The 53,475-nt window shown below is 66.0% G+C and carries 58 protein-coding genes, 1 other RNA gene and 2 pseudogenes (2 of these 61 running past the window's edge); 34 read left to right on the top strand and 27 right to left on the bottom strand.

Going from position 1 to position 53,475, the window contains the following annotated elements:
- From rep to KRX52_RS03490, 3 genes and pseudogenes are all read right to left on the bottom strand, one after another.
- Positions 1–1,425, bottom strand: the 5' portion of a protein-coding gene (gene rep, locus KRX52_RS03500) for a DNA helicase Rep (protein WP_217679773.1). The gene continues 585 nt to the left of window position 1, outside the view; only the first 1,425 of its 2,010 coding nucleotides appear in the window; its start codon is at positions 1,423–1,425; the stop codon falls past the left edge of the window.
- A 188-nt stretch (positions 1,426–1,613) separates the two neighbouring features.
- A pseudogene (locus KRX52_RS03495) lies at positions 1,614–2,108 on the bottom strand (magnesium chelatase subunit ChlI family protein); the annotation flags it as partial.
- A gap of 297 nt (positions 2,109–2,405) precedes the next feature.
- On the bottom strand, positions 2,406–2,843 hold the full coding sequence (locus tag KRX52_RS03490) for a DUF4234 domain-containing protein (RefSeq protein ID WP_217679771.1): 438 nt from the start codon (positions 2,841–2,843) through the stop codon (positions 2,406–2,408).
- 370 nt (positions 2,844–3,213) lie between these two features.
- Here KRX52_RS03490 and KRX52_RS03485 point away from each other — a divergent pair, with 370 nt between their 5' ends.
- Positions 3,214–3,777 carry a recombinase family protein gene (locus tag KRX52_RS03485; protein ID WP_217679770.1) on the top strand — a complete coding sequence of 188 codons (564 nt, stop codon included), beginning with the start codon at positions 3,214–3,216 and terminating at the stop codon, positions 3,775–3,777.
- 64 nt (positions 3,778–3,841) lie between these two features.
- Here KRX52_RS03485 and KRX52_RS03480 read toward each other — a convergent pair whose 3' ends face one another.
- The gene (locus KRX52_RS03480) at positions 3,842–4,282 is read right to left on the bottom strand and encodes a transposase (RefSeq protein ID WP_217679769.1); all 441 of its coding nucleotides are present in this window, start codon (positions 4,280–4,282) and stop codon (positions 3,842–3,844) included.
- 209 nt (positions 4,283–4,491) lie between these two features.
- Here KRX52_RS03480 and KRX52_RS03475 point away from each other — a divergent pair, with 209 nt between their 5' ends.
- A complete protein-coding gene (locus KRX52_RS03475) occupies positions 4,492–5,019 on the top strand; it encodes a hypothetical protein (protein WP_217679768.1) in 528 nt (175 codons plus the stop codon).
- A 205-nt stretch (positions 5,020–5,224) separates the two neighbouring features.
- On the opposite strand, the gene KRX52_RS03470 is transcribed toward KRX52_RS03475, so the two are convergent.
- The 6 genes and pseudogenes from KRX52_RS03470 to KRX52_RS03445 all read right to left on the bottom strand — a co-directional run bounded on the left by KRX52_RS03470 (position 5,225) and on the right by KRX52_RS03445 (position 9,779).
- Positions 5,225–5,692 carry a hypothetical protein gene (locus KRX52_RS03470; RefSeq protein WP_217679767.1) on the bottom strand — a complete coding sequence of 156 codons (468 nt, stop codon included), beginning with the start codon at positions 5,690–5,692 and terminating at the stop codon, positions 5,225–5,227.
- 73 nt (positions 5,693–5,765) lie between these two features.
- Entirely contained in the window at positions 5,766–6,419 is a 654-nt protein-coding gene (locus tag KRX52_RS03465) for a hypothetical protein (RefSeq protein ID WP_217679766.1), read from the bottom strand.
- A complete protein-coding gene (locus tag KRX52_RS03460) occupies positions 6,416–6,769 on the bottom strand; it encodes a hypothetical protein (protein WP_217679765.1) in 354 nt (117 codons plus the stop codon). The genes KRX52_RS03465 and KRX52_RS03460 overlap by 4 nt, the downstream gene beginning before the upstream one ends.
- 33 nt (positions 6,770–6,802) lie before the next feature.
- On the bottom strand, positions 6,803–8,413 hold the full coding sequence (locus tag KRX52_RS03455) for a recombinase family protein (RefSeq protein ID WP_217679764.1): 1,611 nt from the start codon (positions 8,411–8,413) through the stop codon (positions 6,803–6,805).
- A 47-nt stretch (positions 8,414–8,460) separates the two neighbouring features.
- A pseudogene (locus KRX52_RS03450) lies at positions 8,461–9,477 on the bottom strand (YifB family Mg chelatase-like AAA ATPase); the annotation flags it as partial.
- Between the two features lie 41 nt (positions 9,478–9,518).
- On the bottom strand, positions 9,519–9,779 hold the full coding sequence (locus tag KRX52_RS03445) for an accessory factor UbiK family protein (protein ID WP_217679763.1): 261 nt from the start codon (positions 9,777–9,779) through the stop codon (positions 9,519–9,521).
- Positions 9,780–10,251: 472 nt separating this feature from the next.
- Between KRX52_RS03445 and glnK the strand changes: the two genes are divergently transcribed.
- From glnK to sutA, 4 genes are all read left to right on the top strand, one after another.
- Positions 10,252–10,590 (top strand): P-II family nitrogen regulator, encoded by a 339-nt coding sequence (glnK, locus tag KRX52_RS03440; protein ID WP_217679762.1) that lies wholly within the window; start codon positions 10,252–10,254, stop codon positions 10,588–10,590.
- Positions 10,591–10,648: 58 nt separating this feature from the next.
- A complete protein-coding gene (locus KRX52_RS03435) occupies positions 10,649–11,968 on the top strand; it encodes an ammonium transporter (RefSeq protein WP_217679761.1) in 1,320 nt (439 codons plus the stop codon).
- Positions 11,969–12,040: 72 nt separating this feature from the next.
- Positions 12,041–13,294, top strand: coding sequence for an ammonium transporter (locus KRX52_RS03430; RefSeq protein ID WP_217679760.1), 1,254 nt, complete (start codon positions 12,041–12,043; stop codon positions 13,292–13,294).
- A 228-nt stretch (positions 13,295–13,522) separates the two neighbouring features.
- Positions 13,523–13,834, top strand: coding sequence for a dormancy-specific transcriptional regulator SutA (gene sutA, locus KRX52_RS03425; RefSeq protein ID WP_217679759.1), 312 nt, complete (start codon positions 13,523–13,525; stop codon positions 13,832–13,834).
- Positions 13,835–13,908: 74 nt separating this feature from the next.
- Here the strand turns inward: sutA and KRX52_RS03420 are convergent, their stop codons facing one another.
- The 7 genes from KRX52_RS03420 to lptM form a co-directional block, all read right to left on the bottom strand.
- Positions 13,909–14,706, bottom strand: coding sequence for a CPBP family intramembrane glutamic endopeptidase (locus KRX52_RS03420; protein WP_217679758.1), 798 nt, complete (start codon positions 14,704–14,706; stop codon positions 13,909–13,911).
- 7 nt (positions 14,707–14,713) lie between these two features.
- Positions 14,714–15,418 carry an HAD family hydrolase gene (locus tag KRX52_RS03415; protein ID WP_217679757.1) on the bottom strand — a complete coding sequence of 235 codons (705 nt, stop codon included), beginning with the start codon at positions 15,416–15,418 and terminating at the stop codon, positions 14,714–14,716.
- A gap of 49 nt (positions 15,419–15,467) precedes the next feature.
- Entirely contained in the window at positions 15,468–16,400 is a 933-nt protein-coding gene (gene xerC / locus KRX52_RS03410) for a tyrosine recombinase XerC (protein ID WP_217679756.1), read from the bottom strand.
- Positions 16,401–16,494: 94 nt separating this feature from the next.
- Positions 16,495–17,190 (bottom strand): DUF484 family protein, encoded by a 696-nt coding sequence (locus KRX52_RS03405; protein ID WP_217679755.1) that lies wholly within the window; start codon positions 17,188–17,190, stop codon positions 16,495–16,497.
- Positions 17,187–18,017 (bottom strand): diaminopimelate epimerase, encoded by an 831-nt coding sequence (dapF, locus tag KRX52_RS03400; RefSeq protein ID WP_217679754.1) that lies wholly within the window; start codon positions 18,015–18,017, stop codon positions 17,187–17,189. Before dapF ends, KRX52_RS03405 begins: the two co-directional genes overlap by 4 nt.
- A 13-nt stretch (positions 18,018–18,030) precedes the next feature.
- Positions 18,031–19,278 carry a diaminopimelate decarboxylase gene (gene lysA, locus KRX52_RS03395; RefSeq protein ID WP_217679753.1) on the bottom strand — a complete coding sequence of 416 codons (1,248 nt, stop codon included), beginning with the start codon at positions 19,276–19,278 and terminating at the stop codon, positions 18,031–18,033.
- A gap of 54 nt (positions 19,279–19,332) precedes the next feature.
- Entirely contained in the window at positions 19,333–19,467 is a 135-nt protein-coding gene (gene lptM, locus KRX52_RS03390) for an LPS translocon maturation chaperone LptM (RefSeq protein WP_217679752.1), read from the bottom strand.
- 151 nt (positions 19,468–19,618) lie between these two features.
- On the opposite strand from lptM, the gene cyaY reads away from it, so the two are divergent.
- The 3 genes from cyaY to rnk all read left to right on the top strand — a co-directional run bounded on the left by cyaY (position 19,619) and on the right by rnk (position 20,758).
- On the top strand, positions 19,619–19,951 hold the full coding sequence (gene cyaY / locus KRX52_RS03385) for an iron donor protein CyaY (protein WP_217679751.1): 333 nt from the start codon (positions 19,619–19,621) through the stop codon (positions 19,949–19,951).
- Positions 19,938–20,132 carry a DUF1289 domain-containing protein gene (locus KRX52_RS03380; RefSeq protein ID WP_254797363.1) on the top strand — a complete coding sequence of 65 codons (195 nt, stop codon included), beginning with the start codon at positions 19,938–19,940 and terminating at the stop codon, positions 20,130–20,132. The genes cyaY and KRX52_RS03380 overlap by 14 nt, the downstream gene beginning before the upstream one ends.
- 221 nt (positions 20,133–20,353) lie before the next feature.
- Positions 20,354–20,758, top strand: a complete 405-nt coding sequence (gene rnk / locus KRX52_RS03375; RefSeq protein WP_217679750.1) for a nucleoside diphosphate kinase regulator — start codon at positions 20,354–20,356, stop codon at positions 20,756–20,758.
- A 179-nt stretch (positions 20,759–20,937) separates the two neighbouring features.
- On the opposite strand, the gene KRX52_RS03370 is transcribed toward rnk, so the two are convergent.
- The 3 genes from KRX52_RS03370 to argH all read right to left on the bottom strand — a co-directional run bounded on the left by KRX52_RS03370 (position 20,938) and on the right by argH (position 23,230).
- Entirely contained in the window at positions 20,938–21,174 is a 237-nt protein-coding gene (locus tag KRX52_RS03370; RefSeq protein WP_217679749.1) for a TIGR02647 family protein, read from the bottom strand.
- Between the two features lie 52 nt (positions 21,175–21,226).
- A complete protein-coding gene (locus tag KRX52_RS03365) occupies positions 21,227–21,682 on the bottom strand; it encodes a hypothetical protein (protein ID WP_217679748.1) in 456 nt (151 codons plus the stop codon).
- Positions 21,683–21,835: 153 nt separating this feature from the next.
- The gene (argH, locus tag KRX52_RS03360; protein WP_217679747.1) at positions 21,836–23,230 is read right to left on the bottom strand and encodes an argininosuccinate lyase; all 1,395 of its coding nucleotides are present in this window, start codon (positions 23,228–23,230) and stop codon (positions 21,836–21,838) included.
- Between the two features lie 156 nt (positions 23,231–23,386).
- Between argH and KRX52_RS03355 the strand changes: the two genes are divergently transcribed.
- The 9 genes from KRX52_RS03355 (at position 23,387) to KRX52_RS03315 (ending at position 31,653) form a co-directional block, all read left to right on the top strand.
- Entirely contained in the window at positions 23,387–24,466 is a 1,080-nt protein-coding gene (locus tag KRX52_RS03355; RefSeq protein ID WP_217679746.1) for a sensor histidine kinase, read from the top strand.
- On the top strand, positions 24,463–25,209 hold the full coding sequence (locus KRX52_RS03350) for a LytR/AlgR family response regulator transcription factor (protein WP_217679745.1): 747 nt from the start codon (positions 24,463–24,465) through the stop codon (positions 25,207–25,209). Before KRX52_RS03355 ends, KRX52_RS03350 begins: the two co-directional genes overlap by 4 nt.
- 115 nt (positions 25,210–25,324) lie before the next feature.
- Positions 25,325–26,263: a hydroxymethylbilane synthase gene (gene hemC, locus KRX52_RS03345; RefSeq protein ID WP_217679744.1), complete on the top strand. Its 939-nt coding sequence runs from the start codon at positions 25,325–25,327 to the stop codon at positions 26,261–26,263.
- Entirely contained in the window at positions 26,260–27,033 is a 774-nt protein-coding gene (locus tag KRX52_RS03340; protein WP_217679743.1) for a uroporphyrinogen-III synthase, read from the top strand. The genes hemC and KRX52_RS03340 overlap by 4 nt, the downstream gene beginning before the upstream one ends.
- A 55-nt stretch (positions 27,034–27,088) precedes the next feature.
- The gene (locus tag KRX52_RS03335; protein ID WP_217679742.1) at positions 27,089–28,288 is read left to right on the top strand and encodes a uroporphyrinogen-III C-methyltransferase; all 1,200 of its coding nucleotides are present in this window, start codon (positions 27,089–27,091) and stop codon (positions 28,286–28,288) included.
- A complete protein-coding gene (locus KRX52_RS03330) occupies positions 28,285–29,505 on the top strand; it encodes a heme biosynthesis HemY N-terminal domain-containing protein (RefSeq protein ID WP_217679741.1) in 1,221 nt (406 codons plus the stop codon). Before KRX52_RS03335 ends, KRX52_RS03330 begins: the two co-directional genes overlap by 4 nt.
- 134 nt (positions 29,506–29,639) lie before the next feature.
- Complete coding sequence (locus tag KRX52_RS03325) at positions 29,640–30,131, top strand: disulfide bond formation protein B (RefSeq protein ID WP_217679740.1); 492 nt, start codon at positions 29,640–29,642, stop codon at positions 30,129–30,131.
- A gap of 231 nt (positions 30,132–30,362) precedes the next feature.
- Positions 30,363–30,821 carry a sigma D regulator gene (gene rsd / locus KRX52_RS03320; RefSeq protein WP_217679739.1) on the top strand — a complete coding sequence of 153 codons (459 nt, stop codon included), beginning with the start codon at positions 30,363–30,365 and terminating at the stop codon, positions 30,819–30,821.
- Between the two features lie 97 nt (positions 30,822–30,918).
- Complete coding sequence (locus tag KRX52_RS03315; protein ID WP_217679738.1) at positions 30,919–31,653, top strand: AlgP family protein; 735 nt, start codon at positions 30,919–30,921, stop codon at positions 31,651–31,653.
- On the opposite strand, the gene KRX52_RS03310 is transcribed toward KRX52_RS03315, so the two are convergent.
- On the bottom strand, positions 31,644–32,129 hold the full coding sequence (locus KRX52_RS03310; protein ID WP_217679737.1) for a TIGR02444 family protein: 486 nt from the start codon (positions 32,127–32,129) through the stop codon (positions 31,644–31,646). The genes KRX52_RS03315 and KRX52_RS03310 overlap by 10 nt on opposite strands.
- Before the next feature lie 66 nt (positions 32,130–32,195).
- Here KRX52_RS03310 and KRX52_RS03305 point away from each other — a divergent pair, with 66 nt between their 5' ends.
- The 6 genes from KRX52_RS03305 (at position 32,196) to KRX52_RS03280 (ending at position 38,715) form a co-directional block, all read left to right on the top strand.
- Positions 32,196–34,106, top strand: coding sequence for an ATP-binding cassette domain-containing protein (locus KRX52_RS03305; protein ID WP_217679736.1), 1,911 nt, complete (start codon positions 32,196–32,198; stop codon positions 34,104–34,106).
- Entirely contained in the window at positions 34,103–34,684 is a 582-nt protein-coding gene (locus KRX52_RS03300; protein ID WP_217679735.1) for a mechanosensitive ion channel family protein, read from the top strand. Before KRX52_RS03305 ends, KRX52_RS03300 begins: the two co-directional genes overlap by 4 nt.
- Positions 34,685–34,690: 6 nt before the next feature.
- Positions 34,691–35,449, top strand: coding sequence for a TerC family protein (locus KRX52_RS03295; RefSeq protein WP_217679734.1), 759 nt, complete (start codon positions 34,691–34,693; stop codon positions 35,447–35,449).
- A 105-nt stretch (positions 35,450–35,554) separates the two neighbouring features.
- The gene (locus tag KRX52_RS03290) at positions 35,555–36,187 is read left to right on the top strand and encodes a LysE family transporter (protein WP_217679733.1); all 633 of its coding nucleotides are present in this window, start codon (positions 35,555–35,557) and stop codon (positions 36,185–36,187) included.
- Between the two features lie 106 nt (positions 36,188–36,293).
- On the top strand, positions 36,294–38,189 hold the full coding sequence (locus KRX52_RS03285; RefSeq protein WP_217679732.1) for a cytochrome c/FTR1 family iron permease: 1,896 nt from the start codon (positions 36,294–36,296) through the stop codon (positions 38,187–38,189).
- 73 nt (positions 38,190–38,262) lie between these two features.
- Positions 38,263–38,715, top strand: coding sequence for a YaiI/YqxD family protein (locus tag KRX52_RS03280; RefSeq protein WP_217679731.1), 453 nt, complete (start codon positions 38,263–38,265; stop codon positions 38,713–38,715).
- A gap of 28 nt (positions 38,716–38,743) precedes the next feature.
- On the opposite strand, the gene elbB is transcribed toward KRX52_RS03280, so the two are convergent.
- Positions 38,744–39,397: an isoprenoid biosynthesis glyoxalase ElbB gene (gene elbB, locus KRX52_RS03275; protein WP_217679730.1), complete on the bottom strand. Its 654-nt coding sequence runs from the start codon at positions 39,395–39,397 to the stop codon at positions 38,744–38,746.
- Between the two features lie 249 nt (positions 39,398–39,646).
- On the opposite strand from elbB, the gene hemB reads away from it, so the two are divergent.
- Positions 39,647–40,660 (top strand): porphobilinogen synthase, encoded by a 1,014-nt coding sequence (gene hemB, locus KRX52_RS03270; RefSeq protein WP_217679729.1) that lies wholly within the window; start codon positions 39,647–39,649, stop codon positions 40,658–40,660.
- A gap of 19 nt (positions 40,661–40,679) precedes the next feature.
- Positions 40,680–42,908: a polyphosphate kinase 1 gene (gene ppk1 / locus KRX52_RS03265; protein WP_217679728.1), complete on the top strand. Its 2,229-nt coding sequence runs from the start codon at positions 40,680–40,682 to the stop codon at positions 42,906–42,908.
- A gap of 67 nt (positions 42,909–42,975) precedes the next feature.
- Here ppk1 and ppx read toward each other — a convergent pair whose 3' ends face one another.
- A complete protein-coding gene (gene ppx / locus KRX52_RS03260) occupies positions 42,976–44,478 on the bottom strand; it encodes an exopolyphosphatase (protein WP_217679727.1) in 1,503 nt (500 codons plus the stop codon).
- 217 nt (positions 44,479–44,695) lie between these two features.
- Between ppx and trxA the strand changes: the two genes are divergently transcribed.
- The 5 genes from trxA (at position 44,696) to KRX52_RS20905 (ending at position 49,503) form a co-directional block, all read left to right on the top strand.
- Positions 44,696–45,022: a thioredoxin TrxA gene (gene trxA, locus KRX52_RS03255; protein ID WP_217679726.1), complete on the top strand. Its 327-nt coding sequence runs from the start codon at positions 44,696–44,698 to the stop codon at positions 45,020–45,022.
- 225 nt (positions 45,023–45,247) lie between these two features.
- On the top strand, positions 45,248–46,507 hold the full coding sequence (gene rho / locus KRX52_RS03250) for a transcription termination factor Rho (RefSeq protein ID WP_217679725.1): 1,260 nt from the start codon (positions 45,248–45,250) through the stop codon (positions 46,505–46,507).
- Positions 46,508–46,713: 206 nt separating this feature from the next.
- A complete protein-coding gene (ubiD, locus tag KRX52_RS03245; protein WP_217679724.1) occupies positions 46,714–48,180 on the top strand; it encodes a 4-hydroxy-3-polyprenylbenzoate decarboxylase in 1,467 nt (488 codons plus the stop codon).
- Entirely contained in the window at positions 48,180–49,160 is a 981-nt protein-coding gene (locus tag KRX52_RS03240; RefSeq protein ID WP_217679723.1) for a CDP-6-deoxy-delta-3,4-glucoseen reductase, read from the top strand. The genes ubiD and KRX52_RS03240 overlap by 1 nt, the downstream gene beginning before the upstream one ends.
- Positions 49,161–49,368: 208 nt before the next feature.
- Complete coding sequence (locus KRX52_RS20905) at positions 49,369–49,503, top strand: hypothetical protein (RefSeq protein WP_302850324.1); 135 nt, start codon at positions 49,369–49,371, stop codon at positions 49,501–49,503.
- Positions 49,504–49,572: 69 nt separating this feature from the next.
- Here the strand turns inward: KRX52_RS20905 and KRX52_RS03235 are convergent, their stop codons facing one another.
- The 4 genes from KRX52_RS03235 to KRX52_RS03220 form a co-directional block, all read right to left on the bottom strand.
- A complete protein-coding gene (locus KRX52_RS03235; protein ID WP_217679722.1) occupies positions 49,573–50,229 on the bottom strand; it encodes a 5-formyltetrahydrofolate cyclo-ligase in 657 nt (218 codons plus the stop codon).
- A 122-nt stretch (positions 50,230–50,351) separates the two neighbouring features.
- A non-coding RNA gene (gene ssrS / locus KRX52_RS03230) (6S RNA) lies at positions 50,352–50,529 on the bottom strand.
- Positions 50,530–50,559: 30 nt separating this feature from the next.
- Positions 50,560–50,865: a cell division protein ZapA gene (locus KRX52_RS03225; protein WP_217679721.1), complete on the bottom strand. Its 306-nt coding sequence runs from the start codon at positions 50,863–50,865 to the stop codon at positions 50,560–50,562.
- Positions 50,862–51,071, bottom strand: a complete 210-nt coding sequence (locus KRX52_RS03220; RefSeq protein ID WP_217679720.1) for a TIGR02449 family protein — start codon at positions 51,069–51,071, stop codon at positions 50,862–50,864. The genes KRX52_RS03225 and KRX52_RS03220 overlap by 4 nt, the downstream gene beginning before the upstream one ends.
- 153 nt (positions 51,072–51,224) lie before the next feature.
- On the opposite strand from KRX52_RS03220, the gene KRX52_RS03215 reads away from it, so the two are divergent.
- The 3 genes in view from KRX52_RS03215 to ubiH are tightly spaced (at most 21 nt apart) and all read left to right on the top strand, a layout consistent with a single transcriptional unit that may run on beyond the window.
- The gene (locus tag KRX52_RS03215) at positions 51,225–51,788 is read left to right on the top strand and encodes a UPF0149 family protein (RefSeq protein ID WP_217679719.1); all 564 of its coding nucleotides are present in this window, start codon (positions 51,225–51,227) and stop codon (positions 51,786–51,788) included.
- A 21-nt stretch (positions 51,789–51,809) separates the two neighbouring features.
- On the top strand, positions 51,810–53,144 hold the full coding sequence (gene pepP, locus KRX52_RS03210; RefSeq protein WP_217679718.1) for a Xaa-Pro aminopeptidase: 1,335 nt from the start codon (positions 51,810–51,812) through the stop codon (positions 53,142–53,144).
- A 4-nt stretch (positions 53,145–53,148) separates the two neighbouring features.
- A protein-coding gene (gene ubiH, locus KRX52_RS03205) for a 2-octaprenyl-6-methoxyphenyl hydroxylase (protein ID WP_217679717.1) crosses the window boundary here: on the top strand, positions 53,149–53,475 show its 5' end (the start). Its footprint extends 879 nt past the window's final position; only the first 327 of its 1,206 coding nucleotides appear in the window; its start codon is at positions 53,149–53,151; its stop codon lies off the right edge, out of view.

The following is a 53,475-nucleotide window of genomic DNA, read 5'->3' as shown; positions in this document are numbered from 1 at the left end:
GGCGGCGATCGGGTCGTCCTGCGCGCACTCGCGGCGCACCCGGTCGAGGAAGTGCTTGAAGCGCGCCAGGCGCTCGCAGTAGCGGGCGTCGAGGTGCTCGCGCAGGCCGATCTCGTCGCTGGCCTCGTACATGCTGATCTTGCGCGCGGTGGCGTAGTTGCCGAGCTTCTCCAGGGTGGCCGAGCCGATCTCGCGGCGCGGCACGTTGATCACCCGCAGGAAGGCGTTGTCGTCGTCCGGGTTGACCAGCAGGCGGAAGTAGCTCATCAGGTCCTTCACTTCCTGGCGGGCGAAGAAGCTGGTGCCGCCGGACAGGCGGTAGGGAATCTGGTGGTGCTGCAGCTTCAGCTCCATCAGCTTGGCCTGGTAGTTGCCGCGGTAGAGGATGGCGAACTCGCTGTACGGGCGGTCGGTGCGCAGGTGCTGGGTGAGGATCTCCATGGCGATGCGCTCGCACTCGGCATCCTCGTTCTTGCAGCGGATCACCCGAATCTCGTCGCCGTGACCCATCTCGCTCCACAGCTGCTTCTCGAACACGTGCGGGTTGTTGGCGATCAGCACGTTGGCGCACTTGAGGATGCGGCTGGTCGAGCGGTAGTTCTGCTCGAGCATCACCACCTTGAGGCTGGGGAAGTCGTCCTTGAGCAGCATCAGGTTTTCCGGCCGCGCGCCGCGCCAGGCGTAGATCGACTGGTCGTCGTCACCGACCACGGTGAACTGCGCGCGCTCGGTTACCAGCAGTTTCACCAAGAGGTACTGGCTGGCGTTGGTGTCCTGGTATTCGTCGACCAGCATGTAGCGCACCCGGTTGCGCCACTTCTGCAGCACCTCGGGGTGCTCCTGGAACAGCTTGACCGGCTGCAGGATCAGGTCGTCGAAGTCGACCGCGTTGTAGGCCTTGAGGGTGCGCTGGTAGTGCAGGTAGACGATGGCGGCGGTCTGCTCGCGCGGGTTGCGCGCCTGCTCCAGGGCCTGCTCGGGGAGGATCAGGTCGTTCTTCCAGGCGCCGATCAGGTTCTTGATCTCGTCGACGCCGTCGTCGCCCTGGTATTCCTTCTGCATGATGTCGGCGAGCAGCGCCTTGACGTCGCTCTCGTCGAAGATCGAGAAGCCCGGCTTGTAGCCGAGGTGGGCGTGCTCCTTGCGGATGATGTTGAGGCCGAGGTTGTGGAAGGTCGACACCGTCAGGCCGGCACCCTCCTTGCCGCGCAGCAGGTGGCCGACGCGCTCCTTCATCTCCCGCGCCGCCTTGTTGGTGAAGGTCACCGCGACTATGTGGCGGGCGGTGATGCCGCACTGCTGGATGAGGTAGGCGATCTTGCGGGTGATCACGCTGGTCTTGCCGGAACCGGCGCCGGCCAGCACCAGCAGCGGGCCGCTGATGTAGTGGACGGCTTCCTGCTGGCGGGGATTGAGTCGGGACATGCGGGCAGGGGTGTCTGGCTGCGAAGGAGGCGGCAGTTTAGCAGGCTGGTCCGGCGCGGGCAGGGGCAGGGCGACCGAGGGGCGGGCGTAGGGCGTAGGGTGGATGGCCACCCCGTGGAAAACTCGCGCAGCGATTGTCCACCGCGACGGTGTTCGATGGTGGGAACTGCCTTCGGCAGTTTCCTACCCTACGCCGGGCCTTCGCCCGGTGCGCGGTACTGCAGGGCTTCGGCCAGCTGGGCGCGCTCGATCTGCTCCCGGCCTTCGAGATCGGCGAGGGTGCGCGCCACCTTGAGCACCCGGTGCAGGGCGCGCAGCGACAGGCGCAGGCGCTCGCCGGCGCTCTCCAGCCACAGGCGGTCGGCGTCGCCCAGCGGGCAGTGCTGGCGCAGGCTGGGCAGGTCGAGGTGGGCGTTGGCGCAGCCCTGACGGTCGAGCTGGCGCTGCTGGGCGGCGGCGACCTGCTGCGCCAGAGCGGCGCTGTCCGGGCCCTCGCTGGCGGCGTGCAGGCGGGTCGGTTCGCGGCGCACCTGCAGGTGCAGGTCGATGCGGTCGAGCAGCGGCCCGGACAGCCGCGCGCGGTAGCGCTGCACCTGCTCCGGGGTGCAGCGGCAACGCTGCTCGACATCGCCGAGGTAGCCGCACGGGCAGGGGTTCATCGCCGCCACCAACTGGTAAGATGCAAGCCTTTGATGAATCACTATTCTCACCGGAAAGTTAACGCTACTACAAGCAGCTCACTTCCGGCCTTTATGACTAAAGCCTCGCCACAATCCACATGGCATATTTTATAAGTGAAAGTAGCCTGCAAAATCAAAAAGAATCAACTACGCAAATACAAAATACAGTCTAATTTATATTTCAAATTTGTCTTTGTGCGTTGTTTTCCAGGGTGAACTCTCGCAGGGAATTATTTCCTACCCTGCGAGAGTGCTTCTGCTCAAGTAAGTTTAACCCTCAGGCCATGTTGGCCAATAACCCTACGAGTTAAGAATGATTTTCTTCCTCTCAGCCTCTGGAAGATCATTAATGCAATAGTTAATGTAGAACAATGTAAATAACGCGGTATAAATTGGGTTTAACTTTAGGTCGATTTTGTGTACTTCGAGACTATAATTCTCGAGAGCCTTTTTAGCATTGAACGCCCACACGACACTGGCGACTAAACAAGCAACGCTAAGAATGGCTGCCTTGCCATAAGCTTGCGTATCAGCCATAAATCCACCGAGACCATAAGCCACAGCAATCGAAATCAAAAAACCTTCATTTGAAATTTCTCTCTTGGTTATCTTTTCAATTATAGGTGTGTATTTGTACATCCACATAAGGGAGTACACTCCAAAGCTCGCAAGGCCCAGAAAAACTTGAGTAATTGTTTTTTGATTAATAGCATCTTTAAGGTCAGATGTTTTTTCCATTGTGACGCTCTCCATGGTTTGTTGCTAGACAAAAATGTCATCTTTATTCTAAGTGAACCATAAATCAAAAACAATAGGGCGGTTATTTGCTATATAGCGCCGATCCAACAATCAACGAGGTCGGTATAGGGCAATAAGTAAATCTTGTGTTGAGACTTTTCAGTGGAATTTCTTGAAGATCCTGACGTGCCAGCTCAAAGTCCTCTTTGAAGCTCTATTAGGCTTGATCAGGGGGGTGAGGTAGAGATCAAAATAGACCGTATCTGACACCGCCCTAAACAGGTCAAGATTTGGTGCCATAAAATAGGGATTGCCATTGTGAGCACAGGTCATATAATGGAACCACCTTATTGACACTAAACCCTTTCCCATGTCCCGTACCTTCGCTTACTGCCGAGTCAGCACCATCGGCCAAACCACTGAAAACCAAGTCCAAGAGCTCAAGGCTGCTGGCTTCGACCTTCAGCGCCAGCGTGTAATCGAAGAAACAGTATCCGGCTCTGTTCCTGCGTCAGAACGCGCGGGCTTCAACAAGCTGTTGGAACGTATGGAAGCTACCGATGTGCTGGTGGTGACGAAGCTAGACCGTCTAGGACGAAATGCAATGGATGTTCGCGCCACTGTGGAGCTGTTGGCGGATCGTGGTATCAAGGTTCACTGTCTCGCCCTGGGTGGCGTTGATCTCACCAGCCCAGCAGGCAGAATGACAATGGCTGTTATTGCCTCTGTCGCTGAGTTTGAGCGTGATCTGCTGATCGAACGCACTCAGGCAGGGCTTGAGCGTGCAAAAGCATCTGGCAAGGTTCTGGGGCGTCCAGCCGCTACTAGTGAAGCAAAAGTTAAGGCATTGAGGGCTGATGGGAAGTCTCAGAGTCAGGTAGCAAAGGAACTTACAGTCAGTCTTTCCACCGTCAAACGTCTATGGAACAAATGACCACAATCCCGTGATAGCTCAAAAGATCTAGCTACTCGGCCGCCCACTCAACCGAGCAAAATCTCTACGAACCCTGCTGCCGTATTATTCCACGTTTCTTCTTCACAAGATCCCCCTTCGAATCTCTAACCTCTTGCACTCCATACAAACCTGCCTCCTCCAGAATTTTAATGACCGTGCCAGGATGGATCACACGCTCATTATGAAGTTCTTTAGAGATTGCATTTGCACTTTTAAAAATCCCCGAGAGAGCCATTTCCACAATACGATTTTTAAACTCATTAGGCGTCTGTCTGGCCAGGATTTTTGGACGTTTACTTTTCGGCGCTATTTTCCCTGCCCCCCCCTTTATCGTCTCTGCGATCAGCCCCCTCCATCGATAGAAATTTGCCCGACTTAACCCCAGACGCACGCAAGCTTCCGCAGTGTTTAGCCCCTCGTCCTCTAGCGCAACTACTTCCAGAACCAAGCGTTTCTTAACTTGAGGGGAATAGTGCTTTCTCAAAAATGTTTCTCCAGACATAAGAGGCAAAAGGCAATAATCCTTAATAAATAATCATAAAGCAACACCTTACTGGCGAACACTGAGAAATCAGACAGAACCTAACGCTATAGGCGATTTTCTGTGGGTCACACCTAATTTAACGGTAAGGACGCAAGGTGTCTCAAAGGAGGTGCCTTGGTTAAGTATTGTCTAAATTAAGTTGAGGAAGTATGGAGTACAAGTTTGATGAGCGTGTTTTTAGGGAAATCAGGCGGGGAGCGGTAGAGTTCGCCAAGGATTTAGATTTGAAGTACCTTGTAACGTTGAATTTTAATGAGTTGAGATGCAAGGGGACTGCAAACCTGATTTTAGGTAAATTCATTAAGAGGCTTAATGTAAGTATATTTGGAAAGAGATCGCAGAAGGCAATTATATGTGTTCCTTCAATCGAGCGGCACTTAGGCGGTTGCTATCATGTTCACATTGCAATTGAAGATCCAGCAAGTAGGCTTCGAGAGGGGGTGCAAAATGAATTATCTGAAGGTGAGCTGAAAGAATTAATTAGAATGACATGGGAGGGGGTTGATAGCAGAACCGCTTCACTCCGAAAATCCTGCCCGGATGACAAGAGCTGGTTTAAGAAAATTGACAATCAAGATGGAGCGTTGAGTTACATTTCGAAGCAGATTGGTTGCGCTGAGCAAGATGCTATGCAATGGGATCTTTTTAACAAGTCTGGAAGAAGGTTTTCTTTCTAAGAATGGGAGGAGCGATTGTTAATTTATTTGTCCTGTCCTGTCTGTAGTTGCGCCATATTTATGATGATTCCTCTTGGTCGCTGCCTTGACGCTCAATCGCCTTCAGGATGCATATAGCGTGGTGGAGTGAGTGCGGAATTCATACGCCCTCACTGCCATGCGAAAATAGCTCAACACTTGGTGGTTTTGATAGCTGTCTTGTGGGTTAGCCAAAGTCTGATTGACCCCAAAAAACCTGTGCTCCATCAATGTCTGGAACATTTGGAGATGAATCTAAAATTATCTCAACGACTTCAGGGTAAATAAAAAACCTTGAACTAAAACCGCTTAATTGATCGGCTAATCTATTGAATTCAATGCTTGCAATCCCCAGAATGTTATCGAGAACTCTGATTTCGCCAAGGCTGAAATCATGCTCTCTGTAAAGCTCCCTTGATAGATTTGTGAAAAACTGGCAATCGCTACCATTCTCGAACTCTGAAGTGTGCGAAGGAAAGTTTGTGTGGGAGAATGACGGAGCCATGCCAATGCCGAGGTTATCCCGAAATTCCGGCTTGCGAAACGGGGAGCTCAATTTGTTTTCTATTTGCCAAGCAATAACGTGACTTATTTTTTTATATGTGGTGAGGGGGATGTGTCTGGCACTGATCCGGACGACAAATTCCAAGTCCATATGGCTTACCTGTATTTTTGAGCTAATTTAGCAAGGGGAGTGATTTTTACTATTTTATATCAATGACATCTCGTTAATTGCTTAATGATAAACCTCCAAGGCGGAACGATTCAAGCGTTGATTTTAGTTTGATGGCGTAATCACTTTCTAAGTCGGAAAAATAATCTCCAGTGTTTAACTTTTCAGCCATATCGCGCGTTGCTTGATGTAGGATTTTCTTCAGGCGTGGGCAGTAGTTTGGATTTTGATCTAGTAGGAGTGGGATTTTGCCAAGGGATAAGATGTTAATTGCGTCAATTGCCCCGATATCTACATCGCACCCATGACCTCTGAGTTCGCGTCCAGTGCAAAAAACCAAGCCATTTATTAAGGCGATAAGGTAGCCAGGTATCAGCAAAGTTGTTATTGGGTGCTCAAGAAGCGCTATGGATAGAGTGGATGTTGCGATGTACGTAGGGATGTAGATGAATTCCACGCGAGCATCTGCAGGCATTCCATCGCTTTTGGGGGCCGCGCTCCAGCTTCCAAAGGTTGTACATTCTGGTGTTTTTTCCTGTCCTTTAATTAGTGACAAAAGATACCTTTCGAGATCATTCATGGTGTAAGTTGCACTGGGTATTTTTCTTGTTGCTAGCGCCTGCAGAATATCCAGCATGGACTCATTTGCCCTTCGCAATTCTACAGGGTCAGTGGTGGTGGAATGCTTGAATGACTTGATCATTGTCATTGGTATTCTATTTTTCCGGAGGTTGTGGTTATATTTTTAACTTCCCCTGATTCTATGCTTATCCTGTGTCTGAGAGTTGTTTTTTGCTTTATATCTAATTGGTTGATGATGAACTCTCCGCTTACCCAGTTTGCAAATATTTGCTCTTCTGTTGTTTTCTCGTAAATTCCTGATATTTCATTCAAAAAGAGACTATTGTCTTTTATTTCCCATGTTCCTACATAGCCTCTATAACATCCAGTAGAGAGGTATGAAAAGTCTCCCGTGAATTTTATTTTGGGGTTTTTGGCTAGCTTGGGGATTCTAATTAAATCGAATTTTTCGCCGTTCCAAATTATTTTTTCGCTCATTTGAGTGCACATAGGGTGTCTGCCAAGTATGGGTTAATCATAAAGATAGCTTTCTGCTAGATTGGTGTAAAGTGTAGCCTCTGTAGCACCCTCCACTGGGTGGCCAGTTCTGCTGATGGCTGCCCATGTTGTTGGCGAAAGCTCCTGATTAGGGTTCTTGTAAGTGCAGTTAATAATATAGCGCTTGTGTGATTGCGATCTTCTTATTAGCTCAAATTGTGAGCCATTAGGTTCTTTAATTATTGCGCCGTCCACCTTGATTTTGTAATCAACTCTTTTAAGAGCCTCTCTTAACATTGTTGGGTCATTAAGTAGGGTTGACCTTTTCCCCCAAATCTCCATTGCCTGATCGCTGTCTTTTTCCAGGTGCTCTATGAATTCAATAATGGAGTAAGATTCTGATGTTTCTGTCATTCCAGATTCTAGGTCAAGTATTTTTTTGTTTAGCGATTCTCTTTTCTGGTTGAGGTGTTCGAGTCGCTCAACGAACTCTGGCTGCTCTGGGAACCTTTCGAGGTTGGTTGTGATATTTTTTATTGATGCTGATATTTCTATTCTTTCTGATTTTAGTGCTTCAACTTTTTCTGCTGTATTACTGATGGCGTCTGCTACAGCAGCCATCCATAGATGGTTTGAGTAAGTTTGATTGAATGCAAATAGCAGCACCTCGTAGGGCATTGTTTTGTTATTTTCGCAGTAAGGCTTTCCGCGCTTCAAATACGTAGAGCAATTCCCGTATATTATGGTATTCCCATTGTGTAGTTTTCTTCGATAATAGTATCGAGATCCGCATTTTTCGCAGACTACAATTCCAGATAGGTCATATGTTTGCTCGGGCGACATGTTTTTAGAGCGTCTTGCTAATTCATTTTGAAGCTTATAGAAGGTGGATTTATCAATAAGCGGGTTGAACGGCTGCGTACCTTGCCATTCGCCAATCAAGGCTCTGTTTTTAAACCATCTTTTTAATGTTGATGGATGCACTGTTCTTAGGCAGGGATGGGCATCCATCAAAGTTAGCAAAATGCTTCTTGTACCATGGCCTCGCAAGTAAAGATCTATGCATGCTAAAACAGCAGATGATTCTTTTTCTCTGAGCGAGCCATCTGTGTTAAGCCAGAGCGGGGTTATTATTCTGATTTTTTGGCCGGCGCGGGCTTTGGTTAGCTTTGATCTGTATGCAGCTTTTATTCTTTTTGATAGACGATCAGAATAGTCATGTGCTTGTTGGATTTTGCCGAGAAGGATATAGAGTAGGTTTGCGTTATTTCTTGTTGTCTCTTGTGAGTACTCATTTTGGTCCTCTAGAGTGATGATTGCCACTCCTGAGTTGATTATGCTTGTGGTTAGGCTGAGCATTTCTAAAGTCTCAAGCCTTCCAAGACGATCTAGTGCCTCAATGAGAATTACATCTTTGGATTTTATTTTGTTGTTTTTAATTGCTTCTAGGATTGATCCTAGGCCATGTTTTAGGTGTTCACCGCTATACCCTGATCGCCCGTGGTCATCCGCTGATAGGGGTGATAGTGAGTACTCTGGATGGTTATCAAGCCAGTTTGAAATTAGCTCCTTCTGTCTCTCTTTAGAGGAGCCTTTAGATTGGAGTATTGAGGAGAAACGAGTGTATGAAATGGCTTGAGGCATGGCTGTGGGGCATTCTGGTCAGTGATTCATCATAAGATAGCATCTTGCTGGAAGCGTGCCGGAAAGCGCAGCTTGTCGCGGGCGCGGGCAATGACGATCTCGCCGCTCTCCAGCGGCTGGCGCAGCACCTCCAGCACGCTGCGCGAAAACTCCGGCAGCTCGTCGAGAAACAGCACGCCGTGATGGGCCAGGGTGATCTCGCCCGGTTGCGGCCGGCTGCCGCCGCCGACCAGTGCCGGGCCGGAGGCGCTGTGGTGCGGCTGGCGGAACGGCCGCGGCGGCCAGCCGGTAAGCGGCGCGAGGCCGGCCACCGAGTGGATGGCGGCGACCTCCAGTGCCTCGGCCTCGGTCAGAGGCGGCAGCAGGCCGGGCAGGCGGCTGGCCAGCAGGGTCTTGCCGGTGCCCGGCGCACCGCTGAGCAGCAGGTTGTGGCGGCCGGCGGCGGCCACCAGCAGGGCGCGCTTGGCGGCCAGTTGGCCCTGCACCTCGGCGATGTCGCCCGGCGCGGCGGCCGGCGCCGGCAGGCCGCGGGCCAGCCAGGGGGCGAGCGGGGTGTGCCCGGCGAGGTGGGCGACCACTTCGAGCAGGTGGTCGGCGGCGTACACGGTGAGGCCGGCGGCCAGGCAGGCTTCCTCGGCATTGGCGCGCGGCACCAGCAGGGCGCGCCCGGCGGCGCGGGCGGCCAGCGCCGCCGGCAGCACGCCCTTGAGCGGACGCAGGGCGCCGGACAGGGCCAGCTCGCCGAGGCACTCGAGCGGTTCGAGGCTGGCGGCGGGCAGCTGGCCGCTGGCGGCGAGCAGGCCGAGGGCGATGGCCAGGTCGAAGCGGCCGCCGTCCTTGGGCAGGTCGGCCGGCGCCAGGTTGAGGGTGATGCGCCGGTTGGGGAACTCGAAGCCGCAGCTCTGAATCGCGCTGCGCACGCGGTCCTTGCTCTCGCGCACGGCGGTTTCCGGCAGGCCGACCAGGGTCAGCGATGGCAGGCCGTTGGCCAGGTGCGCCTCGACGCTGACGGCAGGGGCGTCGAGGCCGAGCTGGGCGCGGCTGTGGACGATGGCGAGGGACATGATCGCTCCTTGATCAAGTGTCCCGCAGGAAGCGCTGCGCCTTATGCGTGCGGCGCTTCCAGGCGGGCTTCCAGTTCGGCCACCCGGGCCTCGAGGGCTTCCAGGCGGGCGCGGGTGCGGGCGAGGACCGCCATCTGCGCGTCGAATTCGTCGCGGCCGACCAGATCCAGCTTGCCGAAGGCGCTCGACAGCAGGGCCTTGAACTGGCTTTCCAGCTCGCTGCGCGGCAAGGGCGAATCGGCACCGAACAGTCGGCTGGCCTGGCTGGCGAGGAGGTCGAGGACGGCTTTGGGCGGCAGCATGGCGGTATTCCCTAAAAACAGAGGGCGCCAGTCTAGCAGAATGCATGCTCGGACCTGCGCCAGCGGGCCTGCACGCTGTGCCGGCAGGTCCGCCCATTACTGGTGCGTGGGCGGCGCGTGGCGGCGTATGGCAGCTCATTTTTTGCGCAAGCAGATGGACGGTCTGCACTGCAATGGTGCGTGTCGGCCGTGCATTTTGCCGGCAAAACCGACGATCCAGCGTAAATCACTGAAAAACAGGCATTTGTGAAAAGCTGGCAAGCTTTCTGCACGGACTGCACTGCTGGTGCCGGAGTGCCACGGCGGTGCGACGGAGGGGAAGCAGCGCAGCGCTTTTCCAGCGTTCGCCGGCCGGCCTCGAATTGCAGGCGTCGCCCTCGCGGCGGCGCGTTACAAATGCTGGATTCTGCGCTTAGACTTGTCGTGGGTTCGTTGTTCCTGGGGCAAGTTCACCATTACGGGAGAAACTTTCATGAAGCTAGTCACTGCCATCATCAAGCCGTTCAAGCTCGACGACGTGCGCGAGTCGCTGTCGGAAATCGGCGTACAGGGCATCACCGTTACCGAGGTCAAGGGCTTCGGCCGGCAGAAGGGGCACACCGAGCTGTACCGCGGTGCTGAATACGTGGTCGATTTCCTGCCGAAAGTGAAGATCGAGGTGGCGATCGCCGACGATCAGCTGGACGCGGTCATCGACGCCATCACCAAGGCGGCCAACACCGGCAAGATCGGCGACGGCAAGATCTTCGTGGTCAGCCTGGAGCAGGCGATCCGCATCCGTACCGGCGAAACCGGCACCGACGCGATCTAAACCGCGCCGCACTACCTACAACTACTCCACCGAACCCCCACGCCCCAGGAGTAACACAATGACTCTGCGCAAAATCGCAGGGCTAGGAGCCCTGTTGTCTCTCGCCAGCCCAGGCTTGGCCCTGGCTGCCGACGAAGTGACCCTCAACAGTGGCGATACCGCATGGATGCTGACGGCTACCGTGCTGGTGTTGCTGATGACCATTCCCGGCCTGGCGCTGTTCTACGGCGGCATGGTCCGCGCCAAGAACCTCCTTTCGGTGATGATGCAGTGCTTCGCCATCACCGGCCTGATCAGCGTGCTGTGGGTCGTCTACGGCTACAGCCTGGCCTTCGACACCACCGGCATGGAGCAGGGGGTCGTCAACTTCAATTCCTTCGTCGGCGGGCTGTCCAAGGCCTTCCTCAGCGGCCTGACCCCCACCAGCCTGATCGGCGCCTTCCCGGAAAGCGTGTTCATCACCTTCCAGATGACCTTCGCCATCATCACCCCGGCACTGATCGTCGGCGCCTTCGCCGAGCGCATGAAGTTCTCCGCCATGCTGATCTTCATGGCCGTGTGGTTCACCCTGGTCTACGCACCGATCGCGCACATGGTCTGGGCCGGCAACGGCGGCCTGATGTGGGACTGGGGCGTGCTCGACTTCGCCGGCGGCACCGTGGTGCACATCAACGCCGGTATCGCCGGCCTGGTGGCCTGCATCGTGCTGGGCAAGCGCAAGGGCTACCCGACCACCCACATGGCGCCGCACAACCTCGGCTACACCCTGATCGGTGCCGCCATGCTGTGGGTCGGCTGGTTCGGCTTCAACGCCGGCTCGGCGATCGCCGCCAACGGCACCGCCGGCATGGCCATGCTGGTCACCCAGATCGCCACCGCCGCCGCCGCCCTGGCCTGGATGTTCGCCGAGTGGGTCACCCACGGCAAACCCAGCGCCCTGGGCATCGCCTCCGGCGTGGTCGCCGGCCTGGTCGCGATCACCCCGGCCGCCGGTACCGCCGGCCCGATGGGCGCCCTGGTGATCGGTCTGGCCTCGGGTCTGATCTGCTTCTTCTGCGCCACCAGCCTCAAGCGCAAGCTGGGCTATGACGACTCGCTGGACGCCTTCGGCGTGCACGGCGTCGGCGGCATCGTCGGCGCCCTGCTGACCGGCGTGTTCGCCGCACCGGCCCTGGGTGGCTTCGGCACCGTGGAAGACATCGGCGCCCAGCTGTTCACCCAGTTCAAGGGCGTGGCCTTCACCGTGGTCTACACCGCCATCGTCACCTTCGTGATCCTCAAGGTGCTCGATCTGCTGATGGGCCTGCGGGTCAGCGAGGAAACCGAGAGCGTCGGCCTCGATCTCGCCGAGCACAACGAGCGCGGCTACAACCTGTAAGGACGTGGCGGGCGCCCGTGTGGGCGCCCGCGACCGAGGCGTGCAACGCGCCCTTGGCACAAGGATTTTTCCATGGACACCAATGCTCTGATCCCCCTGCACTACGCCCTCGACACCTTCTACCTGTTGATCTGCGGCGCCCTGGTGATGTGGATGGCGGCCGGCTTCGCGATGCTCGAGTCCGGTCTGGTGCGCTCGAAGAACACCACCGAGATCCTCACCAAGAACGTCATCCTCTACGGCGTGGCCTGCGTGATGTACCTGCTGGTCGGCTACCACATCATGTACTCCAGCCCGGAGGGCGGCATCCTGCCGAGCCTGGGCTGGCTGATCGGCGCCGAGCATGCGGCGGAGCTGGTCGCCGCCGGTGGCGACGACGCGCCGGCCTTCTCCAAACGGGCCGACTTCTTCTTCCAGGTGGTGTTCGTCGCCACGGCCATGTCGATCGTTTCCGGCGCGGTGGCCGAGCGCATGAAGCTGTGGGCCTTCCTCGCCTTCGCGGTGGTGATGACCGGCTTCATCTACCCGGTACAGGGTTACTGGAAATGGGGTTCGGGCTTCCTCAACCAGGCCGGCTTCCTCGACTTCGCCGGTTCCGGCGTGGTGCACCTGTGCGGCGCCACCGCGGCACTGGCCGGCGTGCTGATGCTCGGCGCGCGGCGCGGCAAGTACGGCAGCAACGGCCAGGTCAACGCCATTCCCGGCGCCAACCTGCCGCTGGCCACCCTCGGTGCGCTGATCCTGTGGTTCGGCTGGTTCGGCTTCAACGGCGGCTCGCAGCTGAAGATCAGCAGCATCGCCGACGCCAACGCCGTGGCCGCGGCGTTCCTCAACACCAACATGGCCGCCGCTGGAGGTCTGCTGGCGGCGCTGGTCGTCGCGCGCCTGCTGTTCGGCAAGGCCGACCTGACCATGGCGCTCAACGGCGCCCTGGCCGGACTGGTGTCGATCACCGCGGAGCCGGTGACCCCGGCGGCGCTGACGGCGGTGCTGATCGGCGCGGTGGGCGGCGTGCTGGTGGTGGGCGGCGTGCTGCTGCTGGACAAGCTGAAGATCGACGATCCGGTGGGCGCCATTGCGGTGCATGGCCTGGGCGGCATCTGGGGCCTGCTCGCCGTGCCGCTGAGCAACGCCAGCGGCAGCTTCACCGCCCAGCTGCTCGGCATCGTCTGCATCTTCACCTGGGTGTTCATCGCCAGCCTGATCGTCTGGGCCATCCTCAAGGCGGTCATGGGCCTGCGGGTGGATGCCGAGGACGAGTACGCCGGCGTGGACATCGCCGAGTGCGGCATGGAGGCCTATCCGGAGTTCACCCGCAAGAGCTGAGCGGCTGGCGTTGCGCAAAGTATCTGCTTGAATGCATGGGGCGCCGTCAGGCGCCCTTTGCTTTTTCTGGCGCCGCGCTAGAATGCGCGCGAATGGGCTATCAGCCTTGCCTGCCCGTGCCGCTCGGCGGCATCCGTGGCGAGCCCATCAATGCTTGCACCGGCGGCGCAGACACGCGACGCTGCCGGGCCATAACCAACCTGTTTTGCTGCACCATGGGGTTTCATCATGAGCGACGAAGATCTGGAACAAGACGAGCTGGAAGGTGCCGAGGAGGCTGAAGAGGAGCTGGGTGCCGCGCCGGATGATGACGGCGATGCGGACGACGAGGTGGCCGCTCCGGTAGTCAAGAAGGGCAAGAAGGAAGCCGAGCCGGAAGAGCTGCCATCGATCGAGGCCAAGCAGAAAGAGCGCGATGCACTGGCCCGGGCGATGGAAGAGTTCCTGGCCCGTGGCGGCAAGGTGCAGGAAGTCGAATCCAACGTGGTTGCCGATCCGCCCAAAAAGCCGGACAGCAAATACGGCAGCCGCCCCATCTGATCGCTTTCGATCGCTGGCTGGCGCAAGGGCGACCCCTCGGGGTCGCCCTTTTCATTTCTGCGGCGGCTGGCCGTTCAGCCCAAGCGCAGCGGGTAGCTGAGCAGCAGGAAGTGCAGCAGGTTGACCGCCCCATGCAGCAGCAGCGCGGCGTACAGCCGTCCGGACAGCTGCAGGACCCAGCCATAGCCCAGCCCGGCCACGCCGGCGACCAGGGCGAACGGCAGGCTGAACGGCGCATGGGCCAGGCCGAACAGCGCGGCGCCCAGGCCGATGCCGCGGGCGGCGCCGAGGCGGGCGACCAGCGCGCCCTGCAGCAGGCCGCGAAACAGCAGCTCCTCGGCCAGCGCGGTGACGGCGAGATTCACCGCCAGCCAGACGGCCAGCTCGGCCGGCCATTTCGGCTGCCAGGCCACCACGCCGAGGGCCAGCGCCAGCGCCGGCACCGCCAGCAGGGTGGCCAGCGCACAGCGCCAGGCCGGCAGCGGGCGGGCCTGCGGCGGACGCGGTCGGCGCCACCACCAGGCCAGCAGGGTGGCGCCCAGCAGCAGCTTGTCCCAGTGCAGGCGCACGACGTAGGGCGCCGCATCCGCGCTGATCGTCCGCGCCTCGCTCAGCGGCAGCGGGGTGAAGCCGGGCAGCAGGTGGCCGGCCAGCGCCAGGCCGGCGCCCAGGGTGACGCCCAGCCACAGGCCGTAGCGCAGGCAGGACTGGCCATGCAGTACCCAGAGGACGAACAGCGCGCCGAGCAGCAGCCCCGGCAGCTGGACGCCGCCGGCGAGCAGTCCGACGAGCAGCGTCAGCGCCGGCAGCAGGAGGGGGTACCGACCGGCGCGCGTTACTGCGCCGGGTGTCTGGCTGGCGGCGGCGCGCATTCCGCGGTCAGTGGCCGCGCTGCCAGCGCGCCAGCAGGGCCGGCAGCTCGGCCAGGTTGGCGACCTGCGCGTCCGGCGCCCGGGCGCCGCTCCACGGCTTGCCCTGCGGATTGACCCACACGGCGCGTATGCCGGCGGCCTGGGCGCCGTGGATGTCGTCATCCGGATGGTCGCCGATGTGCACGGCCTGTGCCGCCTCGACGCCAGCGTGGGCGAGCACGGCCTGGAAGGCGCGCGGGTCGGGCTTGCTCACGCCGAGCTGCTCGGCCGTGAAGGCAAAGCGGAAGTAGCCGGCGATGCCGATGCGCTGCACGTCGGCGTTGCCATTGGTCAGTACGCCCAGGCTGAACTGCCCGGCCAGGCGCTCCAGGGTCGGGCGCACCTCGGGAAACAGGGCCACCTGCTGGCGCGCGGCGAGGAAGTGCGCGAAGGCCGCCGCGGCCAGCTGCGCGGCCTGCGCATCGGCATAGCCGGCCTGCTGCAAGCTGCGCTGCAGCGCCCGCTGGCGCAGTTCGCTGATGCGTCCCTTGAGCGCCGGCTCCTGCTCCAGCAGCCACTGGCGATTGCTGCGGTATCGGCTGCCCGCCTGGTCGTCCAGGCGCGGCGCGTACTCCGCCAGCCAGCGTTGCAGCGCGGCTTCGGCCGCCTGCAGCACCGGCGGGGCATCCCACAGGGTGTCGTCGAGGTCGAAGGTGATCAGGCGCAGGGTCACGGGGCGTCTCCGCTGGGATGGGCTTGACCGAGTGGTCCGGTCAACGGGGTCATTCTACCGTCGGATCGTCGTCCGCGGCGTTGGCAGCGGGTGCGGCGGCAGGACGCCGGTGCGCGCGCGGGTGGGCCTGGTCGTAGACCTTGGCCAGGTGCTGGAAGTCCAGGTGGGTGTAGATCTGCGTGGTGCCGATGTCGGCATGGCCGAGCAGCTCCTGCACCGCTCGCAGGTCCTGGGACGATTCGAGCAGATGGCTGGCGAAGCTGTGGCGCAGCATGTGCGGGTGCAGGTGCTGGCCCAGCTCGCGCACGCCGGCCTGGCGCACGCGCAGCTGGATCGCCCGCGGGCTCAGGCGCTGGCCGCGCTGGCCGATGAACAGCGCCTGGTCGACGGCCACGCCCTGGCGCAGCACCAGCCAGGCCTGCAGCGCCGCGCGCGCCTTGCGGCCGACCGGCAGCTCGCGCACCTTGCTGCCCTTGCCGAGCACCCGCACCAGGCCGGCGGCGAGATCCAGCTGCGGCAGGTCCAGTCCGGTCAGCTCGGACAGGCGCAGGCCGGAGGAATAGAACAGTTCGAGCATGGCCTGGTCGCGGCAGGCGAGGAAGTCGCCCGTCGTCGCGCCCTCCAGCAGCTGCTGGGCGCGGTCGGTGTCGAGCAGCTTCGGCAGGCGCTGCTCGCCCTTGGGCGGACGCAGGCCGGCGCTGGGATCGTGCTGGCAATGACCTTCGCGGATCAGGTAGCGGTACAGCCCGCGCACCGCGGAGAGGAAGCGCGCCAGGCTGGACGGCGCCAGGCCCTGGCGGTGCAGGCTGGCGAGCAGGCGGCGCAGCTGGCGGCCGTCCAGCTGTGCCCAGCGCTGCAGGCCGGCCTCGTGCAACAGGGCGAGCAGCTTGTCGAGGTCGCGGCGGTAGCCGGCGAGGCTGTGCGCCGACAGCTGGCGCTCGCTGCGCAGATGTTCGAGGTAGGCGTCCAGTTCGCTTTGCATGGGAGACTCCCGTGGCGCGCGTGATTCTGGCAGGGGCGCGGTGCGTCCCGGGCGGCGCTCCCACGCAGGCGCGTGGGAACGCTCGGTGGCGTGTTCAGCGCACCGGGCGCAGGGTCGGCACCAGGCGCGGCAGCACGCGGGCGATGATTTCCGCGACGTGGCCGAGGAACACCGTGCCCAGCGAACTCTTGTAGTGCTGTGGATCGGGGCTGCCGAGGGCCAGCACGCCGTGCAGGCCCTGATGGTCGAGCACGGCCACCGCGGCCGAGCCGATCTGGCTGCCGGCCTCGGCAGGGAACAGGAAGGCCAGCTCCTCGGCGCGCAGCACGCCGCAGACGGTCTTGTTGCCGGCGAGCAGGGCGCCGACCGCCTGCTGCGCCTGCTGCGGGCTGACCCAGCGGCCGACGTTCGGCGGGTTGTCACTGAACAGCAGCAGGCTGACGAAGGGCACCTGGAAGTCGTGGCGCAGGCTGTCCTCCACTGCGGCCACCAGCTCCTCGAGGCTGTCGGCGTCGAGCAGCTGGATGATCAGCCGGCGGGTGCGCTCGAACAGGCGGTCGTTGTCGCGGGCGATGTCCATCAGCTGGGTCAGGCGCAGACGCAGCTCGTGGTTGCGCTCGCGCAGCAGGCACAGCTGGCGCGCCACCAGCGACACCGCGTGACCGGCCTCGTGCGGGACGAACAGTTCGGCGAGCAGCTCGTCGCGGCCGGCGAAGAACTGCGGGTGCGCCGCCAGCCAGGCGGCGACCTGTTCGGCGTCTAGCTCCGGCACGTCCGCCGGCCCGCTCACAGGCGCACCTGGCCTTCGAACACGCGCACCGCCGGGCCGGTCATCAGTACCGGCTGGCCGGGGCCGGCCCACTCGATGGACAGCTTGCCGCCGGGCAGCTCGATCTGCACCGGCGTCTGCAGCCAGCCCTGCCGGATGCCGGCCACCGCGGCGGCGCAGGCGCCGGTGCCGCAGGCCTGGGTCTCGCCGCAGCCGCGTTCCCACACGCGCAGGCGCGCATGGTGGGCGTCGACCACCTGCAGGAAGCCGATGTTGGCCTTCTGCGGGAAGCGCGGATGGATTTCCAGCTGCGCCCCCAGTTCGTGCACCGGCGCGCGGTCGACGTCGTCGACGCGCAGCACGCCGTGCGGGTTGCCCATCGACACCGCGGCCAGCTCGACGGTGTGCCCGCCGACCTCGACCGCGTAGCTGACGGCGGCTTCCGGGGCGACGAAGGGAATCTCCGCAGGCTCCAGGCGCGGCGCGCCCATGTCCACGGTGATCTGTCCGTCGCTGCGCAGGTTCAGTTCGATCACGCCGCTCTTGGTCTCGACGCGGATGGATTTCTTCGCGGTCAGGCGCTTGTCGATGACGAAGCGGGCGAAGCAGCGCGCGCCGTTGCCGCACTGCTCCACCTCGGAGCCGTCGGCATTGAAGATGCGGTAGCGGAAGTCCACATCCGGGCGGCTCGGCGGCTCGACGATCAGCAACTGGTCGAAGCCGACGCCGGTGTGGCGGTCGCCCCACTGGCGGGCGTGCTTGGGCTGGATGTGGGCGTGCTGGCTGACCAGGTCGAGGACCATGAAGTCATTGCCCAGCCCGTGCATCTTGGTGAAACGCAGCAACATGCCTGCCTCCGGATCAGTTGGGCAGCAGGCTTTCGCCGGCGTACAGCTCTTCGATGCTCTCGCGACGGCGCACCAGGTGCACCTGCTCGCCATCCACCAGCACCTCGGCGGCGCGGCCGCGGGTGTTGTAGTTGGAGCTCATCACGAAACCGTAGGCGCCGGCCGAGCGCACGGCCAGCAGGTCGCCTTCGGCCAGCACCAGCTCGCGGTCCTTGCCTAGGAAGTCGCCGGTCTCGCAGATCGGCCCGACCAGGTCGTAGCGGCGGGCTTCGCCCTGACGCGGCTGCACCGGCACGATGTCCATCCAGGCCTGGTACAGCGCCGGGCGGATCAGGTCGTTCATCGCCGCGTCGATCACCGCGAAGTCCTTGTGCTCGGTGTGCTTGAGGTACTCGACGCGGGTCAGCAGCACGCCGGCGTTGGCGACGATCGAGCGGCCCGGCTCGAACACCAGGGCCAGCGCGCGGCCGGCCAGGCGCGCGCGTACTGCCTGGATGTAGTCGCCGGCCAGCGGCGGCTCCTCGTCGCGGTAGCGCACGCCGAGGCCGCCACCGAGGTCGAGGTGCTTGATGTGGATGCCGCGCGCGGCCAGGCGGTCGACCAGCGCCAGCAGGCGCTCGAGGGCGTCGAGGAACGGCTCGAGCTGGGTCAGCTGCGAGCCGATGTGGCAGTCGACGCCGATCACGTCCAGGTTCGGCAGTTCGGCCGCGCGGGCGTAGACCCGTTCGGCGACGTCGATGCTGACGCCGAACTTGTTCTCCTTGAGGCCGGTGGAGATGTACGGGTGGGTCTGCGCGTCGACGTCGGGATTGACCCGCAGCGACACCGGCGCCTTGACGCCCAGCTCGGCGGCCACGGCCTGCAGGCGCTCCAGTTCGACGTCGGACTCGACGTTGAAGCAGTGCACGCCGACCTCGAGGGCGCGGCGCATGTCGTCGCGGCTCTTGCCGACGCCGGAGAAGACGATCTTGCCCGGCTCGCCGCCAGCGGCCAGCACGCGCTCCAGCTCGCCAAGCGAGACGATGTCGAAGCCGGCGCCGAGGCGGGCGAGGACGTTGAGCACGCCGAGGTTGGAGTTGGCCTTGACCGCGAAGCACACCAGGTGCGGCATGCCGGCCAGCGCGTCGGCGTAGGCGCGGAACTGCGCCTCGATGTGGGCGCGCGAATAGACGTAGGTGGGGGTGCCGAAGCGCTCGGCGATCGCGGACAACGCCGCGCCTTCCGCGAACAGCTGGCCGTCGCGGTAGTTGAAGGGGTGCATGCAGGCCTCCTGGGGGAGCCGGGGCGCCCGCCCGCAGGCGGACGCGGCGGAATCTTAGAGTTCGAAACGGTCTTTGCTGCTGCCGGCTTTTTCGTCGCCCGGAAGATACAGCGGACCTTTCTGGCCGCAGCCGGTGAGGCCGGCGCTGAGCACGATCAGCGCAAGGAGGGGAAGCAACAGGCGCTTCATGGTGGAAATCCTTGTAAAAGCATCGATTGCGCCGGAGTATACCGACCCCCCGAGGGCTTGCCTATGCGCCAGGACGCACGGCGGGCGCGGCCTGCGCGCGTGCCCTGGTCAGCGCCGGCAAGCCCGTCCCCCTTCGAGCGGAGAACACTCCATGAGTCTTGGTGAAGCCCGTTTCCACAGCCTGGTGGATGCCCTGCAACTGGCGGTCGAGGATGCCTTCGATGCCAGCGGGCTGGATGTCGATCTGGAGAACAGCGGCGGCGTGTTGACCGTGCGCTTCGACAACGGCAGCCAGCTGATCTTCAGCCGCCAGGAACCGCTGCGCCAGTTGTGGCTGGCGGCGCGCTCCGGCGGCTTCCATTTCGACTACGACGAGGCGGCCGGCGTCTGGGTCGCTGACGGCAGCGGCGAGGCCCTGCCGGCGATGCTGACCCGCCTGACCCGCGAGCAGGGCGGTGGCGAGGTCGACTTTGCGGCGCTCTGAGCCGCGCGACGCCGACGACCGTATCGCCTCGCCCTGCGTGCGCGAATGCAGCCTCGACGGGCGCGACATCTTTCGTGGCTGCGGCCGCCTGCGCGAAGAGATCCGCCAGTGGCGCGGTGCCGATGACGCCTTGCGTCTGCGCATCCGCGCCCGGGCCGGGGCGCGACAGGCCGCCGTCTGAGGGCGCTTGCCTATTAGCCTTGCTGTGGTATGGTCGCCACAAACCCCGCCTGCGCCGGTTGTGTCAAGACACCGCGTCGGGCGATGCGCCGTTGAAAGCGGCCGGTCCCCTGTGGATCGCCCTTTCGGCTTTGCTTCGCCGACGTTCGCGACGTTTTCACACAGCCTGTTCCGGTGGGGTTTTCCTTTTTCGTGAACCACACCAAGGAGCCCTGTCGACATATGAGTCTGTCGCCACCGATCACCATCACCCGTCTCGACCTGCAGCGTCTGGAGAAGCTGCTGGACAGCCTGGAGGACTACGGCCCCACCGCCGAGGCGCTGGAGCGCGAGCTGGGCCGTGCCGACGTGGTCGGTCTCGACGCGGTGCCGCCGGGCGTGGTGACCATGAACTCTACCGCCCGCTGCCGCGAGGAAGCCAGCGGCAAGGAGTACCGCCTGACCCTGGTCTACCCGCACGAGGCGGGGGGCGAGGGCACCGTGTCGGTGCTGGCGCCGGTGGGCTGCGCGCTGCTCGGCCTGTCGGCCGGGCAGACCATCGACTGGGCGGTGCCGGGCGGCAAGAGCCTGCAGCTGACCCTGCTCGGCGTCGACTATCAGCCGGAGGCAGCCGGCGAGGTGCGCTGAGCGGCGGTCGTCCGCCGAAAGCCAACAGCCCGCGCCGGGTCACCGGTCGCGGGCTGTTGGCTTTCTGGGCTACGCGATGCGTAGGGTGGAAAACCCGCGTAGCGGTTTTCCACCCTGTCTGCGTGCCGCTGGCGGGTGGAAAAGACCTGCGGTCGTTTTCCGCCCTACGGCAGAGGCGATCAGGCCGGCTGCAGGATGGTCAGCACGGTACGCAGCTGCTCGGTCGCATCCAGGCCGAGGCTGGTCAGGTAGCCGCCGTCGGCTTCGCTGATCAGGCCCTTGGCGTGCAGGCGCTGGCCGGCGGCGATCTTCTGCGGCGCAGCGTCGTGATGGATCTTGAGGCCTTCCAGGGTGGTGTCCGGGTTGAACAGGGTGAGCAGTTCCAGTTCGGCGATCAGCTCGGGGGTCAGGTTCATGGTGCCTCCAGTGCAGGACAGGGCGGGGGCCGGTGGCACCCGCAGGAAATTGTTATTCGTCTTCTTCGCTGTCGCCCACGGCTTCCGGCAGCTCCGGCAGGGCGCGCAGCATCTGCTCGTAGCCGGCGCCGTCGAACGGCCGGTTTTCGGCCAACATGCCTTCGATCTCGTGGGCTAGGATCAGCGCCATCAGGCGCACGGCGTCGGCGCGTTCATAGCCGACCAGGGTCAGCTTGTTGAGGGTAGCCTGCGCCGCGGCCGGCTCGCCGGCGGCGATCTGGTTCTCGATGGCTTCGATCAGCTTGGTTTCGGCGAAGACCGCATCGTCTTCGGCGGAGTTGTGACTCATGACTGGGGTCTCGTCAGGCGCCGGAAGATTTTCTTCGTCCAGCTGGCAGAGGGTGCAGCTGCCGTCATCCGGGCGGCTGGTTTCCACGTAGCGCAGGCGCCGGCTGGCCGACTGGCGGTCGGCGCTGACGCGAAAGCGTGGGCGGTCTGAAGTGGGCATGGCGGGTGTTCCGGGCAGCCGATGGCTACTTCATACCCTGCCAGCGGTGGGCGCGGCAAGCGCTCGTTGGTCGCGGGCGGCCGTCCCGGTCGCGCAGGGTGCGCCGTGCGCAGCGTCGGCACGGCGTGGGGCGCATGGCGCACCCTGCGAGGGTCAGCGCGCCGCCAGCAGGGCCTGGCCGCGGGCGACGGCGGCGCGTACCTGGTTCGGCGCGGTGCCACCGATGTGGTCGCGGGCGTTGACCGAGCCTTCCAGGGTCAGCACGGCGAACACGTCGTCGGTGATCTGGTCGCTGAACTGGCGCAGCTCGTCGAGGCTCATCTCGGCGAGATCCTTGCCGCTGGCGACGCCGTACTTCACCGCGTGGCCGACGATCTCGTGGCAGTCGCGGAACGGCAGGCCCTTGCGCACCAGGTAGTCGGCCAGGTCGGTGGCGGTGGAGAAGCCGCGACGGGCCGCCTCGCGCATCACCTCGACGCGCGGCTTGATCGCCGGGATCATGTCGGCGAAGGCACGCAGGCTGTCGCGCAGGGTGTCGGCGGCGTCGAACAGCGGCTCCTTGTCCTCCTGGTTGTCCTTGTTGTAGGCCAGCGGCTGGCCCTTCATCAGGGTCAGCAGGCCCATCAGCGCGCCGAACACCCGGCCGCTCTTGCCGCGCACCAGCTCCGGCACGTCGGGGTTCTTCTTCTGCGGCATGATCGACGAGCCGGTGCAGAAGCGGTCGGGCAGCTCGATGAAGTTGAACTGCGCGGAAGTCCACAGCACCAGCTCTTCGGAGAAGCGCGACAGGTGCATCATCGCCAGCGAGGCGGCGGCGCAGAATTCGATGGCGAAGTCGCGATCCGACACGCCGTCCAGCGAGTTGCCGCCGATGGCCTCGAAGCCGAGCAGCTGGCAGGTGATCTCGCGCTGGATCGGGTAGGTGGTGCCGGCCAGCGCCGCCGAGCCGAGCGGCATGCGGTTGACCCGCTTGCGGCAGTCGACCAGGCGCTCGTAGTCGCGCGACAGCATCTCGAACCAGGCCAGCAGGTGGTGGCCGAAGCTCACCGGCTGGGCGGTCTGCAGGTGGGTGAAGCCGGGCATGATCACGTCGGCGTGCTGCGCGGCCTGAGCCAGCAGGCCCTGCTGCAGGCGGGTGATCTCGGCGAGGATCACGTCGATCTCGTCGCGCAGCCACAGGCGAATATCGGTGGCCACCTGGTCGTTGCGGCTACGCCCGGTGTGCAGCTTCTTGCCGGTGATGCCGATGCGGTCGGTCAGGCGCGCCTCAATGTTCATGTGCACGTCTTCCAGATCGACGCGCCAGTCGAACTGGCCGGCCTCGATCTCGGCCTGGATCTGCTGCAGGCCGGCGATGATCGCATCGCGCTCGGCGCGAGTCAGCACGCCGGCCTGCTCCAGCATGGTGGCGTGGGCGATGGAGCCCATGATGTCGTGGCGGTACAGGCGCTTGTCGAAGTCGACGGAGGCGGTGAAGCGGGCGACGAAGGCGTCGACCGGTTCGCTGAAGCGGCCGCCCCAGGACTGGTTGGTTTTTTCGCTGCTCATCGGTGTCTCGTGTGCTGTGCGTGCGGAATACGGAATGCTGGCCGGCATGATACCAGTTCGCCCGGAAAAACCCGGTAGCGGCATTTCGGTGACGCAGGTCAAGCCCCGCACCGCTGCAGGCTTGCCGGACGAACGGTAGGGGTCGACACTGCACGAATGTCCAGACCCTGGTTCGCCGGCACCCGCCCGCCGGCATCATCCGACGATTTCTTCCTGCCCGAGCTGTGTGCGCCGGAGGCGCTGCTCAGCCTGGTGTTGCTGGCCGAGCTGCTGGTGCTGGTGCTGGTGCTGGCCGAGCCGCTGCAGCCGTCGTTCGACTGGGTGCGCCTGGCGCTGACCTCGCTGTTCGTGCAGTGGCTGGTGCTGCTCTCGGCGGCGGCGCTATGCCGGCTGCGGCCCTGGCTGATGCGCCTGCCGCAGGCGCTGGCCGGCGTGCTGTGCGGCGCACTGGTGGTGGCACTGACCCTGGCCTGTACCTGGGCAGCGGGCTATTTCGGCCTGGCCGCGCCGCGGCCGCAGGAGGGCCTGCTCAACCTGTACCTGCGCCATGGGCTGATCGCGCTGATCATGTCCGGCCTGGTGCTGCGCTACTTCTACCTGCAGAGCCAGTGGCGGCGCCAGCAGCAGGCCGAGCTGCGCGCGCGGCTGGAGGCGCTGCAGGCGCGCATCCGCCCGCATTTCCTGTTCAACAGCCTGAACAGCATCGCCAGCCTGATCGCCAGCGATGCGGACAAGGCGGAGCTGGCGGTGCTCGATCTCTCCGATCTGTTCCGCGCCAGCCTGGCCAAGCCCGGCAGCCTGGTGGCCTGGCGCGACGAGCTGGCGCTGGGACGGCGCTACCTGTCGATCGAGCAGTACCGCCTGGGGGCGCGCCTGCAGCTGGACTGGCAGGTCGCCGGAGTGCCGGACGACCTGCCGATCCCCCAGCTGACCCTGCAGCCGCTGCTGGAGAACGCCATCATTCACGGCATCCAGCCGCGCATCGACGGCGGCCGCATCGAGGTGCAGGCCAGCTTCCACGATGGCCTGTTCCAGCTGTGCGTCAGCAATCCCTACGACAGCGAGCCGGCGGCGGTTTCGCGTGGCACGCGGCAGGCGCTGGGCAATATCGACGCCCGTCTTGTGGCACTTTTCGGGCCGCAGGCCACTCTTAGCAGTGAACGCCGTGACGGACGGCACTTCACCTGTCTACGCTATCCTTGTGCGAGACCCATGCAGGAAGCCAGAACATCATGAATGTCCTGATCGTCGACGACGAACCCCTGGCGCGCGAGCGCCTGGCCCGACTGCTCGGGCAGCTGGACGGCTACCGTGTTCTCGAGCCTTCCGCCAGCAATGGCGAAGAGGCACTGACCCTGATCGACAGTCTGAAGCCGGACATCGTCCTGCTCGACATCCGCATGCCCGGTCTCGACGGGCTGCAGGTGGCGGCGCGGCTGTGCGAGCGCGAGGCGCCGCCGGCGGTGATCTTCTGCACCGCCCACGACGAATTCGCCCTCGAGGCGTTCCAGGTCAGCGCGGTCGGCTACCTGGTCAAGCCGGTGCGCCCCGAGGCCCTGGAGGAGGCGCTGAAGAAGGCCGAGCGGCCCAACCGCATGCAGCTGGCGGCACTGACCCGGCCGGCCGCGGAGGGTCACGGCGCGCCGCGCAGCCACATCAGCGCGCGCACCCGCAAGGGCATCGAGCTGATCCCGCTGGAGCAGGTGATCTACTTCATCGCCGACCACAAGTACGTGACCCTGCGCCACGAGCACGGCGAGGTGCTGCTGGACGAGCCGCTGAAGGCGCTGGAAGACGAGTTCGGCGAGCGCTTCGTGCGTATCCATCGCAACGCGCTGGTGGCCCGCGAACGCATCGAGCGTCTGCAGCGCACCGGTCTCGGCCATTTTCAGCTGTACCTGCGCGGTCTCGGTGACGAGGCGCTGATCGTCAGTCGCCGTCATGTGGCCGGCGTGCGCAAGCTGATGAACGAGCTCTGAGCGCGGGCAGCCGTGCCGGCGCGCCCAGCGTAGTCTTTCCTTGCTCCCGGCCAATCCAGCCGGTGCCGCGAGCCTGTTATCATCAGGGCAATCCATTCTGTTTCTGGAATTGCCCATGTCCCGCGAAATCCGCATCGCCACCCGCAAGAGTGCCCTCGCCCTGTGGCAGGCCGAACACGTCAAGGCCCGTCTGGAACAGGCCCATCCGGGGCTGAAAGTCAGTCTGGTGCCGATGGTCAGTCGCGGCGACAAGCTGCTCGACGCGCCGCTGGCGAAGATCGGCGGCAAGGGCCTGTTCGTCAAGGAGCTGGAGACCGCCCTGCTGGAGAACGAGGCGGACATCGCCGTGCACTCGATGAAGGACGTGCCGATGGACTTCCCGGCAGGGCTCGGCCTGTACTGCATCTGCGAGCGCGAAGACCCGCGCGACGCCTTCGTTTCCAACACCTTCGCCAGCCTCGACGCGCTGCCGGCCGGCAGCGTGGTCGGCACCTCCAGCCTGCGCCGCCAGGCCCAGCTGCTGGCGCGCCGGCCCGACCTGAAGATCCAGTTCCTGCGCGGCAACGTCAACACCCGCCTGGCCAAGCTGGATGCCGGCGAGTACGACGCCATCATCCTTGCCGCCGCCGGGCTGATCCGCCTCGGCTTCGAGGCGCGCATCCGCTCCTCGATCAGCGCCGAGGACAGCCTGCCGGCCGGCGGCCAGGGTGCGGTGGGCATCGAATGCCGCAGCGCCGACGTCGAGGTGCAGGCCCTGCTGGCGCCGCTGCACCATCTCGATACCGCCGACCGGGTCAACGCCGAGCGCGCGCTGAACAAGCACCTCAACGGCGGCTGCCAGGTGCCGATCGCCTGCTACGCGCTGCTCGAGGGCGACCAGCTGTGGCTGCGCGGCCTGGTCGGCCAGCCGGACGGCGGCCTGCTGCTGCGCGCCGAGGCCCGCGCGCCGCGCGCCGCGGCTGAGGCCCTCGGTGTGCAGGTGGCCGAAGCGCTGCTGGCCCAGGGCGCCGACCGCATCCTCGCCGCGGTCTACGGCGAGGCCGAGCAGCCGTGAGCCCCTGGCGCCTGCTGCTGACCCGTCCGGCCGAGGACTGCGCCACGCTGGCGCAGACCCTGGCGGAGCGGGGCATCTTCGGCCACTGCCTGCCGCTGCTGGAGATCGAGGCGCTGACGGAAACCCCGGAGCAGCGCACGCTGTTCCTCGATCTCGACCGCTACAGCACGGTGGTGGTGGTGAGCAAGCCGGCGGCGCGCCTGGGTCTCGAACTGCTCGATCGCTACTGGCCGTTGCCGCCGGCGCGCCAGCAGTGGTTTGCCGTCGGCGCCGCCACGGGCGCGCTGCTGGCTGACTATGGCCTGGATGCCGGCTGGCCAAGCGCCGGCGACGACAGCGAGGCGCTGCTGGCGCTGCCCGCGTTGCAGCAGGCCATCGACCAGCCCAACCCGCGGGTGCTGATCCTGCGCGGCGAGGGCGGGCGCGACTGGCTCGGCGAGCGCTTGCGCGAGCAGGGCGTTGCCGTGGACTATCTTTCCCTGTACCGCCGCCGCCTGCCGGCGTATCCGCCCGGCGCGCTGGCGGCGGCGGTGCGCGACCAGGCCCTCAACGGCCTGGTGGTCAGCAGCGGCGAGGGCCTTGCCCATCTGCGCCAGCTGGCCGCCGCCGACTGGCCGGCCCTGGCGCGGCTGCCGCTGTTCGTGCCCAGCCCGCGGGTGGCGGCGCTGGCGCGCGAGGCCGGTGCCGAGGATGTACGTGACTGCCGCGGCGCCAGTGCCGCGGCCCTGCTGGAGCGCCTGGCGGCCGAACCTGGCGCCGTAACGCACTGATGACGGCTGGCCGCGTTACGCGGCCGGGCGTGTGAACAGACCAAAGGATGCCGACGTGACCGACCCAGCCCCGCACACCGAACAAGCCGCCACTGCCGCCGCGGCGGACGCCACGCCCAGGCCGGCGCCGCGGCAACCGGCCGGCAATGGCCGGGCGCTGCCCGCGCTGGCCCTGCTGCTGGGGGCCGGCGGCCTGCTGCTGGCGGGCTGGAGTCTGTGGCAGGTGCGCAGCCTGCAGAGCGCGACCGAACAGCAGCAGAGTCGTCTCGAGGAGGCGCGCAGCCAGACCCTCGGCCTGGCCGAGCGCGATCTGGTGATGAACCGCCAGCTGGCGCAGCTGCCTTCCCCGGCCGAGCTGGAGGAGCGCCGCCGCCTGCTGGCCGACCTGCAGGCCGAGCAGCAGCGCTTGAGCCAGCGCGTCGACAGCGTGCTCGGCGCCAGCCGCCAGGAGTGGCGTCTGGCCGAGGCCGAGCATCTGCTGCGCCTGGCCAGTCTGCGGCTGTCGGCGCTGCAGGACGTCAACAGTGCACGTTTCCTGGTCAGCACCGCCGACCAGATCCTGCGCGATCACGACGATCCCGCCGCCTTCGCTGCCCGCGCGCAGCTGGCGCGTGGCCTGGAAGCCCTGCGTAGCCTGCCGGTCATCGACCGTACCGGGCTGTACCTGCAGCTGGCGGCGCTTGGCGCGCAGGCGGCCCAGTTGAATACCCGCCAGCCGGAGTTCAAGGCGGTGCAGGGCGCCGGTGTGCCGCAGGTGGCTCAGGTGGCCGAAGGCGACGGCTCCAGCCGCTGGGCCGAATGGTGGCAGCGCCTGAGCGGCTTCGTGCGCCTCGAATTCACCGCCAGCGACGAGGTCAAGCCGCTGCTCGCCGGGCAGACCCTCGAACAGCTGCGCCTGGCGCTGCGCCTGGCCGTCGAGCAGGCGCAGTGGGCCGTGCTCAACGCCCAGCCAGAGGTCTACCGCACCGCGCTGGATCAGGCGAGGGCGCTGGTGGAGCGCTACTTCGGCCTCGACAGCCCGCAGACCCAGGCGCTGCACGGTCGTCTCGCCGAGCTGGCCGGCCAGCCGGTAGCCCAGGAGCTACCCGATCTCACCCCGGCGCTGAATGCCCTGCAGGCCTACCTGGCGCAGCGCGAGCGCGCCGAACTGGAAGCGGCCGGCGCTCGTCAGGCGGAAACCGCGCCGGCGGCGGAGCCTGCAGAGGCCGTCGCACCCGCGGTGGCGCCCGAGGCGCCGGCGGAGGCGCGGCCATGAACCGCACCTTCCTGCTGTTCCTGCTGGTCATCCTCGTCGCCGCGCTGCTCGGCCTGGCGATCGCCGATCAGGCCGGCTACGTGCTGATCGCCTACCGGGGCTTTCGCTACGAGTCGACCCTGTGGGTGTTCCTGGCCCTGGGCCTCGGGGTGTGGGCGCTGCTGTTCGGGGTGCGCCTGCTGCTTGGTCTGATGGGCGCCTCGGGGCGGCTGGTCAACCCCTGGTCGCGGCGCAACCGCTCGCGGCGCGGCCAGCAGGCGGCGCAGCGTGGTCTGCTCGAACTGGCCGCCGGGCGCTGGCCGCATGCCCTGCGCCTGCTGCGGCGTGCCGCCGAGCAGGGCCAGCAGCCGCTGGTGAACTATCTGGCGGCGGCCCGCGCAGCGACCGAGCTGGGCGAGCATGCCACCGCCGACGGTCTGCTCGAGCAGGCGCGCCAGCGCGAGCCTAAGGCGGCGCTGGCGGTCGACCTGGCCCAGGCTCGCCTGCAGCTGGAGCGCGGCGAGCAGCAGGCGGCGCTGGTCACCCTGCGCGGCATCCGCGAGCGCCACCCGCGCCACCCTTATGCCCTCAAGCTGCTGCAGCAACTCTACGTGCAGCTGGGCGAGTGGACGGCCCTGTGCCAGCTGCTGCCCGACCTGGCGCGCCAGCGCCTGCTCAAGAGCTCCGAGCTGGATGCCCTGGAGCAGCGCGCCCGCGCCGCAGTGCTGGAGCAGGCGGCGCAGCGCGGCGAGGCCCCGCTGGAGGCGCTGCAGCAGGCCTGGCAGCAGCTGCCGCAGGCGCAGCGCCAGGCCCCGGCGCTGGTTGCCAGCTATGCCGGGCAGTTGCGCCGCCTCGGCGCCGAGGTGGTGGCCGAGAAGGTGCTGCGCGGTGCCCTGCAGCGGCAGTTCGACGCGCGCCTGATCCATCTCTACGGTCTGGTGCAGGGGCACGAGCCGGCGCGCCAGTTGGCCGGCGCCGAGGCCTGGCTGAAGGAACAGCCGGAGCATGCCGGCCTGCTGCTCAGCCTGGGCCGCCTGGCCCTGCGCAACCAGCTGTGGGGCAAGGCCCGCGACTACTTCGAGCGCAGCCTGCAGCGCGAGCGCAGCGCCGAGACCTGCGCCGAATTGGCCCGCCTGCTGGCCCGTCTCGGCGAGGTGGAACGCAGCAATCAACTGCTGCAGGAAGGCCTCGGCCTGACCGGTCAGGAGCTGCCGGCGCTGCCGCAGCCGGGCCGCTAGCGCAGCGGCCCACGGGCAACGCTCGTCGCATCCGCAGTGACGAGCGTTGCCCGGCGCCGGCCGGGCGGCCTTGAAAGCGCAGCGGGCTTTCCTCTACCGTAGCGGCCTACCTGTCCCGCCCCTCCGGAGCCGCCATGCCGCTGGCCAACCCCCGCCTGCTGAATTTCCTCGTCTTTCTGGTCTGCGCCAGCCTGTTGGCCTTCGGCCTGTATCTGGAGCATGCCGAGGGGCTCAAGCCCTGCCCGCTGTGCGTAGTCCAGCGCATCGAGTTCATCGGCGTCGGCCTGACCTGCCTGATCGCCGCCCTGCATGGCCCGCACCGCCTCGGCCGGCGCATCTACGCCGGGGTGACCCTGCTGTTCGCCGCCGCCGGCATCGCCTCGGCCGGCCGGCAGATCTGGCTGCAGGGCCTGCCGGCGGACCAGCTGCCCACCTGTCTGCCGAGCCTCGACTACATGCTGGAGGCGCTGCCGTTCCAGGACATCATCCGCATGGTGCTGCACGGTACCGCCGACTGCGCCGAGGTGACCTGGACCCTGCTCGGCCTGAGCATCCCCGAGTGGAGCCTGCTGGCCTTCGCCGCCATGGCCCTGCTGGGCCTGCTGCAGCTGCTGCGCCGCGACTGAGCGCCGGGCCTGGCACTGGCCTGCCCGGTCGTGGGCGGGCGCGCCGTGCCGCTGGGCGTGGTCCCGGCAAATTTTCACCGCGGTGGCTTGCTGGTGACATCCGGCCGGCATAGTCTGGTTTACCGGTCACGCCAGGGCCGGACGGGCGACAAGCCTGTCCGTGTTCCATCCGCACCCGGTTTCTCTTCCCTGGCGATAACAAGACCACCAACGCTGGAAGCGAGGAACACCATGCTTGAGAATTGCCGGAATGCCCAGGAGCGCTGGGGCGGTGTGCATCTGCTGCTGGATCGCTGGATTCAGCAGCGCCACCAGGTCGTCAGCCTCTACCAGGCCCTGCATGCCCAGCCAAAGGCCAGCGGCACCCCCCTCGAGAACTTCTGTGCCACTCTGGTCGACTACGTTTCGGCCGGCCACTTCGAGATCTACGAGCAGCTGCTCGGCGAGGCGCGCGAGTTCGGCGACGAGCAGGCGCTGGCGCTGGCTCGCCAGGTCTGGCCGCAGATCGAGGAGAACACCCAGGCTGCCCTGGACTTCAACGACCGTTGCGACAACGGCGATTGCCGCGACAGCGTCGGTCTGGCCCGTGAGCTGCAACGCCTGGGGAGCTTGCTGCACGAGCGCTTCGAACTCGAGGATTGCCTGATCGAGGTGCTGCACAACGCCCACAGCCAGAGCGCACCAGGCTGAGTGCTGCGAGATATAGCGCCACGGCCGGCGTTCCTGGCTGGAAGCCCTGCCGCAGTAGGTCTAGTATGGGGCTACAACCCTAGCTGGAGGCTCTTGCATGGCGATCAGGAAAAAGCCCGTCATCACCCCGCTGCATCTGCTGCAGCAACTGTCCCACAGCCTGCTCGAACATCTGGAGCAGGCCTGTAGCCAGGCCTTGGTGGATGCCGAAAAGTTGTTGGCCAAGCTGGAGAAACAGCGCGGCAAGGCGCAGGACAAGCTGCACAAGACCAGTGCCCGCCTCGAGGAGGCTGCCGCGGCAGGCAAGGCCAAGGCCCAGGCCAAGGCACGCGCCAGCATCGCCGAGCTCGAGGAGCTGCTCGATACCCTCAAGCAGCGCCAGGCCGAAACCCGTGACTACATCCTGCAGCTGAAGACGGATGCCGAGCAAAGCCTGCATCTGGCCCAAGGGGTCGGCAAGGTCCGGGAGGCGGTCGGCCAGTTGCTGAGCCGTCGCGAGGCCGCTGCGGCCAACCCGCCAGCTGCCGCCAAGCCGCGCGCGCCGCGTCGTCCCGCCGCCCCGACTGCCGCAGCCACCACGCCGCCGGTCAAGCCGACGCGCAGCCGTCGCCCGTCGCCCGCGCAAGCGGCTGCCGCGTCGACTGCCAGCCCGGCCGCGGCCGCCCCGGCTCCTGCAGCGGCCAAACCGGCGCGCAAGCGTGCCGCTGCCAGCAGCCCTGCGGCGGCCAAGCCGGCCAGCAAGCCGACAACCCCGCGCGCGCCGCGCAAGCCGGCGGCGGCCAAGCCGGTTGCCGCTGCGGCGCTCGCCGCGGACAAGCCCGCTCAGGACTGATTCGGTCCGCCGGCCGCATCGCGCAGCCTTTGCAGCGCGGTGCGGCCTTTTTCGTCCGGCGCCATGCTCGCGTGCCGGGTCAGCGGCTGCAGCCAGTCACTGTTGTCTTCTGCGTCGGCCGGCCAGGCCTTGGCCTGCGCCTCCAGGCGCTGCAGCAGGATGCGTTCGGCCTGCAGTTCCAGGCTCGCCAGTTGCCGGCGCAGTTCGGCCAGCTCGGCGTCGGCGGCCGCGGCGGCCTTCCACGCCCGGCGCAGCTGGCGCAGCGGGGTGCTGACCGCGGCCTGCCAGGGTGACGCCAGGCGTTCGAGCTGGGCGACCCGCTCGAGCGTGGCGGCCACGCCGCGCCGCTCCAGCCACAGTGCGGCGAGCAGCAGGCAGACCTCCGCACCGCAGTCGTCCTGCAATTGCAGGCAGTCATCGGCCACGCCGGGGCAGGCGTACAGGTCGACGGAAAAATCCCATAACGATTTGCTCATAGCGCTCCCCGGACGAGTGAGCCGCATGCTGATAAACTTCGCGGCTATCGAACCAGTCCCCTGATCATGATCCGACTCCAGAATCTTACCCTGCAGCGTGGCCCGCAGCGCCTGCTTGACGGCGCCGAGCTGACCCTGCACCCCGGCCAGAAGGTCGGTCTCGTCGGTGCCAACGGCGCCGGCAAATCCAGCCTGTTCGCCCTGCTGCGCGGCGAGTTGCACGCCGACGGTGGCGATTGCCAGCTGCCGCCGGACTGGCGCGTGGCGCACATGCGCCAGGAGATCGACACCCTCGAGCGCCGCGCGGTGGACTACGTGCTCGACGGCGACCAGCACCTGCGGCGCATCCAGCGCGAGCTGGCCGCCGCCGAGGAGAGCCACGACGGCACCGCCCTCGGCCGTCTGCACGCCGAGCTGGACTCGGCCGACGGCTACAGCGCCGACGCCCGCGCGCGCAAGCTGCTGGCCGGCCTCGGCTTCCTGCCGGCGCAGATGGAGCAGGCGGTCGGCGACTTCTCTGGCGGCTGGCGCATGCGCCTGAACCTGGCGCAGGCGCTGATGTGCCCGTCCGATCTGCTGCTGCTCGACGAGCCGACCAACCACCTCGACCTCGACGCCATCCTCTGGCTCGAAGAGTGGCTGAAGAGCTATCCCGGCACCCTGTTGCTGATCTCCCACGACCGCGACTTCCTCGATGCGGTGGTCGACCACGTGGTGCACCTCGAGCAGCAGAAGCTCAACCTGTACCGCGGCGGCTACTCGGCCTTCGAGCGCACCCGCGTCGAGCGTCTGGCCCAGCAGCAGCAGGCCTACGAGAAGCAGCAGGCACAGCGTGCGCACATGGAAGACTTCATCCGCCGCTTCAAGGCCAAGGCCAGCAAGGCGCGCCAGGCGCAGAGCCGCATCAAGGCGCTGGAGCGTCTCGAGGAGCTGGCGCCGGCGCACATCGACTCGCCGTTCGACTTCGTGTTCCGCGAGGCCGACAAGGTTTCCAGCCCGCTGCTCGATCTGGCCGAAGGCCGCCTCGGCTACGGTGACAAGGTGGTGCTCGACAAGGTCAAGCTGCAGCTGGTGCCCGGCGCGCGGATCGGCCTGCTCGGCCCCAACGGCGCCGGCAAATCGACCCTGATCAAGACCCTCGCCGGCGAGCTCGAGCCGCTCGGCGGGCGCCTGGTGCGCGGCGAGAACCTCGCGGTCGGCTACTTCGCCCAGCACCAGCTGGACTCGCTGGACCCCAAGGCCAGTCCGCTGTTGCACCTGCAGCGCATCGCGCCGAGCGAGCGCGAGCAGACCCTGCGCGATTTCCTCGGCGGCTTCGACTTCCGCGGGCCGCGCTGCGACGAGCCGGTGCTGAACTTCTCCGGCGGCGAGAAGGCGCGCCTGGCGTTGGCGCTGATCGCCTGGCAGAAGCCCAACCTGCTGCTGCTCGACGAACCGACCAACCACCTCGATCTGGAAATGCGTCTGGCGCTGACCATGGCCCTGCAGGACTTCGAGGGCGCGGTGCTGGTGGTGTCCCACGACCGCCACCTGCTGAAGAGCACCACCGACGAGTTCCTGCTGGTGGCCGACGGCCGCGTGCAGGCCTTCGACGGCGACCTCGAGGACTACAGCCGCTGGCTGGTCGACTACCGCGCCCGCCAGCAACCGGTCGCCGAGAGTACGCCGAGCGCCGACAAGACCGACAAACGCGCCCAGCGCCAGGCTGCCGCCGCCCTGCGCCAGCAGCTGGCGCCGCTCAAGCGCAGTGCCGACAAGCTGGAGAAGGACCTCGGTGGCGTGCACGAGAAACTCGCCGCGCTGGAAACCCGCCTGGGCGACGGCGCGCTGTACGAGGCGGCGCGCAAGGACGAGCTGCGCGCCCTGCTGGCCGAGCAGACTACGTTGAAGCAGCGCGAGGCCGAGCTGGAGGAGGCCTGGCTGCTGGCGCTGGAGCAGCTCGAGGCGCTGGAAACCGAGCTGGGCGGCGCGGCATGAAGACCTGGCTGGCGCAGTGGCTGGGCGAGTGGAGCGAGACCCTGCTGTTCGGTGTGCAGGTGCTGCTGATCCTGCTCGCCGGCTTCCTGTTGCAGCGCCTGGTGGCGCGCGGCCTGACCCGCGTCGCCACCCGCTACCACATGCCCGGCGAGCTGCTGCTGCCGCTGCGCGGCGCCCTGCGCTGGCTGATCATGGGCAGCGCGCTGCTGCTGGCCCTGGAGCATCTCGGCGTGTCCGCCGGGGTGCTGTGGGCTGCACTCTCCGGCTTCGTCGCGGTGGCCGCGGTGGCCTTCTTCGCCGTGTGGAGCGTGCTGTCCAACCTGTTCTGCGCGGTGTTGATCTTCACCATCACGCCGTTTCGCTTGGGCGACCGCGTCGAGGTGCTGGAGGCCGCCGACAAGCCCGGCGCTAAGGGCCGGGTGATCGCCATCAACCTGCTGTACACCACGCTGGAGGAGGATGCGGAGGCCGCTACCGGTGCGCTGGTGCAGATCCCCAACAGCCTGTTCTTCCAGAAGGTCGTGCGCCGCTGGCGCGGGACCGAACCACTCCCATCCACTTCCCACAACGAGACTTGAACCATCATGGAATGGCTGACTAACCCGGAAATCTGGGTTGCTTTCCTCACCCTGACTGCCCTGGAGATCGTCCTCGGCATCGACAACATCATCTTCATCTCGATCCTGGTCAGCCGCCTGCCCAAGGAGCAGCAGCCCAAGGCGCGCTTCTTCGGCCTGGCGCTGGCGATGGGCACGCGCATCCTGCTGCTGCTGTCGATCGCCTGGGTGATGCGCCTGACCAGCGATCTGTTCACCGTGCTCGAGCACGGCGTGTCCGGACGCGACCTGATCCTGTTCTTCGGCGGCCTGTTCCTGTTGTTCAAGAGCACCATGGAAATCTGGCACAGCCTCGAGGGCGAGGTGGACGAGGCGCAGCCGGACGGCAAGAAGAAGGCCGGCTTCATCGGCGTGATCCTGCAGATCGCGGTGATCGACATCGTCTTCTCGCTGGACTCGGTGATCACCGCCGTCGGCCTGGTGTCGAACGTGCCGGTGATGGTCGCCGCGATCATCATCGCCGTGCTGGTGATGATGATGGCCGCTGGGACCATCAGCGACTTCATCGAGAAGCACCCGTCGCTGAAGGTTCTGGCGCTGTCGTTCCTCATCGTGGTCGGCACCCTGCTGGTGGCCGAGGCGTTCGGCGTGCACGTGCCCAAGGGCTACGTCTACTTCGCCATGGCCTTCTCGCTGGCGGTCGAGGCACTCAACATCCGCATGCGTACCGCGCTCAAGCGCAAGCTCAACGAGCCGGTCAAGCTGCACAAGGACCTGCCGGACTGAGTCGTGCCGGGGTGGGCTGCGGCCCACCCGTATGCCATGCTGTACCCGCGCCGGCCCGTCATGGGCCGGCGTCGTTTCCGCCTTTTGCTGCCGGAGAGTCGTCCCATGGCCCTGCAAACCTGGCTTGCCTACTTCGCCGCCTGCTGGGTGATCAGCCTGTCGCCCGGGGCCGGCGCCATCGCCTCGATGTCCAGCGGTCTCAACTACGGCTTTCGCCGCGGCTACTGGAATGCCGTCGGCCTGCAGCTGGCGTTGGCCCTGCAGATCGCCATCGTCGCTGCCGGGGTCGGCGCGATCCTCGCCACCTCGGAACTGGCCTTCGCCGTGATCAAGTGGTTCGGCGTCGCCTACCTGGCGTACCTGGGCTGGAAGCAGTGGCGCGCGCCGGTCGGCGAGCTGGCCGACGCCGGCGCGGTGCGCCCGCTGGGGCGGCCGCTGACCCTGGTGCTGCGCGGCTTCGTGGTCAACGCCAGCAACCCCAAGGCGATCGTGTTCATCCTCGCCGTGCTGCCGCAGTTCCTCGACCCGGCGCGGCCGCTGCTGGCGCAGTACCTGCTGATGGCGGCGACCATGATCGGCGTCGACCTGGTGGTGATGGCCGGCTATACCGGCCTGGCCGCGCGGGTCCTGCGTCTGCTGCGCACGCCGCGGCAGCAGCGCCTGCTCAACCGCACCTTCGCCAGCCTGTTCGTTGCCGCCGCCGGGCTGCTGGCGCTGATCCGTCGCGCGCCGGCTTGAGCGGGCGTGGCGGCAAGGCGTTGCAGACATTCGTCAGCGTGCTGCTTGAGTGATTTCCCGGGGAGGTGCACCATAAGTGCCATTCATTCTCATTTGGGATCTACTCATGCTTGTCCCCAAACGATTTCTGCGCTGGCTGCTGCTGCCCATGCTGGTGCTGTGCAGCCTGATCGCCCAGGCCGAGCCCGAGGGTGCGGCGCAGGCCCTGCACCTGCTGGGCTATCTCGGTGCCGACTATCCGGCCACGGTGGCCGGTGGCCAGGTCGTCGACAGCGGTGAGTATCAGGAGCAGCTGGAGTTCCACGGCGTCCTGGTCGGGCTGATCGCCGCGCTGCCGGCCAACCCCGGCAAGGCCGCGCTGGAGCAGGGCGTGGCCGGTCTCGGCGAGCATATCGCCCAGCGTCGCGATGGCGAGGAGGTGGCCCGCCAGGCGCGCCAACTGGCCGCCGATCTGGTGGCGATGTACCAGATCAGCCTGACGCCGCGGATCACCCCGGACCCGGCGCGCGGGGCGGCGCTGTTCGCCCAGCATTGCAGCGTCTGTCACGGCGAGCAGGGGATCGGCGACGGCCCGGCGGGCATCGGGCTCGAGCCGCCGCCGGCCAACATGCAGGACGCAGGGCGCATGGCGCGGCTGAGTCTGTACGACCTCTACAACAGCATCGGTCTGGGCGTCGAGGGTACCGACATGCCGGCTTTCGCCGCGCAGCTGGACGAGCGCGAGCGCTGGGATCTGGCCAGTCATGTCGCCGGCTTCAGCGCTGCGCCGGGCGCGGCGCGAGGTGCCCGCTTCAGCCTGCAGCAACTGGCCGGGCAGACCCCGCAGCAGGTGGCGGTCGAGCAGGGCGCCGAGGCGGCCGCCGCCTTCCGCGCCCAGCGCGCCCGCCCGCCGCAGCCGCAGCGCGATGCGCAGCAGCTGATCGCCTTCTCCCGCGACACCCTGGACAGCAGCCTGGCGGCCTACCGCGATGGGCGCCGCGACGAGGCCTACGACCTGTCGGTGGCGGCCTACCTGGAAGGCTTCGAGCTGGTGGAGAGCGCGCTGAACAACGTCGCCCCCGAGCAGCGCAAGGCCACCGAGCGGGTGCTGATGGCCTACCGCCAGGGTCTGCAGGACGGCCTGCCGCTGGCCCAGGCCGCACAGCGCCTGGAGGCGGCCAAGGCCGAGCTGGCGCGCTGTGCCGGGCTGCTCGGCGGCGATGGCCTGTCCGCCTCGCTGAGCTTCTTCTCCAGCCTGCTGATCCTGCTGCGCGAGGGCGTGGAGGCGATCCTGGTGCTGGCGGCGATCCTCGCTTACCTGCGCAACACCGGCCAGCAGCGGGCCATGCGCAGCGTGCATGCCGGCTGGGGCCTGGCGCTGCTCGCCGGAGCGGCGACCTGGGCGCTGGCCGCCTATGTGATCGACGTCAGCGGCGCCCAGCGCGAGCTGCTGGAAGGCTCCACGGCGCTGTTCGCCAGCGTCATGGTGCTCTGGCTGGGCGTGTGGATGCACGACCGCCGGCATGCGGCGGCCTGGCAGGGCCACATCAAGAGCAGTCTGGTCGGCGGCGGTGGCCGTTTCGGCTTCGCCATGCTCGCCTTCGTCTCGATCTATCGCGAGCTGTTCGAGGTCATCCTGTTCTACGAGACCCTCTGGCTGCAGGCCGGACCCGCCGGCCACGGCATGGTGCTGGCCGGCGCCGGTGCCGCGCTGGTGCTGCTGCTGGGCCTGGCCTGGGTGATCCTGCGCGGTTCGCGCAAGCTGCCGCTGGCCACCTTCTTCGGGGTCAACGCGGTGCTGCTGTGCGCGTTGTCGGTGGTGTTCGCCGGGCATGGCGTCGCCGCGCTGCAGGAGGCCGGGGTGCTCGGCCTGCATCCGGTGGCATTCTTCGAGTTCGACTGGCTGGGCATCCATGCCGACGCGCTCAGCCTCGGCGCGCAGGCGCTGGCGCTGGGTGCCATCGCAGTGTTCTATGGGCGCAACTGGCTGGCGGCCCGGCGCGGGCCGGCGGCCTCGGCGTAGTCGCGGGGCGTGGCGAAACCCGGCATATGCCCTACCATGCCGGGTTTGCCCAAACTGTGGAGAGAGACCGTCGATGCGCGTATGGATCGATGCCGACGCCTGCCCGCGGGCGGCGCGGGATCTGGTGGTGAAATTCGCTCTCAAACGCAAGTTCGAGGTGGTGCTGGTGGCCGGGCAGAGCCAGGTCAAGCCGGCCTTCGCCTGCGTGCGGCTGATCGTGGTGCCGAGCGGGCCGGATGCCGCCGACGACTATCTGGTCGAGCACGCGGTGCCCGGCGAGCTGGTGATCTGCAGCGACGTGCCGCTGGCCGACCGCCTGGTGAAGCGGGGCGTGGCCGCACTGGATCCGCGCGGCCGCGAGTTCGACGAGCGCAACATGGGCGAGCGCCTGGCGGTGCGCAATCTGTTCACCGACCTGCGCGAGCAGGGCCAGGTCGGCGGTGGCCAGGCGGCCTATGCGGAGAAGGACCGCCAGGCCTTTGCCAACGCCCTGGACCGTCTGCTCGGCGCTCTGGCGCGACTTTAGGGGCGAATGAATTCGCCCCTGCCGGTGATCAGGCCAGCTCGAGCACCCGGTCCACCAGCTTGTTGATGCCGCTGGCCGCTTCGGCCAGCGTCTTGGCCAGCATGTAGGCCGGGGTGGTGACCAGCTTGCGCTGCGCATCCACGACGATGTCATCCACCGCGCAGTCGATGTGCTCGGCGCCCATGTCGACCAGCTTGGCCGCGGTCTCCGGATCGTGGCCGATAGTGCACTGCACGCCGGCGCCGTAGATGCGCGCGGCCAGCGCCGGGGCGATGCAGATCAGGCCGATCGGCTTGTGCGCGGCGGCAAAGCCGCGTGCGGCGACCAGCACGTCCGGCTGCACCGCGCAGCTGGCGCCGCGGAAGGCGAAGTCGGACAGGTTTTTCGCCGCGCCGAAGCCGCCGGGCACGATCAGCGCGTCGAAGTCGGCGGCGTGCAGTTCGCGCGCGTCGCGGACCTGGCCGCGGGCGATGCGCGCCGACTCCACCAGCACGTTGCGGCTCTCGGCGCTTTCCGCGCCGGTCAGGTGGTTGATCACGTGGTGCTGCGCGATGTCCGGGGCGAAGCACTGCACCTGCGCGCCGCGCTGGCTCAGGCGCAGCAGGGCGAGCACGCTTTCGTGGATCTCGGCGCCATCGTAGACGCCGCAGCCGGACAGGATCACGGCAACCTTCTTGTTCATTTCGGGCACTCCTCGGACAGGTGGGCCTGCGCGGGCGGTCCGGCGCAGGCGCAAGCGGTTAGTCACCATCCTAGCTGCAAGCGGGCCACTGCGGCCATGCGTCGGTGGCCGATCAGGGCGTCGACGGGCTATGGTAGCGGCCAGGAAGGGCGAACCTCCGGACTGTGTGCCCGGAGGTTGTCGCATTTCCGTCATAATTGCTTCATAGACTGTCAAGCTGCGCCCGTCGCCCGGGCTCTGGAGTGCGCCGTGAGCTTTACCCCCGCCAACCGCTTGTTCCCCGCCACCCGCCTGCGCCGTAACCGCCGCGACGACTTCTCCCGCCGCCTGGTGCGCGAGAACGTGCTGACCACCGACGACCTGATCCTGCCGGTGTTCGTGCTGGAGGGTGAGAACCGTCGCGAGGCGGTGCCGTCGATGCCGGGAGTGGAGCGCCTGTCCATCGACCTGCTGCTCGAGGAGGCCGCGGAGCTGGTGGCGCTGGGCATTCCGGCACTGGCGCTGTTCCCGGTGACGCCGTTGGAGAAGAAGTCGCTGCTCGCCGAAGAGGCGTGGAACCCGGACGGCCTGGCGCAGCGCGCCACCCGCGCCCTGCGCGCACGCTTTCCGGAGCTGGGGGTCATCACCGACGTGGCTCTCGACCCGTTCACCACCCACGGCCAGGACGGCATCCTCGATGCCGACGGCTACGTGCAGAACGACGTCACCGTCGATGCGCTGGTCAAGCAGGCGCTGTCGCATGCGGCCGCCGGTGCTCAGGTGGTGGCCCCGTCGGACATGATGGACGGCCGCATCCAGGCGATCCGCGAGGCGCTGGAACTGGCCGACCACCCGAACGTGCGCATCATGGCCTACTCGGCCAAGTACGCCAGCGCCTACTACGGCCCGTTCCGCGATGCGGTAGGCTCGGCCGGCAACCTCGGCAAGGGCAGCAAGAACACCTACCAGATGGATCCGGCCAACGGCGACGAGGCCCTGCACGAGGTGGCCGCCGACCTGGCCGAGGGCGCCGACATGGTGATGGTCAAGCCGGGCATGCCCTACCTCGACGTGCTGCGCCGGGTGAAGGATGAATTCCGCGCGCCGACCTTTGTCTATCAGGTCAGCGGCGAGTACGCCATGCACATGGCGGCGATCCAGAACGGCTGGCTGTCCGAGGCGGTGATCCTCGAGTCTTTGGTCGCGTTCAAGCGCGCCGGGGCCGATGGCATTCTCACCTACTTCGCCAAGCGTGCCGCGCAACTGTTGAAACAACAGGGCTGAGGCCCTGCAGGAACCAGCAATGAACAATTCAGGACACATCGATAACGAACTGCCGGGGCTGCCGGCTGCTCCCAGCCCGCTCCCCGAACCCGAGGAGGCCGCGCTGCCGGCCGTGGATATCGATCCGCTGCAGGCGGCGGAGGCGGCCGGCGAGACGCTGCCCCCCGCGCCGGGGCTGGATGACAGCAGCCTGTACATCCACCGCGAGCTGTCGCAGCTGAAGTTCAATATCCGCGTCTTGGAGCAGGCGCTCGACGAGGCCACGCCGCTGCTCGAGCGCCTGAAGTTCCTGCTGATCTTCTCCAGCAACCTCGACGAGTTCTTCGAGATCCGCGTCGCCGGGCTGAAGAAGCAGGTCGCCTTCGCCCGCGAACTGGCCGGCGCCGACGGCCTGCAGCCGCAGCAGGTGCTGGCGCGGATCAGCGAGCTGGTCCACGAGCAGGTCGAGCGCCAGTACGCGATCCTCAACGACGTGCTGCTGCCCGAGCTGGAGCAGCACCAGATCCGCTTCATCCGCCGCCGCCACTGGACGGCGAAGATCAAGACCTGGGTGCGTCGCTATTTCCGCGAGGAGATCGCGCCGATCATGACGCCGATCGGCCTCGACCCGACCCACCCGTTCCCGCTGCTGGTCAACAAGAGCCTGAACTTCATCGTCGAGCTGGAAGGCATCGACGCCTTCGGCCGCGACTCCGGTCTGGCCATCCTGCCGGCGCCGCGTCTGCTGCCGCGGGTGATCCGCGTGCCGGAAGAGGTCGGCGGCCCCGGCGACAACTTCGTGTTCCTCTCCTCGATGATCCATGCCCACGCCGACGAGCTGTTCCACGGCATGAGCGTCAAGGGCTGCTACCAGTTCCGCCTGACCCGCAACGCCGACCTGTCGGTGGATGCCGAGGACGTCGAGGACCTGGCCCGCGCCCTGCGCGGCGAGCTGTTCTCGCGGCGCTTCGGCGATGCGGTGCGCCTGGAGGTGGCGGATACCTGCCCACAGCACCTCTCCGACTACCTGCTCAAGCAGTTCGGCCTGGCCGAATCGGAAATGTACCGGGTCAACGGTCCGGTCAACCTGACCCGGCTGTTCTCCATCACCGGCCTGGACAGTCACCGCGAGCTGCAGTACGCGCCGCTGACCCCGGTGATTCCCAAGCTGCTGCAGAGCAGCGACAAGCTGTTCAACGTGGTCGGCAAGCAGGACGTGCTGCTCTACCACCCGTTCGAGTCGTTCACCCCGGTGGTCGACATGCTGCGCCAGGCGGCCAAGGACCCCCACGTGCTGGCGATCAAGCAGACCCTGTACCGCACCGGGGCCAACTCGGAAATCGTCGACGCGCTGGTGGATGCCGCGCGCAGCGGCAAGGAAGTCACCGCGGTGATCGAAATCCGCGCGCGCTTCGACGAGGAGTCCAACCTGGCCCTGGCCAGCCGCCTGCAGCAGGCCGGCGCGGTGGTGATCTACGGCGTGGTCGGCTTCAAGACCCACGCCAAGATGATGCTGATCCTGCGCCGCGAGAACGGCGAACTGGTGCGCTACGCCCACCTCGGTACCGGCAACTACCACGCCGGCAACGCCCGCCTGTACACCGACTACAGCCTGCTGACCTCCGACGACGCGCTGTGCGAGGACGTCTCCAAGCTGTTCAACCAGCTGATCGGCATGGGCAAGAGCCTGCGCATGAAGAAGCTGCTGCACGCGCCCTTCACCCTGAAGAAGACCCTGCTCGACATGATCGCCCGCGAAGGGCAGCACGCCAGCGAGGGCAAGCCGGCGCACATCATCGCCAAGATGAACTCGCTGACCGATCCCAAGGTGATCAAGGCGCTGTACAAGGCCAGCCAGTGCGGGGTGCGCATCGACCTGATCGTGCGCGGCATGTGCTGCCTGCGTCCGGGCATTCCCGGTGTGTCGCACAACATCTACGTGCGCTCGATCATCGGCCGCTTCCTCGAGCACAGCCGCGCCTACTACTTCCTCAATGGCGGCGACGAGCAGCTGTACCTGTCCAGCGCCGACTGGATGGAGCGCAACCTCGACAAGCGGGTGGAGACCTGCTTCCCGCTGGAAGGCAAGAAGCTGATCACCCGGGTCAAGAAGGAGCTGGAGGCCTACTTGGCCGACAATACCCAGGCCTGGGCCCTGCAGAGCGACGGTCGCTACCAGCGCCTGCAGCCGACCGGCAACCAGAACGCGCGCAACGCCCAGGCGCTGATGGTCGAGAAGCTCAGCAGCCCGGTGCTGTCGGCACGCTGAGCCGCAGCCAAACGAAAAAGGGCAGCCCCGCGCGGAGCTGCCCTTTTTTTGTTGCCGCGCCGCTGGCTCAGCGCCCTCCGAGCTTGTAGCCCACCCGTGCCAGCCACTGCGCCTCGGCCTCGATATCGGCCTGCGTCAGCGGGTTGGCCTGCAGCCAGCCGGCGGGAAACACCGCTTCCAGGCTGCGCGGGCCGGCGTGGAAGGTCACCTCGGGCATTTCCTGGGTGCCGCGGATGTGGTGGAACAGGATGGCGAAGCGCAGCACGATGCACAGGCGCACCAGGCGCTCGCCTTCCTCGCCGAACTCGGCGAAGCGGTCCACCGGAATGTTGCGACGGTGGCCGCGCACCAGCAGCGCCAGCATCTGCTGGTCGATGCGGGCGAAGCCGGCCAGGTCGGCATGCTCGAGGATGTAGGAGCCGTGCTTGTGGTAGTGGTAGTGGGCGATGTCCATGCCGATCTCGTGCACCCTGGCACCCCACGACAGCAGCTCGCGGTGCCATTCGTCGTTGAGCCCCCAAGGCTCGGCGACCTGGGCGAGGATCGACAGCGCCTTGGCTTCCACCCGCGCGGCCTGCTCCAGGTCGACGTGGTAGCGCTCCATCAGTGCCGACAGGGTGCGCTCGCGCACGTCCTCGTGACTCTGCCGGCCGATCATGTCGTACAGCACGCCTTCGCGCAGAGCGCCCTCGGTATGGCTCATCGACTCGATGCCGAGGGCGTCGAAGGTCGCCTCGAGGATCGCCAGGCCCGCCGGCAGGATCGATTGGCGATCCGGCTTGACCCCGTCGATGGCCAGTTCGGCCAGACTGTCGCACTTGAGCAGCTTGCGCTTGAGCCAGGCCAGCCCCGCCGGGGTGATCTCGCCGTTGCCCTGGCCGCCGGCCGCCAGCGCCTGGCTGATGGCGCGAATGCTGCCGGAGGAGCCGACCGCCTCGCTCCAGCCCAGCTTGCGTACCGCCTGCTCGAAGCTCATCAGCTCCAGGCGCGCGGCGGTGTAGGCCTGGGCATAGCGCGCCAGGCTCAGCTTGCCGTCGCCGAAGTAGCGCTTGCTGTAGCTGACGCAGCCCATCTGCTGGCTCTCGCGCAGCAGCGAGTCGAAGCGCTCGCCGATGATGAACTCGGTGCTGCCGCCGCCGATGTCGATCACCAGGCGCTTGCCCTCGGCATCCGGCAGGCTGTGCGAAACGCCGAGGTAGATCAGGCGGGCCTCCTCGCGGCCGGAGACCAGCTCCACCTGATGACCGAGCAGCTCCTCGGCGCGGCGGATGAACACCGCCCGGTTGCGTGCCTCGCGCAGGGCGTTGGTGGCGACGATGCGCACCGCGCCCTGCGGCAGGCCATGGATCAGCTGGGCGTAGCGGCGCAGGCAGTCGAGGCCACGGGTCATCGCCGCCTCGTCGAGGTTGCGCTGCTCGTCGAGGCCGGCGGCCAGCTGGACCTTCTCGCCGAGGCGGTCGAGCAGGCGGATCTCGCCCTGGTCGACGCGAGCCAGGACCATGTGGATGCTGTTGGAGCCGATGTCGATGGCGGCGATCAGGGGAAAGGCTTCGGCGGGGGTGTACGGCATGGTCGATGCTTCTCGCGGCAAAACGGCGTAAGGCTGCCATGATAGAGCAATAGCGTGTGACGCAGTTGACGGTTGTCAGGGGCGCGCACCGCCACCGGTCATAGACGGCGCCGCTGCCCACCATAGCGATTGCCAATCGCCCGCCGCCTTCCGGTGGCCGGCGACTGGGGCTATGATGACGCAACTTTTTGTCGCATCCGAATTACGGAGATTCCCCATGAGCGAATTCATCACCAACGTGACCGACGCCAGCTTCGAGCAGGACGTGCTCAAGGCCGACAGCCCCGTGCTGGTCGACTACTGGGCCGAGTGGTGTGGTCCGTGCAAGATGATTGCCCCGGTGCTGGACGAGATCGCCAAGGACTATCAAGGCAAGCTCAAGGTGTGCAAGCTGAACATCGACGAGAACCAGGACACTCCGGCTAAGTTCGGCGTGCGCGGCATCCCGACCCTGATGCTGTTCAAGAATGGCAACGTCGAAGCGACCAAGGTCGGCGCCCTGTCCAAGTCGCAGCTGGCCGCCTTCCTCGACAGCAACATCTGAACCTGATGTGCGACAAACCCCGCCTGGTGCGGGGTTTTTTCTGTTTGCCGTCTAGACTGTGCCACGAATGCAGTGATAAATTCGGGCAGCAGTCCTATCTACTGCTTCCTGCATGCCGTCGCCGCCACCCTCTCGCCCCGGATTCTCGCAGTGAACCTGCCGTCTCCCTGCGGCGCGGCCTCCCGAGCTCAATGCTTTCCTTCTCTCCCCGATGCACCTCATCCTATGAACCTGACCGAACTCAAGCAAAAGCCGATTCCCGAACTGCTGGAAATGGCCGACCAGATGGGCCTGGAAAACATGGCCCGGTCGCGCAAGCAGGACATCATCTTCGCCCTGCTGAAAAAGCACGCGAAAAGCGGTGAGGAGATCTCCGGGGATGGCGTGCTGGAGATCCTGCAGGACGGCTTCGGATTCCTGCGCTCCGCGGATTCCTCCTACCTGGCCGGCCCGGACGACATCTACGTCTCGCCCAGCCAGATCCGCCGCTTCAACCTGCGCACCGGCGACACCATCATCGGCAAGATCCGTCCGCCCAAGGAAGGCGAGCGCTACTTCGCGCTGCTCAAGGTCGACACCATCAACTTCGACCGCCCGGAGAACGCCAAGAACAAGATCCTGTTCGAGAACCTCACCCCGCTGTTCGCCAACAAGCGGTTGAAGATGGAAGCCGGCAACGGTTCCAAAGAGGATCTGACCGCCCGCGTGATCGACCTGTGCGCGCCGATCGGCAAGGGCCAGCGCGGCCTGATCGTCGCTCCGCCGAAGGCGGGCAAGACCATCATGCTGCAGAACATCGCCGCCAACATCACCCGCAACAACCCCGAGTGCCACCTGATCGTCCTGCTGATCGACGAGCGCCCGGAGGAAGTGACCGAGATGCAGCGCACCGTGCGCGGCGAAGTGGTCGCCTCGACCTTCGACGAACCGCCGACCCGCCACGTGCAGGTCGCCGAGATGGTGATCGAGAAGGCCAAGCGCCTGGTCGAGCACAAGAAGGACGTGGTCATCCTGCTCGACTCCATCACCCGTCTGGCCCGCGCCTACAACACCGTGATCCCCAGCTCCGGCAAGGTGCTCACCGGCGGTGTCGACGCCCACGCCCTGGAGAAGCCCAAGCGCTTCTTCGGTGCCGCGCGCAACATCGAGGAGGGCGGCAGCCTGACCATCCTCGCCACCGCGCTGGTGGAAACCGGCTCGAAGATGGACGAGGTGATCTACGAGGAATTCAAGGGCACCGGCAACATGGAGCTGCAGCTGGACCGCAAGATCTCCGAGAAGCGCGTGTTCCCGGCGATCAACATCAACCGTTCCGGTACCCGTCGCGAAGAGCTGCTGACCGGCGATGAGGAGCTGCAGCGCATCTGGATCCTGCGCAAGATCCTCCATCCGATGGACGAGATCGCCGCCATCGAGTTCCTCCTCGACCGTCTCAAGGATTCCAAGACCAACGAGGAATTCTTCCAGTCGATGAAGCGCAAGTAAGGCTTCTCCCTGGAACTGCAGACAACGGCCGGCCATCCCGGCCGTTGTCGTTTCTGCGCGGTTGGTACGGCCGCAGGGGCGAACTCATTCGCCGGCAGGACTCGCCAAGGCGAATGAATTCGCCTCCACATACAGCCTCTCGCGGTTTCTGCCCGGTGCCGTTCGGCGCTAGACTCTGCGCCTTCGATTCTTCCCGAGGCTCAAGCATGCAGTATCGTGACCTGCGCGAATTCATTCGCGGCCTGGAGACGCGCGGCGAACTCAAGCGCATCCAGACGCCGGTCTCGCCCGTGCTGGAAATGACCGAAATCTGCGACCGGACCCTGCGCAAGCAGGGTCCGGCATTGCTGTTCGAGAATCCGACCGGCTTTTCCACGCCGGTGCTCGGCAACCTGTTCGGCACGCCCAAGCGCGTGGCGCTGGGCATGGGGGCCGAGGAGGTCGCCGAGCTGCGCGAGATCGGCAAGTTGCTGGCTTTCCTCAAGGAGCCGGAGCCGCCCAAGGGGCTGAAGGACGCCTGGAGCAAGCTGCCGATCTTCAAGAAGGTCATCAGCATGGCGCCGAAGGTGCTCAAGGATGCGCCCTGCCAGGAAGAGATCATCGCCGGCGACGACGTCGACCTCGGCCAGCTGCCGATCCAGCACTGCTGGCCCGGCGACGTCGGGCCGCTGATCACCTGGGGGCTGACCATCACCAAGGGCCCGAACAAGGAGCGGCAGAACCTCGGCATCTACCGCCAGCAGGTGATTGGCCGCAACAAGCTGATCATGCGCTGGCTCAGCCACCGCGGCGGCGCGCTGGACTATCGCGAGTGGTGCCAGAAGTACCCGGAACGCCCCTATCCGGTGGCCGTGGCGCTCGGTGCCGACCCGGCGACCATCCTCGGCGCGGTCACCCCGGTGCCGGACACGCTGTCCGAATACGCCTTCGCCGGCCTGCTGCGCGGGCAGCGCACCGAGCTGGTCAAGGCGGTCGGCTCGGATCTGCAGGTGCCGGCGTTTGCCGAGATGGTGCTGGAAGGGCACATCTATCCCGGCGAGATGGCCGACGAGGGTCCCTACGGCGACCACACCGGCTACTACAACGAGGTCGACCGTTTCCCGGTGTTCACCGTCGAGCGCATCACCCGGCGCCGCGACGCCATCTACCACAGCACCTACACCGGCCGGCCGCCGGACGAGCCGGCGATCCTCGGCGTGGCGCTCAACGAAGTGTTCGTGCCGATCCTGCAGAAGCAGTTCCCCGAGATCGTCGACTTCTACCTGCCGCCGGAAGGCTGCTCTTACCGTATGGCGGTGGTGACCATCAAGAAGCAGTACCCGGGCCACGCCAAGCGGGTGATGCTCGGCGTGTGGAGCTTCCTGCGCCAGTTCATGTACACCAAGTTCGTCATCGTCACCGACGACGACATCAACGCCCGCGACTGGAACGACGTGATCTGGGCGATCACCACGCGCATGGATCCCAAGCGCGACACGGTGCTGATCGACAACACGCCGATCGACTACCTCGACTTTGCCTCGCCGATCTCCGGCCTGGGCAGCAAGATGGGCCTCGACGCCACCCACAAGTGGCCGGGCGAGACCCCGCGCGAGTGGGGACGGGCCATCGTCCAGGACGAGGCGGTGAAGCGGCGGGTCGACGAACTGTGGTCAAGCCTGGGGATCGACTGATGCGTATTACCCTGCAACCCTCCGGTCTCAGCCTGGAACTGCTGCCCGGCGAGCGCATCCTCGACGGTGCGCGCCGCCTGGGTTTCGACTGCCCGCAGAGCTGCCGCAACGGCAACTGCCACGTCTGCGCCGCGCTGTTGGTGGAGGGCAAGGTGCGCCAGCAGGGCGCCGAGCTGGACCATGGCGAACTGTTCACCTGCCTCGCCGAGCCGCTGGAGGACTGCGTGCTGCACTGGGACGGCGTGCTGGCACCCGGCGAGCTGCCGGTGCGCCAGTTGGCCTGCCAGCTGGTCGAGTGCCAGGCGCTGGGCGGCGACGTGTTCCGTCTGCGCCTGCGCGCGCCGGCCGGCAAGCCGCCGCGCTACCACGCCGGGCAGTATCTGCTGCTGGAGCGCGAGAACGGCAGCCAGGCGGCCTTCTCCATCGCCTCGGCGCCGCACGCCGGGCGCGAGCTGGAGCTGCACATCTTCGCCCGCGACGAGGGCACGCGCAGCCTGCTCGACTTCATTCGGCGCCAGGGGCTGGCCCGGGTGCAGCTGCCGTTCGGCGACTGCCATCTGGCTGAGCTGCCCGACGGTCCGCTGCTGCTGCTCGCCGCCGGTACCGGACTGGCGCAGATGCACAGCCTGATCGAACACTGCCGCACCCTCGGCTTCGCCCAGCCGGTGCATCTGTACTGGGGTGTACGCCGGCCGCAGGAGTTCTACCGTCTGCCGGTATGGGAAGAGTGGCGGCAGCTGCCCAACCTGTTCCTGCACCAAGTGGTCAGCGATCCACAGCCGGACGACGGCTGGAGCGGGCGCTGCGGCCTGCTGCACCAGGCGGTGTGCGCCGACTTCGCCGACCTCAAGCCCCTGCACGTCTATGCCAGCGGCTCGCCGGCGATGGTCTACGGCACGCTGGATGCGCTGGTGGCGGCCGGCATGGATGCCCACCAGATGCGCGCCGACGTGTTCGCCTACGCCCCGCGGCCGGCCTGAGTTGCGGCCGGCGCGCGGCGCCGGTCGCCCGCCGGCTGTGCTGTCGGTCGCAGCCGGCGCACTTGCCGACCACTGGTTGCATGGACAAATTGCATGCCTTGCCGCGTTGCCGGAGAATGCGCCCGCTCGAATCCAAACTACTCGCCAGGTGGTCAGAGAAGCACCGGCGATTCGCACTTCAAGCTTGCCTGCAAGGGAGTGGCAGTCGATGCAACGCAAGAAACCCGACATGTTGTGGGTTCTGGTTTTCCTGTTCGGTCTGGGGGTGGTCACCACCAGCTATGCGCAGAGCCTGTGGCCCAAGCCGGGCGATGTGCCTGCCGTGTACGAGCGTCAGCCCTGATCCTCCGCTGACTCGACGCCCGGCCGCCTCTGCGGCGGCCGGCAACGCTGGCGCCCTGCCGGCGGATTATCAGCCGCGGCGCAGGCCCTGCGCGCTGCGCGCTTCCTCCAGCTCCTCGCGCCGGCAGCCGGCATGCCAGCCGCGATCGGTCACTGTCGCGTGCAGCGGCACATCCCAGCTCTCCAGCGGCAGGCGATCGACCTGCTGGCAGGCGTGCGCCAGTCCCAGCAGTACCGGCTTCTGCCAGTTCTTGTGCCGCAGGCGGTAGGCCAGGGCGCGGTCGTAGAAGCCGCCGCCCATGCCCAGCCGGCCGCCGCCGTCATCGAAACCCACCAGTGGCAGCAGCAGCAGGTCGAGCGCCCAGGGCCGGCGCTGGCGCGCCGGGCACGGTTGCGGCTCGGGAATGCGGAAGCGGTTGCGGCGCAGCGTTTCGCCGCTCGCCAGGCGCTGGAACACCATGTGCGTGCGCGGCCAATGCGCCAGCAGCGGCAGGTAGACGTGCTTGCCGCGGCGCCAGGCTTCGCGGCGCAGCAGCAGCGGATCGATCTCGCCGTCGTTGGGCAGGTACAGGGCGATGTGGCGGGCGCGGCGGAACAGCGGATGCTGGGCGAGCTGGCGATACAGGTCGCGGGAGGCCTGGCGCTGCTGGGCCGGCGTGAGGGCGCGGCGACAGTCGCGCAGCTGGCGGCGCAGGGCGGGGCGGGACAGGTTGTCGGCGTGGATCATGGCGAGATGCGACGCTCCGGTCTGGGTCGCCGGCCCACGTGGCCGCTGGCGGCGACAGTGGCGGGGCAGGGCAGCCGTGGCTGCCGCGGGCACGGCGCATGGCCAAGCCCGGAAGATAAGAATGACTCCCCGAAGTGTCGCTGCCGGTGTGGCCCTTGAACCCGAAAGTTCAAGGTGGAGGCTGCAAGAAGCGTTAAGGCTTTCCGTCGAGCGGACATGCGCACCGGCTCCAGAATGCAGCCCCCAGGTTATGCGAATCGGCTCAGGGACGTAACCAGCTGGCAAACACCCCAGGGAGTTGGGCTGAGTTTACCGCAAACGCCGGGCTTGTCATCCCTGTTGTGACTCAGTCGGACTTTCCAGCAGGGCGCTATCGATCTTTGCCAGCAGCTCGCGGACCTGCTCGCCCGCCGGTTCGGCGCTGGCCGGGCGCTGCAACAGGTCGTGGCTGATGTTCAGCGCGGCGAGTACCGCGATGCGTTCGGCGCCGATCACCTTGCCGCTGAGGCGGATCTCGCGCATCTTGCCGTCTAGGTAGCGCGCGGCCTGCTCCAGGTTGGCGCGCTGCGCTGGCGGGCAGCTGATGTGGTAGTCCTTGTCGAGAATCTGCACGGTGACGGTGAAAGGCTGGGTCATGAGTCCTGCTCCAAGGCTTTGAGACGCGAAATCATCGATTCGACCGTGTGCCGGGCCAGTTCGTTCTGTTCGAGCAGACGGACGCGCTCCTCGCGCCACTGTCGTTCGCTGCTGCGCAGTTGCAGGTTGTCCGCACGCAGCTGCGCAACCAGACGAATCAGCTGGTCGATCTTCGCCGTGAGGGCGTTGAGGTCGGCGTCTTCCATGGGCTCTCGTTACAGGCGCTGGATGGAAATTCAACTATAGCAGGGTCGCCGATGGCCGGGATCGCCGCTGGCGGCGTCGATGGTCTTGGGCGGTCCGCCGGTGCTAGGATGGCCCTCTGATTTCAGCCATCCCGTCCGGTGCCGTCCGCTGCCATGTCTCTTCCCGCCTCCGCCTATTCCGCCTTCGCGGCCCTGCTGAGCAGTGCCGGTCAGTCCATTTCTCCTGCCGAACTGCACGGTCTGCTGCTGGGGCGCACCTGCGCCGGCGCCGGCTTCGATGCCGACCTGTGGCTGGCCGCTGCCGCCGAGCTGCTCGACAGCGCCCCCGAGGAGCGCGTGCGCCAGGCGCTGGTCGGCCTGCAAGCGATGCTCAAGAGCGAGCTGGAGGGCGGCGAACTGTCGCTGGTCCTGCTGCTGCCCGCCGACGAGGCGCCGCTGGCCGAGCGCGCCGCGGCCCTGGGGCAATGGTGCCAGGGCTTCCTCGCCGGCTTCGGCCTGACCGCTCGTGCAGGCCAGCTGTCCGCCGAGGCGAGCGAGGTGCTGCAGGACCTGGCCGCCATCGCCCGCATCGAGGAGTCGCTGGAGGAGTCCGAGGACGCCGAGAACGACTACATGGAAGTCATGGAGTACCTGCGCGTCGCCCCCCTGCTGCTGCTCGCCGAGTGCGGCGGCCTGCCGGTGAAGCCCGCGGCCGACGCCAAGCCTTCCCTGCACTGATCCGACCCGAGAGGCGCGCCCATGACCCGTATTGCCCCGTCCGAGTATGCCCGTCGTCGCCAGGCCCTGATGCAGCAGATGGAGCCGGGCAGCATCGCCCTGCTACCGGCGGCGCCGGTGCAGATCCGCAACCGCGACGTCGAGCAGGCCTATCGCCAGGACAGCGACTTCCAGTACCTGACCGGCTTCCCCGAGCCGGAGGCGGTGCTGGCGCTGATCCCCGGGCGGGCCGAGGGCGAGTACGTGCTGTTCTGCCGCGAGCGCAATCCCGAGCGCGAGCTGTGGGAGGGCTTGCGCGCCGGCCAGGAGGGCGCGCTGCGCAACTACGGCGCCGACCAGGCCTTCGCCATCGGCGCCATCGATGAGGTTCTCCCCGGCCTGATCGCGGGTCTCTCGCGGGTCTACTACGCCATGGGCGTCAGCCCCGAGTTCGACCGCGAGCTGATCGGCTGGATCAACGACGTGCGCAGCAAGGCGCGTCATGGCGCCACGGTGCCCACCGAGTTCGTCGCCCTCGACCACCGCCTGCACGAGATGCGCCTGATCAAGTCGGCCGGCGAGGTCGCGGTGATGCGCGCGGCCGCGGAAATCTCCGCCCGTGCCCATGTGCGGGCCATGCAGGCCAGCCGTGCCGGGCTGTACGAGTACCACCTGGAGGCCGAGCTGGACTACGAGTTCCGCAAGGGCGGCGCCAAGCTGCCGGCCTACGGCTCGATCGTCGCGGCCGGCCGCAATGCCTGCATCCTGCACTACCGCGAGAACGACGACGTGCTCAAGGACGGCGATCTGGTGCTGATCGACGCGGCCTGCGAGATCGACTGCTACGCCAGCGACATCACCCGCACCTTCCCGGTCAGCGGCACCTTCTCCGCCGAGCAGAAGGCCATCTACGAGCTGGTGCTCCGCGCCCAGGAGGCCGCCTTCGACGAGATTGCCCCGGGCAAGCACTGGAACCAGGCCCACGAGGCCACGCTGCGAGTGATCACCGCCGGCCTGGTGGAGCTGGGTCTGCTCGCTGGCGAGGTCGACGAGCTGATCGAGGGCGAGGCCTACAAGCCCTTCTACATGCACCGCGCCGGGCACTGGCTGGGCATGGACGTGCACGACGTCGGCGACTACAAGATCGGCGGCACCTGGCGCGAGCTGGCGCCGGGCATGTGCATGACCGTCGAGCCGGGCATCTACATCGCCCCCGACAATCACGCGGTCGAGGCGCGCTGGCGTGGCATCGGCGTGCGCATCGAGGACGACGTGGTGGTGACCGAGACCGGCTGCGAGATCCTTACCGGCGGCGTGCCGAAGACGGTCGCCGAGATCGAGGCGCTGATGGCTGCCGCGCGCAGCCAGGCGGTCTGAGGCGATGAGCGGCAGCGGACATTTCGGCGGCAAGGGGCGCATCGCCATCGTCGGCGGCGGTCTGGTTGGCGCCAGCCTGGCCCTGGCCCTGCAGCAGGGCGGCGCCCTCGAGCGCGGCTGGCAGATCAGCCTGATCGAGCCGTACGCGCCGGGCGACGGCTTCCAGCCCAGCTACGACGCGCGCTGTTCGGCGCTGGCCTGGGGCACCCGGCTGATCTACGAGCGCCTCGGCCTGTGGCCGGCGATTGCCGAGCGTGCCGAGGCCATCACCGGCATCCACGTCTCCGAGCGCGGCCGTTTCGCCGCCGTGCGGCTGGACGCCACCGAGGAG

The sequence above is a fragment of the Geopseudomonas aromaticivorans genome (assembly GCF_019097855.1).
Lineage (GTDB): Bacteria > Pseudomonadota > Gammaproteobacteria > Pseudomonadales > Pseudomonadaceae > Geopseudomonas > Geopseudomonas aromaticivorans.
Note: the sequence above shows the minus strand (reverse complement) of the source record. Positions and strands in the feature narration are given on the sequence as shown.

Coding starts and splice junctions, on each gene's coding strand:
- KRX52_RS03490 (WP_217679771.1), bottom strand. CDS start 2,843: ATGGAAAAAACATCTGACCTTAAAGATGCTATTAATCAAAAAACAATT.
- KRX52_RS03485 (WP_217679770.1), top strand. CDS start 3,214: ATGTCCCGTACCTTCGCTTACTGCCGAGTCAGCACCATCGGCCAAACC.
- KRX52_RS03475 (WP_217679768.1), top strand. CDS start 4,492: ATGGAGTACAAGTTTGATGAGCGTGTTTTTAGGGAAATCAGGCGGGGA.
- KRX52_RS03470 (WP_217679767.1), bottom strand. CDS start 5,692: ATGGACTTGGAATTTGTCGTCCGGATCAGTGCCAGACACATCCCCCTC.
- KRX52_RS03465 (WP_217679766.1), bottom strand. CDS start 6,419: ATGACAATGATCAAGTCATTCAAGCATTCCACCACCACTGACCCTGTA.
- KRX52_RS03460 (WP_217679765.1), bottom strand. CDS start 6,769: ATGAGCGAAAAAATAATTTGGAACGGCGAAAAATTCGATTTAATTAGA.
- KRX52_RS03455 (WP_217679764.1), bottom strand. CDS start 8,413: ATGCCTCAAGCCATTTCATACACTCGTTTCTCCTCAATACTCCAATCT.
- KRX52_RS03445 (WP_217679763.1), bottom strand. CDS start 9,779: ATGCTGCCGCCCAAAGCCGTCCTCGACCTCCTCGCCAGCCAGGCCAGC.
- glnK (WP_217679762.1), top strand. CDS start 10,252: ATGAAGCTAGTCACTGCCATCATCAAGCCGTTCAAGCTCGACGACGTG.
- KRX52_RS03435 (WP_217679761.1), top strand. CDS start 10,649: ATGACTCTGCGCAAAATCGCAGGGCTAGGAGCCCTGTTGTCTCTCGCC.
- KRX52_RS03430 (WP_217679760.1), top strand. CDS start 12,041: ATGGACACCAATGCTCTGATCCCCCTGCACTACGCCCTCGACACCTTC.
- sutA (WP_217679759.1), top strand. CDS start 13,523: ATGAGCGACGAAGATCTGGAACAAGACGAGCTGGAAGGTGCCGAGGAG.
- KRX52_RS03420 (WP_217679758.1), bottom strand. CDS start 14,706: ATGCGCGCCGCCGCCAGCCAGACACCCGGCGCAGTAACGCGCGCCGGT.
- xerC (WP_217679756.1), bottom strand. CDS start 16,400: ATGCAAAGCGAACTGGACGCCTACCTCGAACATCTGCGCAGCGAGCGC.
- dapF (WP_217679754.1), bottom strand. CDS start 18,017: ATGTTGCTGCGTTTCACCAAGATGCACGGGCTGGGCAATGACTTCATG.
- lysA (WP_217679753.1), bottom strand. CDS start 19,278: ATGCACCCCTTCAACTACCGCGACGGCCAGCTGTTCGCGGAAGGCGCG.
- lptM (WP_217679752.1), bottom strand. CDS start 19,467: ATGAAGCGCCTGTTGCTTCCCCTCCTTGCGCTGATCGTGCTCAGCGCC.
- cyaY (WP_217679751.1), top strand. CDS start 19,619: ATGAGTCTTGGTGAAGCCCGTTTCCACAGCCTGGTGGATGCCCTGCAA.
- rnk (WP_217679750.1), top strand. CDS start 20,354: ATGAGTCTGTCGCCACCGATCACCATCACCCGTCTCGACCTGCAGCGT.
- KRX52_RS03370 (WP_217679749.1), bottom strand. CDS start 21,174: ATGAACCTGACCCCCGAGCTGATCGCCGAACTGGAACTGCTCACCCTG.
- KRX52_RS03365 (WP_217679748.1), bottom strand. CDS start 21,682: ATGCCCACTTCAGACCGCCCACGCTTTCGCGTCAGCGCCGACCGCCAG.
- argH (WP_217679747.1), bottom strand. CDS start 23,230: ATGAGCAGCGAAAAAACCAACCAGTCCTGGGGCGGCCGCTTCAGCGAA.
- KRX52_RS03355 (WP_217679746.1), top strand. CDS start 23,387: ATGTCCAGACCCTGGTTCGCCGGCACCCGCCCGCCGGCATCATCCGAC.
- KRX52_RS03350 (WP_217679745.1), top strand. CDS start 24,463: ATGAATGTCCTGATCGTCGACGACGAACCCCTGGCGCGCGAGCGCCTG.
- hemC (WP_217679744.1), top strand. CDS start 25,325: ATGTCCCGCGAAATCCGCATCGCCACCCGCAAGAGTGCCCTCGCCCTG.
- KRX52_RS03330 (WP_217679741.1), top strand. CDS start 28,285: ATGAACCGCACCTTCCTGCTGTTCCTGCTGGTCATCCTCGTCGCCGCG.
- KRX52_RS03325 (WP_217679740.1), top strand. CDS start 29,640: ATGCCGCTGGCCAACCCCCGCCTGCTGAATTTCCTCGTCTTTCTGGTC.
- rsd (WP_217679739.1), top strand. CDS start 30,363: ATGCTTGAGAATTGCCGGAATGCCCAGGAGCGCTGGGGCGGTGTGCAT.
- KRX52_RS03315 (WP_217679738.1), top strand. CDS start 30,919: ATGGCGATCAGGAAAAAGCCCGTCATCACCCCGCTGCATCTGCTGCAG.
- KRX52_RS03310 (WP_217679737.1), bottom strand. CDS start 32,129: ATGAGCAAATCGTTATGGGATTTTTCCGTCGACCTGTACGCCTGCCCC.
- KRX52_RS03305 (WP_217679736.1), top strand. CDS start 32,196: ATGATCCGACTCCAGAATCTTACCCTGCAGCGTGGCCCGCAGCGCCTG.
- KRX52_RS03300 (WP_217679735.1), top strand. CDS start 34,103: ATGAAGACCTGGCTGGCGCAGTGGCTGGGCGAGTGGAGCGAGACCCTG.
- KRX52_RS03295 (WP_217679734.1), top strand. CDS start 34,691: ATGGAATGGCTGACTAACCCGGAAATCTGGGTTGCTTTCCTCACCCTG.
- KRX52_RS03290 (WP_217679733.1), top strand. CDS start 35,555: ATGGCCCTGCAAACCTGGCTTGCCTACTTCGCCGCCTGCTGGGTGATC.
- KRX52_RS03285 (WP_217679732.1), top strand. CDS start 36,294: ATGCTTGTCCCCAAACGATTTCTGCGCTGGCTGCTGCTGCCCATGCTG.
- KRX52_RS03280 (WP_217679731.1), top strand. CDS start 38,263: ATGCGCGTATGGATCGATGCCGACGCCTGCCCGCGGGCGGCGCGGGAT.
- elbB (WP_217679730.1), bottom strand. CDS start 39,397: ATGAACAAGAAGGTTGCCGTGATCCTGTCCGGCTGCGGCGTCTACGAT.
- ppk1 (WP_217679728.1), top strand. CDS start 40,680: ATGAACAATTCAGGACACATCGATAACGAACTGCCGGGGCTGCCGGCT.
- ppx (WP_217679727.1), bottom strand. CDS start 44,478: ATGCCGTACACCCCCGCCGAAGCCTTTCCCCTGATCGCCGCCATCGAC.
- trxA (WP_217679726.1), top strand. CDS start 44,696: ATGAGCGAATTCATCACCAACGTGACCGACGCCAGCTTCGAGCAGGAC.
- rho (WP_217679725.1), top strand. CDS start 45,248: ATGAACCTGACCGAACTCAAGCAAAAGCCGATTCCCGAACTGCTGGAA.
- ubiD (WP_217679724.1), top strand. CDS start 46,714: ATGCAGTATCGTGACCTGCGCGAATTCATTCGCGGCCTGGAGACGCGC.
- KRX52_RS03240 (WP_217679723.1), top strand. CDS start 48,180: ATGCGTATTACCCTGCAACCCTCCGGTCTCAGCCTGGAACTGCTGCCC.
- KRX52_RS20905 (WP_302850324.1), top strand. CDS start 49,369: ATGCAACGCAAGAAACCCGACATGTTGTGGGTTCTGGTTTTCCTGTTC.
- KRX52_RS03235 (WP_217679722.1), bottom strand. CDS start 50,229: ATGATCCACGCCGACAACCTGTCCCGCCCCGCCCTGCGCCGCCAGCTG.
- KRX52_RS03225 (WP_217679721.1), bottom strand. CDS start 50,865: ATGACCCAGCCTTTCACCGTCACCGTGCAGATTCTCGACAAGGACTAC.
- KRX52_RS03220 (WP_217679720.1), bottom strand. CDS start 51,071: ATGGAAGACGCCGACCTCAACGCCCTCACGGCGAAGATCGACCAGCTG.
- KRX52_RS03215 (WP_217679719.1), top strand. CDS start 51,225: ATGTCTCTTCCCGCCTCCGCCTATTCCGCCTTCGCGGCCCTGCTGAGC.
- pepP (WP_217679718.1), top strand. CDS start 51,810: ATGACCCGTATTGCCCCGTCCGAGTATGCCCGTCGTCGCCAGGCCCTG.